The sequence below is a fragment of the Rheinheimera sp. genome (assembly GCF_030824435.1).
In the GTDB taxonomy this organism is placed as follows: domain Bacteria; phylum Pseudomonadota; class Gammaproteobacteria; order Enterobacterales; family Alteromonadaceae; genus Pararheinheimera.
Genome location: NZ_JAVBXS010000032.1, coordinates 1 through 57,671 on the forward strand (window position 1 = coordinate 1; position 57,671 = coordinate 57,671).

Annotated in this window: 50 protein-coding genes and 1 tRNA gene (1 of these 51 running past the window's edge); 31 read left to right on the plus strand and 20 right to left on the minus strand. The window is 48.2% G+C overall.

Features of this window, described 5'->3' with window-relative positions; translation table 11 throughout:
* Positions 1–77 (minus strand) — tRNA-Trp (locus RCH83_RS08055).
* Positions 78–396: 319 nt separating this feature from the next.
* On the opposite strand from RCH83_RS08055, the gene RCH83_RS08060 reads away from it, so the two are divergent.
* Positions 397–786, plus strand: coding sequence for a response regulator (locus tag RCH83_RS08060; RefSeq protein WP_306520798.1), 390 nt, complete (start codon positions 397–399; stop codon positions 784–786).
* Positions 787–807: 21 nt separating this feature from the next.
* Here RCH83_RS08060 and RCH83_RS08065 read toward each other — a convergent pair whose 3' ends face one another.
* Positions 808–1,158 carry a HopJ type III effector protein gene (locus RCH83_RS08065; protein WP_306520800.1) on the minus strand — a complete coding sequence of 117 codons (351 nt, stop codon included), beginning with the start codon at positions 1,156–1,158 and terminating at the stop codon, positions 808–810.
* A gap of 75 nt (positions 1,159–1,233) precedes the next feature.
* Between RCH83_RS08065 and RCH83_RS08070 the strand changes: the two genes are divergently transcribed.
* From RCH83_RS08070 to RCH83_RS08105, 8 genes are all read left to right on the plus strand, one after another.
* Complete coding sequence (locus RCH83_RS08070; RefSeq protein WP_306520802.1) at positions 1,234–2,238, plus strand: hypothetical protein; 1,005 nt, start codon at positions 1,234–1,236, stop codon at positions 2,236–2,238.
* 87 nt (positions 2,239–2,325) lie between these two features.
* On the plus strand, positions 2,326–3,792 hold the full coding sequence (locus RCH83_RS08075; protein ID WP_306520803.1) for an Ada metal-binding domain-containing protein: 1,467 nt from the start codon (positions 2,326–2,328) through the stop codon (positions 3,790–3,792).
* The gene (locus RCH83_RS08080; protein WP_306520805.1) at positions 3,789–4,421 is read left to right on the plus strand and encodes a methylated-DNA--[protein]-cysteine S-methyltransferase; all 633 of its coding nucleotides are present in this window, start codon (positions 3,789–3,791) and stop codon (positions 4,419–4,421) included. The genes RCH83_RS08075 and RCH83_RS08080 overlap by 4 nt, the downstream gene beginning before the upstream one ends.
* A 101-nt stretch (positions 4,422–4,522) precedes the next feature.
* On the plus strand, positions 4,523–5,419 hold the full coding sequence (locus RCH83_RS08085) for a pirin family protein (RefSeq protein ID WP_306520807.1): 897 nt from the start codon (positions 4,523–4,525) through the stop codon (positions 5,417–5,419).
* A gap of 63 nt (positions 5,420–5,482) precedes the next feature.
* The gene (gene mtnN, locus RCH83_RS08090) at positions 5,483–6,193 is read left to right on the plus strand and encodes a 5'-methylthioadenosine/S-adenosylhomocysteine nucleosidase (protein ID WP_306520809.1); all 711 of its coding nucleotides are present in this window, start codon (positions 5,483–5,485) and stop codon (positions 6,191–6,193) included.
* A gap of 8 nt (positions 6,194–6,201) precedes the next feature.
* On the plus strand, positions 6,202–7,194 hold the full coding sequence (locus RCH83_RS08095; protein ID WP_306520811.1) for a cobalamin biosynthesis protein: 993 nt from the start codon (positions 6,202–6,204) through the stop codon (positions 7,192–7,194).
* A 138-nt stretch (positions 7,195–7,332) separates the two neighbouring features.
* On the plus strand, positions 7,333–11,838 hold the full coding sequence (locus tag RCH83_RS08100) for an EAL domain-containing protein (protein ID WP_306520813.1): 4,506 nt from the start codon (positions 7,333–7,335) through the stop codon (positions 11,836–11,838).
* 175 nt (positions 11,839–12,013) lie between these two features.
* Complete coding sequence (locus RCH83_RS08105; RefSeq protein WP_306520815.1) at positions 12,014–12,868, plus strand: DMT family transporter; 855 nt, start codon at positions 12,014–12,016, stop codon at positions 12,866–12,868.
* A gap of 118 nt (positions 12,869–12,986) precedes the next feature.
* Here the strand turns inward: RCH83_RS08105 and RCH83_RS08110 are convergent, their stop codons facing one another.
* The 4 genes from RCH83_RS08110 to RCH83_RS08125 are packed head-to-tail and all read right to left on the minus strand — an operon-like array spanning position 12,987 to position 17,592.
* Positions 12,987–14,201, minus strand: a complete 1,215-nt coding sequence (locus RCH83_RS08110) for an ABC transporter permease (protein ID WP_306520817.1) — start codon at positions 14,199–14,201, stop codon at positions 12,987–12,989.
* Between the two features lie 10 nt (positions 14,202–14,211).
* On the minus strand, positions 14,212–15,522 hold the full coding sequence (locus RCH83_RS08115; RefSeq protein ID WP_306520819.1) for an ABC transporter permease: 1,311 nt from the start codon (positions 15,520–15,522) through the stop codon (positions 14,212–14,214).
* Positions 15,523–15,524: 2 nt separating this feature from the next.
* Positions 15,525–16,286, minus strand: a complete 762-nt coding sequence (locus RCH83_RS08120) for an ABC transporter ATP-binding protein (RefSeq protein WP_306520821.1) — start codon at positions 16,284–16,286, stop codon at positions 15,525–15,527.
* A 28-nt stretch (positions 16,287–16,314) separates the two neighbouring features.
* Positions 16,315–17,592 carry an efflux RND transporter periplasmic adaptor subunit gene (locus RCH83_RS08125; RefSeq protein ID WP_306520823.1) on the minus strand — a complete coding sequence of 426 codons (1,278 nt, stop codon included), beginning with the start codon at positions 17,590–17,592 and terminating at the stop codon, positions 16,315–16,317.
* A gap of 218 nt (positions 17,593–17,810) precedes the next feature.
* On the opposite strand from RCH83_RS08125, the gene RCH83_RS08130 reads away from it, so the two are divergent.
* From RCH83_RS08130 to lnt, 6 genes are all read left to right on the plus strand, one after another.
* Positions 17,811–18,017, plus strand: coding sequence for a hypothetical protein (locus RCH83_RS08130; RefSeq protein WP_306520825.1), 207 nt, complete (start codon positions 17,811–17,813; stop codon positions 18,015–18,017).
* Positions 18,018–18,108: 91 nt separating this feature from the next.
* Positions 18,109–19,533, plus strand: coding sequence for a tRNA (N6-isopentenyl adenosine(37)-C2)-methylthiotransferase MiaB (gene miaB / locus RCH83_RS08135; RefSeq protein ID WP_306520827.1), 1,425 nt, complete (start codon positions 18,109–18,111; stop codon positions 19,531–19,533).
* Positions 19,534–19,603: 70 nt separating this feature from the next.
* Positions 19,604–20,755: a PhoH family protein gene (locus RCH83_RS08140; RefSeq protein WP_306520829.1), complete on the plus strand. Its 1,152-nt coding sequence runs from the start codon at positions 19,604–19,606 to the stop codon at positions 20,753–20,755.
* Positions 20,752–21,210 (plus strand): rRNA maturation RNase YbeY, encoded by a 459-nt coding sequence (gene ybeY / locus RCH83_RS08145; RefSeq protein ID WP_306520831.1) that lies wholly within the window; start codon positions 20,752–20,754, stop codon positions 21,208–21,210. The genes RCH83_RS08140 and ybeY overlap by 4 nt, the downstream gene beginning before the upstream one ends.
* A gap of 36 nt (positions 21,211–21,246) precedes the next feature.
* The gene (locus tag RCH83_RS08150; RefSeq protein ID WP_306520833.1) at positions 21,247–22,113 is read left to right on the plus strand and encodes an HlyC/CorC family transporter; all 867 of its coding nucleotides are present in this window, start codon (positions 21,247–21,249) and stop codon (positions 22,111–22,113) included.
* 78 nt (positions 22,114–22,191) lie between these two features.
* Complete coding sequence (lnt, locus tag RCH83_RS08155; protein ID WP_306520835.1) at positions 22,192–23,793, plus strand: apolipoprotein N-acyltransferase; 1,602 nt, start codon at positions 22,192–22,194, stop codon at positions 23,791–23,793.
* Positions 23,794–23,935: 142 nt separating this feature from the next.
* Here lnt and RCH83_RS08160 read toward each other — a convergent pair whose 3' ends face one another.
* Complete coding sequence (locus RCH83_RS08160) at positions 23,936–24,883, minus strand: chemotaxis protein CheV (RefSeq protein ID WP_306520837.1); 948 nt, start codon at positions 24,881–24,883, stop codon at positions 23,936–23,938.
* Between the two features lie 272 nt (positions 24,884–25,155).
* Between RCH83_RS08160 and RCH83_RS08165 the strand changes: the two genes are divergently transcribed.
* Positions 25,156–25,707 (plus strand): glycine zipper 2TM domain-containing protein, encoded by a 552-nt coding sequence (locus RCH83_RS08165; protein WP_306520839.1) that lies wholly within the window; start codon positions 25,156–25,158, stop codon positions 25,705–25,707.
* Between the two features lie 139 nt (positions 25,708–25,846).
* On the opposite strand, the gene RCH83_RS08170 is transcribed toward RCH83_RS08165, so the two are convergent.
* From RCH83_RS08170 to RCH83_RS08190, 5 genes are all read right to left on the minus strand, one after another.
* Positions 25,847–26,389, minus strand: coding sequence for a cytochrome b (locus tag RCH83_RS08170; RefSeq protein ID WP_306520841.1), 543 nt, complete (start codon positions 26,387–26,389; stop codon positions 25,847–25,849).
* A gap of 170 nt (positions 26,390–26,559) precedes the next feature.
* Entirely contained in the window at positions 26,560–26,886 is a 327-nt protein-coding gene (locus RCH83_RS08175; protein ID WP_306520843.1) for a hypothetical protein, read from the minus strand.
* 168 nt (positions 26,887–27,054) lie between these two features.
* Positions 27,055–27,714 carry a DUF2959 domain-containing protein gene (locus RCH83_RS08180; RefSeq protein ID WP_306520845.1) on the minus strand — a complete coding sequence of 220 codons (660 nt, stop codon included), beginning with the start codon at positions 27,712–27,714 and terminating at the stop codon, positions 27,055–27,057.
* A 9-nt stretch (positions 27,715–27,723) separates the two neighbouring features.
* Positions 27,724–30,144, minus strand: coding sequence for a Lon protease family protein (locus tag RCH83_RS08185; RefSeq protein ID WP_306520847.1), 2,421 nt, complete (start codon positions 30,142–30,144; stop codon positions 27,724–27,726).
* 91 nt (positions 30,145–30,235) lie between these two features.
* Positions 30,236–30,688 (minus strand): hypothetical protein, encoded by a 453-nt coding sequence (locus RCH83_RS08190; RefSeq protein ID WP_306520849.1) that lies wholly within the window; start codon positions 30,686–30,688, stop codon positions 30,236–30,238.
* A 341-nt stretch (positions 30,689–31,029) separates the two neighbouring features.
* Between RCH83_RS08190 and RCH83_RS08195 the strand changes: the two genes are divergently transcribed.
* From RCH83_RS08195 to RCH83_RS08265, 15 genes are all read left to right on the plus strand, one after another.
* Positions 31,030–33,873 carry a TonB-dependent receptor domain-containing protein gene (locus RCH83_RS08195; protein WP_306520851.1) on the plus strand — a complete coding sequence of 948 codons (2,844 nt, stop codon included), beginning with the start codon at positions 31,030–31,032 and terminating at the stop codon, positions 33,871–33,873.
* 278 nt (positions 33,874–34,151) lie between these two features.
* Positions 34,152–36,761, plus strand: coding sequence for a leucine--tRNA ligase (gene leuS / locus RCH83_RS08200; protein WP_306520853.1), 2,610 nt, complete (start codon positions 34,152–34,154; stop codon positions 36,759–36,761).
* A complete protein-coding gene (lptE, locus tag RCH83_RS08205; RefSeq protein WP_306520855.1) occupies positions 36,761–37,243 on the plus strand; it encodes an LPS assembly lipoprotein LptE in 483 nt (160 codons plus the stop codon). The genes leuS and lptE overlap by 1 nt, the downstream gene beginning before the upstream one ends.
* Before the next feature lie 3 nt (positions 37,244–37,246).
* The gene (gene holA, locus RCH83_RS08210) at positions 37,247–38,293 is read left to right on the plus strand and encodes a DNA polymerase III subunit delta (protein WP_306520857.1); all 1,047 of its coding nucleotides are present in this window, start codon (positions 37,247–37,249) and stop codon (positions 38,291–38,293) included.
* A 1-nt stretch (position 38,294) separates the two neighbouring features.
* Entirely contained in the window at positions 38,295–38,936 is a 642-nt protein-coding gene (gene nadD, locus RCH83_RS08215; RefSeq protein ID WP_306520859.1) for a nicotinate-nucleotide adenylyltransferase, read from the plus strand.
* A 60-nt stretch (positions 38,937–38,996) separates the two neighbouring features.
* Positions 38,997–39,317: a ribosome silencing factor gene (gene rsfS / locus RCH83_RS08220; protein ID WP_260657333.1), complete on the plus strand. Its 321-nt coding sequence runs from the start codon at positions 38,997–38,999 to the stop codon at positions 39,315–39,317.
* A 4-nt stretch (positions 39,318–39,321) separates the two neighbouring features.
* Positions 39,322–39,792, plus strand: a complete 471-nt coding sequence (rlmH, locus tag RCH83_RS08225; protein ID WP_306520861.1) for a 23S rRNA (pseudouridine(1915)-N(3))-methyltransferase RlmH — start codon at positions 39,322–39,324, stop codon at positions 39,790–39,792.
* A 2-nt stretch (positions 39,793–39,794) separates the two neighbouring features.
* The gene (gene mrdA, locus RCH83_RS08230) at positions 39,795–42,026 is read left to right on the plus strand and encodes a penicillin-binding protein 2 (protein WP_306520863.1); all 2,232 of its coding nucleotides are present in this window, start codon (positions 39,795–39,797) and stop codon (positions 42,024–42,026) included.
* Positions 42,019–43,125, plus strand: a complete 1,107-nt coding sequence (gene rodA, locus RCH83_RS08235; protein ID WP_306520865.1) for a rod shape-determining protein RodA — start codon at positions 42,019–42,021, stop codon at positions 43,123–43,125. The genes mrdA and rodA overlap by 8 nt, the downstream gene beginning before the upstream one ends.
* Entirely contained in the window at positions 43,125–44,144 is a 1,020-nt protein-coding gene (locus RCH83_RS08240; RefSeq protein WP_306520867.1) for a septal ring lytic transglycosylase RlpA family protein, read from the plus strand. The genes rodA and RCH83_RS08240 overlap by 1 nt, the downstream gene beginning before the upstream one ends.
* Before the next feature lie 150 nt (positions 44,145–44,294).
* A complete protein-coding gene (locus tag RCH83_RS08245) occupies positions 44,295–45,380 on the plus strand; it encodes a D-alanyl-D-alanine carboxypeptidase family protein (RefSeq protein WP_306520869.1) in 1,086 nt (361 codons plus the stop codon).
* A 130-nt stretch (positions 45,381–45,510) separates the two neighbouring features.
* Entirely contained in the window at positions 45,511–45,792 is a 282-nt protein-coding gene (ybeD, locus tag RCH83_RS08250; protein ID WP_306520871.1) for a DUF493 family protein YbeD, read from the plus strand.
* Positions 45,793–45,863: 71 nt separating this feature from the next.
* On the plus strand, positions 45,864–46,517 hold the full coding sequence (gene lipB / locus RCH83_RS08255) for a lipoyl(octanoyl) transferase LipB (protein ID WP_373689760.1): 654 nt from the start codon (positions 45,864–45,866) through the stop codon (positions 46,515–46,517).
* Between the two features lies 1 nt (position 46,518).
* Positions 46,519–47,484 (plus strand): lipoyl synthase, encoded by a 966-nt coding sequence (gene lipA / locus RCH83_RS08260; RefSeq protein WP_306520910.1) that lies wholly within the window; start codon positions 46,519–46,521, stop codon positions 47,482–47,484.
* Positions 47,485–47,567: 83 nt separating this feature from the next.
* Positions 47,568–47,921, plus strand: a complete 354-nt coding sequence (locus RCH83_RS08265; protein WP_306520873.1) for a PilZ domain-containing protein — start codon at positions 47,568–47,570, stop codon at positions 47,919–47,921.
* Positions 47,922–48,130: 209 nt separating this feature from the next.
* Here the strand turns inward: RCH83_RS08265 and RCH83_RS08270 are convergent, their stop codons facing one another.
* The 8 genes from RCH83_RS08270 to nusA form a co-directional block, all read right to left on the minus strand.
* Complete coding sequence (locus RCH83_RS08270; RefSeq protein WP_306520875.1) at positions 48,131–49,228, minus strand: hypothetical protein; 1,098 nt, start codon at positions 49,226–49,228, stop codon at positions 48,131–48,133.
* Between the two features lie 127 nt (positions 49,229–49,355).
* The gene (gene nlpI, locus RCH83_RS08275; protein WP_306520877.1) at positions 49,356–50,315 is read right to left on the minus strand and encodes a lipoprotein NlpI; all 960 of its coding nucleotides are present in this window, start codon (positions 50,313–50,315) and stop codon (positions 49,356–49,358) included.
* Entirely contained in the window at positions 50,296–52,425 is a 2,130-nt protein-coding gene (gene pnp, locus RCH83_RS08280; RefSeq protein WP_306520879.1) for a polyribonucleotide nucleotidyltransferase, read from the minus strand. Before pnp ends, nlpI begins: the two co-directional genes overlap by 20 nt.
* Positions 52,426–52,732: 307 nt before the next feature.
* On the minus strand, positions 52,733–53,002 hold the full coding sequence (gene rpsO / locus RCH83_RS08285; RefSeq protein WP_306520881.1) for a 30S ribosomal protein S15: 270 nt from the start codon (positions 53,000–53,002) through the stop codon (positions 52,733–52,735).
* 109 nt (positions 53,003–53,111) lie between these two features.
* Positions 53,112–54,050 (minus strand): tRNA pseudouridine(55) synthase TruB, encoded by a 939-nt coding sequence (truB, locus tag RCH83_RS08290; protein ID WP_306520883.1) that lies wholly within the window; start codon positions 54,048–54,050, stop codon positions 53,112–53,114.
* Between the two features lie 4 nt (positions 54,051–54,054).
* Entirely contained in the window at positions 54,055–54,483 is a 429-nt protein-coding gene (rbfA, locus tag RCH83_RS08295) for a 30S ribosome-binding factor RbfA (RefSeq protein WP_306520885.1), read from the minus strand.
* Positions 54,484–54,565: 82 nt separating this feature from the next.
* Positions 54,566–57,238: a translation initiation factor IF-2 gene (gene infB, locus RCH83_RS08300; RefSeq protein WP_306520887.1), complete on the minus strand. Its 2,673-nt coding sequence runs from the start codon at positions 57,236–57,238 to the stop codon at positions 54,566–54,568.
* A gap of 24 nt (positions 57,239–57,262) precedes the next feature.
* On the minus strand, positions 57,263–57,671 hold the end of the coding sequence (gene nusA / locus RCH83_RS08305) for a transcription termination factor NusA (protein ID WP_306520889.1). 1,088 nt of this gene lie beyond the right edge of the window; 409 of the gene's 1,497 nt are visible here — the last part of the coding sequence; its start codon lies off the right edge, out of view — the gene reads right to left on this strand; it ends in the stop codon at positions 57,263–57,265.

Here is a 57,671-nt window from a genome sequence, read left to right on the forward strand (position 1 = left end):
TGGCAGGGGCAGAGGGATTCGAACCCCCAACCATCGGTTTTGGAGACCGCTGTTCTACCAATTGGAACTATGCCCCTAGCGTTGGAGCGGCCATTATACAAAAGGAAAATCAAAGGTAAAGCGAAAATCTCGCTGTAATCAATCAACTGCACACAAAACGTCCATTTAGCCTGCCATTTGCTCAGGACTTCACCATAACGCAGCATCGTCGGCTGGTAAAGTGCAGCTAAAAACAACAGTGGCTATACCTGAACGGGCAAAATTTGATAGCATACGGCAGTTTTCAGTTACAAAACTTTACAAAACGCAAAGAACTGAATTTATTCAGCTTGCCAGTCTGGCCCACGCCAGCTACAACTTAACAAAACATGGATCTCAGACATTTAAGGAAGAATGATGAAAGTCTCCGATTGTTCAGTGCTGATTATCGACGATGTAACTTCTGTGCGGGAATATCTGCGCCAAACCTTGATGTTGCTTGGTATCAGCCATGTCAGTGAAGCTTCTGACGGCAGCCACGGTATTAGCAGCTATAGCAAAATGAAACAAGATGTAGTGTTTTTAGATATTGAGTTGCCGGACTGCGACGGTAAAACCTTATTAAAACAACTAAAAGAAATTAACCCGGACGCCAATGTGGTGATCATGACAGCCCACAGTACTGTTGAAAACGTACAACAAAGTATTCTGGCCGGTGCCTGCGGTTTTATCGCCAAGCCTTTTTCTGCCAAAAAAATCGAGTCAGTGCTCGCTAAATGCAACAGGTTGCAAACTGAACGCTGCTAAAGCACCAGCCCCGATATGGCGCTAAATGGACGCTTTGGCCCTAAGTGCCTGACCACTAAAACTCACACCATCCCAACCGGTACGCATAAAATTACGGATATTCGCATGGTTGTTGCCTTTTAAATCCGGCAACACCTCCAGCCGGTAATAATCACCAAACAGCTGTAATGTCTGAGGTTCAGATAACTTATGCATAGCAGCAAAAGCTAAAATTTTGCATGAGCCATTATTTTCACCTGCCGCATTTGTCAGCGCACCATTTTGAAAAGCCGTAGGGGTAAATTGATACAAAGTGTCAATTAACGCGATGCTCTGACTAAAACTGATGGTTTCGGGTTCAGTGCTTAACTGACGAAAAAAAGTTTCTAACATAACCTCACCTGCTTAAAGTTTAACCAACTGCTGCCGATAGCCGTATTGCATCACTGTCAATCTACGGAGCTTATGATGAATATCGTCACAGCTACTCAACAATTTGCAGTACAGGAACACAGCATATTTCAGCATAGCCGGCTGGAAATCCCCAATAAAGCCGCACCAACTCAGCGTCCGGTATTACCTGTGATTGAACAGCCGGTTAGTCCGGCTCAGGTCGCTGAAAAAACCAGCACCGAGTCTACGGGATCCGCAGAACAAAATGAAGATGCTTTACCTTTTAATGCTTTGCAGAGCATAGGTGTGGTGAAACGTATTCTGGAACAACTGACTTCAGGTAAATTGTTGTCCTGGATTGAAGGCAGTTCTGCTGACAAAATAGCAGCCCAACAACAACAGAATACGACTTCTGCTGACACTGCAGCTGTTACAGATACCGCTGACCATGGCAGCACAGTGCTGGAATGGAATTATCGTTATCAGGCGCTAAGCGCCAGTTTTAGCGGTGAAGCTCAATTGCAGGATGGCAGCAATATCAGCTGGTCTTTTGAATTTTCGCTGCAGGAAGAATATTTTTCCTTTCAGAGTTATCAGCAAGCTGCATTAAAAGACCCGCTGATCCTGAGTCTGGAAGGCACAGCTGTGGCATTACAAAACACCGGCACTGTTTTTGATTTTAGTGGTAAGGGCAATAATGCCGTGCTGCCAGGGCTTGGCAGTGGCCAGTATTATCTGGTGCATGATCAAAACAACAACGGCACAGCAGACCATGGCTCTGAGCTGTTTGGCCCGGCTTCAGGTCAGGGTTTTGCTGAACTTGCCAGCTTAGACGACAACAACAATGGTTTTATTGAAAACTCAGATACAGGCTGGCAACAGCTTGGACTTTGGGACGGAAAATCCGGCTTAAAATCTTTGGCCGAGATGGGCATTGCCGCTGTTTCAACACAATCTGTTGCCACAGCTTTTGGTTTATATGAAGGCAATCATTTGCTTGGCCGTATTGCCCGCAGTGGTATTTTTCTGTCGGAGCAAGGCAGTGCCGGTTTAGTACAACAAGTTGATTTAAATATCTGACAATTTTGTGATTGAGTGCCGGATCTGGCTGATCCGGCCCGGACGACAAGATACACTAACCGGTAATTTAATACCGGAATAACCTGTATGCTCAGCGTTCAGCAATGCCAACAAGCACGTTTAAGCCGTGATAAAAGGTTTGATGGTCTGTTTTATATTGCAGTGTTAAGCACTGGTATTTATTGCCGGCCTGTGTGCCCGGCGCGTTTACCTGCCGAAGCCGGAGTCAGATATTATGCCAGCCAAAGTGCCGCTGCTGCTGCCGGTTACCGCCCTTGCCTGCGTTGCCGCCCTGACAGTGCGCCAGGCTCACCCGCCTGGCAAGGCAGCAATGCCAGCTTTGTGCGTGCGCTGCGACTGATTGCCGAAGGTGCTTTAATCGACGCTGATCAAGCTGCACTTGCCAGCCGTCTTGGGATCAGTGAACGTTATTTACGTAAACTTTTTGCCCGCGAGCTTGGTGTTTCTCCAAAACAATATGCCTTGTATCAACAGTTGTTATTTGCCAAAACGCTGCTGCATCAAACCGCTTTGCCGGTGGCTGATGTCGCTTTGCAGGCTGGTTTTCACAGTGTCAGACGTTTTAACGACGCTTTTGTCAAACAACTCAAACTCACTCCAAGCCAAATCCGCCGCCAACCTGAATTAAAGAGTAGCCCTATGCTGAGCTTAAACCTGCCCTACCGTCCGCCACTCAACTGGGCTTTATTATTGCAATTCTGGCAACTCCGTAGTCTGGACGGCATGGAATGGCTGACTGCACAAAGTTATGGCCGCACTTTTTGCTGGCCGCTGGATAACAACGAGCGTAGCGGCTGGTTTAGCGTACAGCCTGCTTCTGAAAACAGCCTGCAACTCAGCCTTTATTGGCCTTATCCGGACGGGCTCTCTGCTGTGGTGGCGCACATTCGCCGTCTGCTGGATTTAGACGCTGATTTGCTGACCATAGAGCAGCAGCTAAAGCCACTTTTTGGCGACAAACTGCAATCCGGTATCCGTATTCCGGGTTTATGGTCGGTGTGGGAAGCCGCGGTCCGGGCTGTACTTGGTCAACAAGTCAGTGTTGCAGGCGCCCGTACTCAGCTGAACCGGTTGGTGCAGGCGCTTGGCAGCGAAGTGCCGGGTGATGCCACTAAAAAGCTGTTTCCAACCCCAAAACAACTGCTGGATAGCGACTTACAAATGATTAAAGTGCCAGAGGCGCGGCGCAACACCTTATGGGCTTTGGCCAAAGCCGTTGCAGATAACCCGGCTGCCGACCCCGACAGCTGGCTGGCGCTTAAAGGTATAGGCCCGTGGACAGTGGCTTACAGCAAAATGCGTGGTTTATCTGACACTGACATCTGGCTGGCCGGTGATTTAGGCATTCAAAAAGCACTGGCTGAACGAGATGAGCCTGTTGATCCGGCCACTTTAAGCCCCTGGCGCAGTTATGCCACTTTGCAGTTATGGTTTGGCCTGGCGCCAGCAACAAAACCGGCCAAAGCCAGCGAAACAACTTCTATTGCAGGCAGCAAGGTGGCAAAACGCACAACAACAAGGAATAAATCATGACAAACCAGCAAAACAATGTGCAGCTTCGGGCGCAACTTCAAACACAACTTCAAACAACAATGGCAACGCCTGTGGGTGAACTTTGTGTTGTAGCAACAGAACAGGGTATCAGTCAGATCCAGTTTAGCGACGAACTACCGGCGCATCTTGTTGATATCACAGCAAAACAACTGGCACCCATCCGGGATGGTGCTCTTGCCGAAATGCCCATTCAGCAGGCTATGGTTGCTGAGGGAACTTTAAACCCTGAGCAGCGGGCAGAGCTCTATTTGCAGCAGGCAGTCAGCGAATTGCAGCAATATTTTGCTGGCACCAGATCGAGTTTCAGCGTGCCGCTGGCGGCAACTGGCACCCTATTTCAGCAGCAGGTATGGCAGGCGCTGCAACATATTCCTTACGCGCAAAGTTGCAGTTATGGTGCTATTGCCAGCTTTATTCACAAACCCAAAGCTGTGCGCGCTGTGGGTGCCGCTAATGGCCGTAACCCGCTGGCCATAGTGGTGCCATGCCACAGAGTGATTGGCAATAATGGCAGCCTGACCGGTTATGCCGGTGGTTTAGGCCGCAAAGTCTGGCTATTGCAACATGAACAGCAGATGCAACAGCAAATCACAGCAGCCCATCAATAATTCTATTTTTTAGGATATAAAGCGCATTTATATGCGCTTTTCATTCGACTTAAAACGGCGTTTACTAAGCTTATTCCATTACCAGATAGCAGGTACAGAACATGAGCGAACGTCAAATTAAACAACTTATTCCGGCGCAACTGGTGTCAGATGGCGCTGGCGTAAAAATCCGCCGTAGCCTTGGCTTACAACAACAGCTCAGGCTCGACCCTTTTTTAATGCTGGATTGTTTTGGCTCAGACCAGGCGGCCGACTATATTGCCGGTTTTCCGCCCCACCCACACCGCGGTTTTGAAACTGTCACTTATATGCTGGATGGCCATATGTTGCATCAGGATCACCTGGGCAACGAAGGCCATTTAATGTCAGGCGGTGTGCAGTGGATGACGGCGGGCAGCGGTATTATCCATTCGGAAATGCCACAGCAGGAATCCGGCCTGATGCGCGGTTTTCAGCTGTGGTTAAATTTGCCGGCCGCTGAAAAAATGAAAGACCCCGCTTATGTTGATTTAAAACCAGCGCAACTGGGCCGCACAACACTGCCAAACGGCAGCAGTGCAGTGGTGATCGCCGGTGAACTGAAAGTGACTGGGCAAAATCACAGCACCAAAGGCCCTATTCAGGGTTTAAGCACTGAGCCGCAGTATTTTGATATCAGCTTAGCCCCAGACACTGAAATCAGCTTACAACTGCCCCAAGCGCACAATGCGTTGGTGTACCCTTTTGAAGGTGAAGTGTTGGTGGTATCTGGTGCAGCAACCAGCCTGGTGAAAACCCACCACGCCGCTGTGTTAACCCAGGGCAATTCGCTGGTGCTTCAGAGCAAAACACCGGTGCGGCTATTGGTACTGGCGGCTAAAGCCATCAATGAACCAGTGGTGCAATATGGTCCTTTTGTGATGAACACTGCAGCAGAAATTGAACAGGCCATTCGTGATTATCAGGCCGGAAAACTGACCAAAGGCGCAGCAGGTAAGCTGCAAGTCTCAGCAGTGTGAAAAAGTTCGGCAAGCCAAAGCCACAGTTCGTATAATGTGGCTTTTTGTCTTAGCGAGAAACTTATGCAGCTTGTTGGAATTATCGGTGCCATGGAGCAGGAAATTGCCCTGCTGAAACAACAACTCAGCAACCCAGAAACTGTGCAGATCGCCAGTTTTGAATTTCATCTGGGTCAGCTTAATGGTGTGAATGTGGTGCTGGTGCAATCCGGCATTGGTAAAGTCACAGCAGCCGTTGCCACTACTTTGCTTATCAGCCAGTTTAAACCTGATTGTGTCATTAACACAGGTTCAGCCGGTGGTTTTGATGCCGAGCTGGAAGTCGGTGATATTGTGATTTCTTCTGAGCTGCGCCACCACGATGTGGATGTCACGGCTTTTGGTTATGAGCCGGGTCAGGTACCACGTTTACCGGCCGCTTTTGCCGCCCACCCTTTGCTTATCCAGGCCGCTGAACAAAGTATTGCAGCCCTTGGTTTTTGCAAAACCAAAAAAGGTCTTATCACCACGGGTGACGTTTTTATGTGTGACCCTGAACGCATCGCCAAAACCCGCGCCACTTTCCCAACCATGTTGGCAGTTGAAATGGAAGGCGCCGCTATAGCCCAGGTTTGTCATCAGCTGAACACACCTTTTGTGGTGATCCGCAGTTTAAGTGATATTGCCGGTAAAGAATCACCCACCTCTTTTGATGCTTATCTGGAAGTTGCATCACGTAACAGCAGCGCTATGGTGATGGCGTTGTTGCCAAAACTGCAGTCAGTTAACCTCTGAGCAACCCATTGGACTGGTCTGCACTGCCACTGAATGATTTTTTGCAAATGCTGCAACAACCTGTGTTGCAGCAGCCTTTATTGGCGCTGTTGATGATAGCGCTCAGCGCCGTTTTTCCGCTGCCGCCCAGTTATCAGCCTTTGCAGGTGGTGCGTCAGGCCGCTATTGGCCTTGCCAAAAGGGTGAATAAACCCGGTTATGGCAAACAACAGTTATTTATTTCCGGCTCTTTGGCCATGCTGGTGTTGCTATTGCCACTGCTGGCATTAGCAGCGGCTTTTGCCAGTTTGTCGGAGTGGCCTGAGTTCTGGCATGCCTTGTTATTGTATTGTTGCCTGGACTGGCAAAATCAGCGCAATCAGGCATTTTTGCTGGCACAGAGTATTGAAAAACAGCAGCTCAGTCTGGCCAGAGATTTAATCAAACCTTTGGTGCTGCGGCAAAGTCAGCAGTTGTCTGAAGTTGGCCTTTGCAAAGCAAGTATTGAAAGCCTGACATTACGTCTTGCCAAACAATGGGTTGGCGTGTTGTTCTGGTTTTTAGTGGGTGGTGGTCTGGCTGCTTTTGCTTATCGATTGCTGTTGGAATTACAACAAAGCTGGAACCCAAAACAACCGGGTTTTACCGAGTTTGGCCAGCCGGTCAGCCGTTTTATGGTCTTATTAGCCTGGTTACCCCAACTGCTCACCGGTGCGCTTTTGGCATTATTAAAAAACTGGCGGGGCAGTCGTTATTACCGCGACCTTGCCAAAAACAGCGATTATGCCTTGCCACAACGCTGGTTGCTTGCGGCCAGCAGTGCCGCGCTGCAATGTAATCTGGCCGGTCCCCGTTATTATGACCACCACAAACAAAGGCGCATCAGGTTTGGTCCCAAAGCAGAACCGACGGCACAGGATATCCGGCATTTTTTACAGATAAGCCGGCAACTACAACATGCGGTGGTGTTATTGATCGCCAGCGGCTGGTTAGTGTTGATGGTCGCCTTGTCCCCACTTTAGTTCAGGGCTCAAAGTGGCAATGTAACGCAAAAAGAGTGTGATTTTCTGGACTTTAGCCGGTCAATTGCGATATTTTCAGTTTTATTGACATTCTGACAACAGACAATGCCGTTATGTTTATTCTGCCAACGAGATCTGATGCGTAATATCCTGCTGTTGCTGGCATTTTGTTGGCTATTGACCACCCCGCTGTATGCACAGAGTGTAAAGCCTTTGTTATTGCCTCTGACGGTAGATGAAGGGTTGTCGCGTGGCAGTGTGCAACGCCTGTATCTCGACCGTGAAGGTTTTTTATGGATAGCCACCAGTAACGGTTTAAACCGCTTTGACGCCACCCGCAATGTGCTGGTGCGCTCTGACCAACAAAACATCACAGACTTAAGTTTTGTGCAGCTATTTGAAGATAAACAACAAAGACTTTGGGCAGCTTCGGCCAATGTTGGTTTGTTTTTGCTGGATAAAAACAACGGCAACATCACACTGGAGCTGGATCTGGCGGCGCAAGAGCAGCTGGAAATGCCATTGTTAAACGATGCTCTGGAAGAATCAGCCGACCAGTTGTTGTTGGCTATCAGTGATTCGGTATATCGCTACCATCTGAGCACTGGCAAATTACAACGTATTTTTACCATGCCACAAGCGCTCGACGGTGAAGACAACAGCAGAGTCCGCCAGCTGTGGTTAAACGAACAACAGCTGTTAATAGCCACCAATAAAGGTTTGTTCCAGCTGGATACCGCCAGTCTCAACAGCAATGTTGTACTGTTGCCTGATACCACCAATCCCCGCCCTTTTATCCGCCATCTTTACGCTTATCAGCAGCAACTTTATATTGCCGCCGGCAGCAGCCTGTATCAAATGCCGTTGGCAGCGTTAAAGAAGGCGGATTCTGCCGCTATCCATTTGATGTTATCCGATTTGGTGGTGATGCGGATGCTGGCGCATCAGAACCGTTTGTTATTGGCCAGCAATAAAGGCTTGTTTGAATTTGATGAACGTCACCGTCAGGCCAGTTTGTTATGGCGTTTTCGCGACAGCAGTCATCAGATTGGTAACGACGCTATTGTCGATTTAGTGGCAAGCAGTGACGGTGGTTTATGGCTTGCCAGCCGTGAAGACGGTGCCTTTTATTGGCATCCACGCAGCACCAGTTTTAGCAATATAGAGCTCAGTGCTCACAACCAGCCTGTAGAAAATAATACTGCTTTTGGCCGTGGAGCCTTCACTCTGGCAGAAGGTATCAACCAACAGCTATGGGTCGCGAATCAGCAAGGGTTATATCAACTGAACCTGCAAACGGGTGAACAACAACTGTTGCCTTATCCTGAAGGCCTGCCAGATAACTTTGCAATTCAGGTGCGGCGTATTTATCCGGACGCTGACGGCAAACTCTGGCTTAGAACCGGGGATGGACTCAGTTATTTTGACCCGCAACAACGCAGCTTTTTGCCACCGCCATTACAACAACAATCACAACAGCATTTGTTGCAAAATAACGCCCTTGGCCACTGGCGCGCTGACGATGGTGCATTTTGGTTTTACAGTAAAGAAGGTTATTACCATTACCAGAGTAAAACCGGTGAATTAACCGAATTAGCGGGTATCAAAGAGCTGGTGCCGCCCAGATACGCCGGTCGTTTTTTAGGTTTGTTACCTGGCCAACCGGACAAAATGTTGTTAAGTGCCGCCGATCAGCTGTGGTTATACAGCCGCAGCGAAGCCAAACTGAAAAAAATTTATCAGGCCGCTGATTACCAGCCGGGTCGCGACCGTTTTGCTGACAAGTTCAGTGTGGACCCACAAAATATATTGTGGGTTACTTTTCAGGGCATAGGTTTATTGGGTTTTGACTTGAGCAGCCTGACGCTGAAACACCATTTCCACACCGAAAACCAACTGATAAGTAACAGCGTTTATTCCAATGAGCTGGACGAAGCGGGCAATCTCTGGTTTGCCGGCAATTATGGTTTATCCAGACTTGATACCAAAACGCTGCGGCTGGAGCACTTCAGCAAAAAAGACGGTCTGGCCAGCCATGCTTTTGTGTATGGTGCCAGTACCAGACTCAGTAACGGTGATTTGGCTTATGGCACCAGCAGAGGCATCACCGTATTTGACCCACGCCGGCTGATGGAAGCGCCTATGCCCCCTGAAGTGGTGATCACCTCCATTTCGGCGCTGAATCAACCAATAGGCAACAGCCTCGGTGATTTAAGCGGCCAACTGTTCAATTTCGCCCATGATGCTTTGGGCATTGAAGTGCAGTTTTCGGCGCTGAACTTTCGCGACAGCGGCAAAATCAGCTACAAATTCTGGCTGGATGGCGAACAAAAGTTAATTTATCCGGAGCAAGCCGTACCTGCGGTCGTATTCCCGCAGTTGAAACCGGGCCATTATCGTTTTAGCGTGGTGGCCATCTCGCCGATGACCGGCATGCAAAGCGCGCCGGCCCATATCTCTTTAACCATAGGCGCAGCGCCGTGGCGTTCCCAAACCGCTTTAACAGCTTATGCTTCAGTACTGCTGTTATTGTTGTTGTTGTGGTGGCAAACCAGACGCAAACAACGGCGTTTGCTGGCCAATGCCCACCAAAAATTACTGGCAAGTGAACAACGCTTAAAACAGGCGCTGGAAGCGGTCGATAGTGGTGCCTGGGAATGGCATGCCCACAAAAACAGTATTTACGCCCAGCGTATTCATCAGATGCTGGGGTATAACGAAGATTTAAATCCGCTGACGATGCAACAACATTTGTCGCTGATCCATCCGGATGATCGTGATGCCTATCAGCAGGCATGGCAGAGATTTATCAGCGCTCCGGATAAAAATTTTGACCACAGCTACCGCATGCAACATAAATCCGGCCGCTGGTTGTGGTTCCGTGACATTGGCAAAGTTACTGAATTATCAGCACAAAATAAAATAGAACGGGTCATAGGTACTTACAGCAATATTACCGAAACCCGCGCTACCAAAGAAAAAGCCCGATTATTTGGCGAAGCTTTCCAGCAAACCCGGGATTGGGTAGTGCTGCTGGATTTAGAACAAAGGGTCATCGCAGCCAATCAGTCTTTTACCGACGTTTTTGGCAATATGGACGAGTATCTGAATAATCCGCGCACCCACGATTTAGGCATTAGTTTAAACCGGCGCCGTTTTTACACCCGTTTGTTGTCGGGTATGACAGTCAACCAGCACTGGCAAGGCGAAGAGACTGTGTTATGCCCGGACGGCACTGAACGCCCTACCCTGATTAATGTCACTGCTGTAGGTGATGATTTGCAGGTCGAATTTTTTGTATTGGTGTTTACCGATATCACAGCGCAAAAACAGGCCGAAGAAGAGCTCAGATACCTTGCCAGCTACGATATTCTGACCGGTCTGCCCAACCGCGCCTTGCTGATGGACAGGATTTATCATGGTATTGAAGCGGCCAAACGCGAACGCAGATCGCTGGCTTTATGTTTTATTGATCTTGATAAATTTAAACAAATTAACGACAGCCTCGGCCACGATATCGGCGACTTGTTACTGAAAAAAGTAGCCAAACGGCTGACCGACACTTTAAGGGAATCGGACTCTGTGGCACGCCTTGGTGGTGATGAGTTTGTGGTGCTGCTGGAAGGTTATAAAAACGACGACAATATTAGCCATGTCGCCCGCAAAATGATTAAAACCATTGGCGAGCCAATGCAGCTCGGCGCCCATACCGTCAGCATTTCTCCCAGTATTGGTATTGCCGTGTACCCCGAAGATGCCAGTGATGCCAAAGAGCTGCTGAAACATGCCGACGTTGCCATGTACCATGCAAAAGACAGTGGCCGTAATAACTTCCAGTTTTTTATCAACGAGATGAATGAAAAAGCCTATATGCAGCTGGCCAAAGAAACCATGCTTCGCAGCGCTTATCAACAAAGTGAATTTATTAATTATTACCAGCCGATTTACGACAGTCGCAGCCAGAAGATGGTGGGTGTTGAAGTGTTGATGCGCTGGCAATCGGCCACTGGCCTGGTGCCACCCTCAGAGTTTATTCCGTTGGCAGAAGATTTACGTTTAATAGTGCCGATGACCTTAGATTTACTGGAGCGCGCTTTAGCCGATTTACAAGCCTGGCATCAGGCTGGTTTCCCGGTTTATATGTCGGTGAATTTATCGACTCACCATCTGGCACAAGAAGACTTAAGCCGTCAAACCGCCTTACTGCTGAAAAAGTATCAGATCCCGGCCCGTTGCCTGCGTTTTGAGGTGACTGAAAGTGCTTTGATGCAGGATCAGGAAATTGCCATTGCCACTATGCTGGCGCTCAGTGAACAAGGCATAGTGCTGGCGCTGGATGACTTCGGTACAGGTTATTCGTCGCTGAAATACCTCAAAGAGCTGCCGATAGACGCGATAAAAATTGACCGCAGTTTTGTCAAAGATATCGGCATCGACAGCAACGATGAAACCATTATTGACGCCATGCTGAGCATGGCTAACAGCCTTGGCATGTATTGTATTGCTGAAGGGGTTGAAACCGAACAGCAACTGGCGTTCTTTACCCAGCGCCAGTGTTATTTTATTCAGGGATATTTATTTGCCAAACCTATGCCGGCCGCTGAATTATTAACCCTGTTGGTGCAGGAGCATCAGCTGGGTTAGTACGCCGCGGAGATCTTTGGCCCGTTAAAACGCAGACTGCACAATTTACGCCCGGCATCTGCAACAGATCGCTTGCTTATCGCTGTATATCGGATCTGTCTAGAGTGATTCAGACAATAAGCAGCCCTTCTGCTACACTCGCGCCACCGCAAGGCCACGAAGTCCGGAGTCGGGTGTGCCGCTTAAACCTCTTTATGTTGCTGCGTTGTTGTTATTGCTGGCCGAAGCTTGTTTTGCCGGCATTGGCGCGCTGGTGAAACTGACCAGCGACAGCGCCAGTCAGGCGCAGGTGGTGTTTTTCCGTAACTTTTTTGCACTTTTGGTGATGTTGCCCTGGATCATCAGTCAGGGCAGTCAAATTCTGAAAACCAAAAGATGGTATTTGCATGCCAGCCGCGCCACCACCGGCATTATTTCGATGTATTGTTTTTTTTATGTGATAAGCCAACTGCCGTTGGCGCAGGCCATGCTGGTGCTGTTGTTGTCGCCTTTTGTGGTGCCTTTAATAGCCCGCATCTGGCTGAACGAAAGGCCAAGCCGCTTAACGCTGTTTGCCATTGCCCTTGGTTTTGTTGGGGTCTTTATGGCAATACCACTGCAAGGTGAAGCGGGTAATATGCTGATTTTAATGCTGGGTTTGTTATCGGCCGTACTGGTTGCTGTGACTAAAACCACCATTCGTTATATGTCCGACACCGAACCCGCCGCCCGTATTGTGTTTTATTTTTCACTATTAACCGCAGTGATTTCTTTTATTCCGGTGCCTTTTGCCTGGCAGCCTTTACCTGCCATCGCCTGGTGGGCTTTTGCCGGCATGGGAATATTGGCCGCTATTGGCCAGATGGCGATGACCAAAGCTTATGCCTTAGCCCCTGCCAGCGATATTGGCATGTGGACTTACAGCAGTGTGGTATTTGCCGGTTTATTTGGTTATTTGTTCTGGCAGGAGCCCGTCACTATGGGCTGGTTTGCCGGGGTATTAGTGATTTTTTATGCCGGTTATATCAGCACCAGACAAAGATTGTTTTAGTCACTTTGATATGCCGCTATTTGCTCCTGCAATAGCGGCATACCGTACCTCCTGTACATAAAAGCGCTGTCGCCGGTAAAGGCGACAGCAGAAGATCACAAAGCTCAGACGTCAAAGTTCAGACACTGCGGGTGGCCGTTGCCGGAGCTATCGCAGCAGCTTTGCGCGCCGGATATAACACCGCCAGCTGCCCCACCAGATAAAGCGCCACAACACCTGCCAATAACAACTGCGGCTCCAGTGGTTTAAGCTCAAATTTACTCACCAGCCAGATATTCAGCCCTATGGCAGCGCCAACCCCAATAGCTACACCCAGGCTACTGATGATCAGGTTTTCCAGCATAAAATAACGCATCACCTGTAGCTGAGTTGCACCAAGGGCGCGGCGGGTACCAATCTGACGTCTTCTGCGGTTAATGCTGAACATGGCCAGGCCAACAATACCAAAGGCGGTGATCAGGGTCAGCACCACAATCACCAGCATCAGTATTTTGTTCAGCGCATTGTGGCCACGGTAACTTTCGTTGCGGGTTTCTTCCAGGCTGGTGACACTGCGGATAATGCGGTTTTTGTCCGATTCCGCCAGCGCTTTTTCAATAATGGGCATCAACTCATCACGGCGGCCGGGTTCGGTTCTGATCAGATATCTGTTATTACGACCTTCCAGCTGATAAGGCACCAGCATACTGCGCTCTACCCCATCCCAGCCATTCCAGGGTGCCTGTAAGGTTTTGATAATACCGGTTATTTGCATAGGTTCATTGTTGTTGATATAGACAGTCTGACCAAGGGCAGACTCCCATTTCCCCGGGAATAAAGATTCAGCCATGGCCTGACTGATCATAGTGCGGGCTGGCCAGTCCACCGCTGACGCGGCACGCCATTCAATGTCGGTGCTTTGGAAGTTTTCGCCTTTAATCAGCTCAACACCCAAAGTATTAATGCCATGCTCGTCCACCATATACACAGCAACACCAATGCCGTTTTCACCTTCACCGGCTTTGTTTTGCAGACTCATCGACCAGCCGCCACCACTGAGCGGAATAGCGTTGATCTGAGTGGCATCCAGCACACCTGGAATACCACGGATAAGCCGCAGATCGTCATCCAGCGCCGCTTTATGGTTATAGTTTTCACCAAAAACGGTATTGCTCAGGTAAAACAAATTCGCTTCGTCCAGGCCACTGGGCCTTGCCATTTGTTCACTGCGTTGTTGCATCATAAAAATGGCGTTCACCATAATGCTCAGCGTGAGCGCAATTTGCAGGGCAATCAGCACAGCACCAACCTTCTGGCGCAACAAAGCTCGAAAAATAGGTCCAAGTTCTAACATCACAGACTCCTTATTGGCTTTTTAGCTGTTGTGACGGCTGTACAGTACAGGCACGCCAGGTTGGATATAAACCGGCCAGTAAACTGGATACCAGCGCCAGCAACATCGCCAGTGCCACCATGGCAACATCAAGCTGTGCCAGTCCTTTCATTTCATCACCGTACAACAGCGAAATGCCTTGCAAACCAAGCCAGGCAAGCAGCAGCCCAAGCAAACCACCGGCAATACCAATACAACCGGCTTCGGTCAGATATTGCGCAAACAAATGTTGCCTGCTGGCACCAAGCGCCTGACGCAGACCAATCTGGGGTGCTTTGCTTAAAAATTTGGCCAGTAACAAACCTATAGTGTTCAGCAAACACACCAATAAAAACATCAGCGACAACACCATCATCAGATTGGCGTCTTCTGCCACCACCTGCTGATTTTGCATCCACTGCATCACGTCGCTGAGTCTGTTATTGATTGGCCGCTCAAAACGGCCGAGTTTTTTCTGCTCGCTGACATAAGCATTTAAAAAATCGAGATATTGTTGTTTTTCACTGTCATTTCGAAGTTCAACCCACATCTGAGTCCAGATACATTCCGACTCTAAAAAGGCCTGATAACCTTCACCACTGGGTTTCCAGCAGTTGGTATTGCCGTTGCGGCTGATTTTTTGGGTGCTGATATGGCTAAAAGGCAGGAAAAACTCTTCCACTTCGTTAAAAGCACCGGTAGTGACATCATAAAAACGTGGCCTGGGTTGCCAGTTGGCCATGACCCCAACCACCTGATAATAATCACCGGCCAGTTTTACTTTTTGCCCGACCGAATCTTTACCACCAAACAGCCGTTCATTTAAGCCCTGACTCAGCACTATCACTTGTTGCATCTCTGCATCAGCGTTTTCACTCCAGCCGCCGCCGTATAAAAAAGGCACGTCAAACATGGCAAAAAAGTCGGCCGAATTGGCGCGGCCCGACACCTGAAACGGCAGGCTGTCTTTATTATCAGGTTCCACCACTGCGCCTATTTGCGCTTGAATAACCTGACGATAAGCTTTTTTTGCCGCCAAAAGAGCGGTAGCGTCGCGGTAAGTCAGCTGATCCGGTGGGTCGCCGTTCTCATTGGCAGGTTGATGTGGATCCCAGCTGTCGAGCTGCACATAAAACAGCTGTTCACTTTTATGCGGTATAGGATTGGCCGACATCAGGTAATTGACAGTGACTGTGGTCATGGCAGCGCCAATACCCAAACCAATAGCGAGCACCATTAAAAAACTCAGGCCAGGGCTTTGCCGGATACTGATCCAGGCTAAACGTAAATAATAAGCCAGCATAATTACACTCCCGCAACGCGCGGCGCGTCTGCTGTTTGGCCATGCAGTGGCAATGGCGCGACGCTATGCAGACTGGCGCTGTGCAGCCCATCCACTGCGGTCAGCTCAGAAACCCGGCCATCTTTAATAAAAATCTGTCTTTTGGCACGCTGCGCCAGACCATGGTCGTGTGTCACCATAATAATGGTGGTGCCCTGACGGTTAATCTCTTCCAAAAGCGCCATCACACTTTGCGCCATCTGGCTGTCGAGGTTGCCTGTAGGTTCATCGGCTAATAAAAAACGTGGACTGGTGGCAAGGGCACGGGCAATAGCCACCCGCTGCTGCTGACCACCGGACAACTGACTGGGCAAATGTTTCATTCTGGACGCCAGCCCCACCAGCTCCAGCTGCTGTTCAATACGGCGTTTACGCTCTTTGGCATCAAAACCGCGATAACGCAAAGGCACATCAACATTGTCAAATAAATTCAGCTCGGGAATTAAGTTAAAACCCTGAAAGATAAAACCAATTTTCTGGTTACGCATTTTTGAGCGCTGCGAGTCAGACAATAAATTCACATTGTCACCATCGAGTAAAAACTCACCACAGCTCGCCACTTCCAACAAACCGGCAATATTTAAAAAAGTGGTTTTGCCCGAGCCTGAAGGTCCGGTGACACTAACAAAATCCCCTTCTTTCACATGCAAGTCCACTTCACGCAGCGCATGGGTAGACACTTCGCCTGTATGAAAAACCTTGCCTAACTGTTTCATTTTTAACATAAATAGTTCCCGTGGCTGATATGGCCTGTTATTGGTTCAGTTGAATTTGATTGGCACCCTGGAACATATCGGTGCCGGAAATAATAATTTGGTCGCCTTCACTCAGGCCGCTTAACACCTCAACAGCAGATAAACTGCGGGCACCAAGCGCTATAGGGGTTTTAATGGCTACACCGTTTTGTACCTTATAGGCAAACTGGCCATTGGAGCTTTCTAAAAACTGGCCACGCGCCACTTGCAGTACAGCGTCACGCTGTTCCAGCAAAATACGGCTGGCTAAACGCTGATTCTGCCGAAGCCCAGGTGGCGATTTATCACCAAAACGCACCCGGCCTGTGACCTGATTTTCAACAATTTCCGGAGAGATGCTGACAAGTACAGCCGGATATAACTGCTGATCTAAAGTCACTTCCACCGGCATGCCCAAAGTTAAATCGTCGGCATAACTTTCAGGAATAGCAATTTCCACTTCAAACTGGCTTAAATCGACCACAGAAAGTAATAACTGGTTTTTACTCAGGTAGGTTTTATTGTCGGCGGCGAGGTTACCAATAATGCCGTCCACCGGTGACTGCACCTGTAAAGCCGACACCTGACGTTGTAAATTGGCCACTAAAAAGCTTTGCCGCTCCAGCTCCATACCAAGGGCTGTGGATTCAAACTCCAGGCTTTCTTTATTCAGTTTTGCGTCTTTTACCGCATGCTCAAACTGCAGTTGGGCATTATTTAAATCATCCCCGGCTTTTTCATAATCAATCTGACTGATGGCTTTCACGCTATAGCCTTGTTCGGCACGGCGTTTTTCCCGCTCGGCCGTGGTTAACGCCACCTGAGCTAAATCCACCGCTTTTTGGTCGATCAGCTGCTGTTTACGCGACTGAATTTTTTGCCGGTCAAGGCCTGTTGCCAGACTGTTGAGTGTGGCTTGTTCCTGTTTGAGTTTGCTATCGAGCTCCGGGCTTTCGATGGCAGCAATCACATCACCTTTTTTGACTGTGGTGCCGGCTTCAGCAAAAAAGCTGACGGTGCCATCAGCCGGTGCATACAATTTGGGGCTCACCGCCGCTACTACTTTGCCCTGCACTGACACATCACGGATAAAAGGCGCTGTTTTGACAGCGTCCAGCCGGATGCGATCTATTGAAACCGACAGCTCTGATTGTTGCCAGCGTTTGACCACCGGTCCCAGTTGCCATACCAGCACAACCAGCACCAGGGCAGCAGCACCAACAATCAACATGGTTTTTTGGGGCAAAGCGCGCACAACACGGATTTCATCCTGGGCACTTGGTTCTGAAATTTTCATAAAAACTCCTGTTCTTTGATGTAACTAGAGTCGTGACACAGCCGAAAAAGGTTTAGCAAAAACGAAGATATTTAAAAAATAAAAATAATATCCATTTAAAACAAAGGAGTAGGACTTAGTGGGCAAAATGAAAATGGCGGCTGTGTTGCTGGTTTTGCCATCAAGGTAAAAGTGAAAACACAGAACAAGGGGGCTCGCTGATAAAAAACGGGGCTTAAATGAAAAAATCCCCAATCGCAACAAAACACGATCAGGGATTGGGAAGGCGGGCGACTTTTATCGCAGTGGCGGCACCAGGCAGATGGGCTGTTGCTGTTTCCAGTGTAGTTGAGGAAATCCGCCTTGCTGAAAATCAGCAGGCAAAAAACAAAACTAAAGCTTCTGTTTGTCGCCTGCATAACCGGGATACAACACTGCTTTGCTGAAAAAGCAGCAGATGCTGGCACTCAGCAGCCGGCTCGGGTAAAATGCCAGCCCTTTTGTAGTTGACGACTTTTTTACAGGCAAGAATTTACCATGAGCAAAAAGCTGCACATTAAAACCTGGGGCTGCCAGATGAACGAATACGATTCATCCAAAATGGCCGACTTGTTGGATGCCACTCATGGCTATACGCTGACCGAAAACGCCGAAGATGCCGACGTTATTCTGCTGAACACTTGTTCTATCCGCGAAAAAGCACAGGAAAAAGTGTTCCACCAACTGGGCCGCTGGCGTCCGCTGAAAAAGAAAAACCCAAATTTAATCATTGGTGTAGGTGGTTGTGTTGCCTCACAAGAAGGTGCTTCTATTCGTGAACGTGCACCTTATGTTGATATTATTTTTGGGCCACAAACTTTGCACCGTTTACCGGAAATGATTAATTCAGTGAAGGGTGACCGCTCTCCTGTAGTTGACGTATCTTTCCCTGAAATTGAAAAATTTGACCGCCTGCCAGAGCCAAAAGCTGAAGGCCCAACGGCTTTTGTGTCCATTATGGAAGGCTGTTCTAAATATTGTACTTTCTGTGTGGTGCCATACACCCGCGGTGAAGAAGTCAGCCGGCCACTGGATGACGTGCTGCTGGAAATTGCCCAGCTGGCCGAACAAGGTGTGCGCGAAGTCAATTTATTAGGCCAGAACGTCAATGCCTACCGTGGTGAAACTCACGACGGTCAGATTTGCCATTTTTCTGAGTTATTACGTTTGGTTGCTGCTATTGACGGTATTGACCGCATTCGTTATACAACTTCGCATCCTGTTGAATTTACAGACGATATTATTGAAGTGTACCGTGACGTGCCAGAGCTGGTGGATCACCTGCATTTACCAGTGCAGTCGGGTTCAGACCGCATTCTGACGCTGATGAAACGTAACCACACTGCACTTGAATACAAAGCACAAATCCGCAAACTGAAAAAAATCAGGCCGAATTTAAGTATGTCGTCTGATTTTATTATTGGTTTCCCTGGTGAAACGGCAGAAGATTTTGCCCAAACCATGGACTTAATTGCCAGTATCGGTTTTGATATGAGCTTCAGCTTTATTTACAGCGCCCGCCCTGGTACTCCGGCTGCCGATTTGCCGGACGATGTCAGTGAAGACGAGAAAAAGCAACGTTTGTATATTCTGCAAGACCGCATTAATCAGCAGTCTTTGCAAATTGCCCGTGGCATGTTAGGCACTGAACAACGTATTCTGGTCGAAGGCCCGTCGAAAAAAGATTTGATGGAACTGACCGGACGTACTGAAAATAACAGGGTCGTTAATTTTGAAGGCACACCAGATATGATTGGTGGTTTTGTTGATGTAAAGATCACTGATGTATTTACCAATTCTTTAAAGGGTGTGGTTATCCGCACTGAAAAAGAAATGGATTTACGCCGCGAAGTGTCACCACAACAAATTTTGGCACGCCAGCCAAAAGCCGATCCACTTGGGGTCCAGACGTACCAACCCTGAGTCATCACATGTTTTACAGAGGCCGCACCGGCATCAGCCGCGGCCTCGTTAACCACAGAGAACAGGACCTTTGGATAATCCAGTCAGCAGTATTGAATTTACAGTAGAACCTACCGATCATCAGCGTTTGTCGTTATTGTGCGGCCCTTTTGATGACCATATCCGCCAGATTGAACGCCACTTCCGGGTTCAGCTCAGTTTCCGTGATGATAAATTCCGTTTGCTTGGGTTAACAGCGCAGCTGCCATTAGTGCAGCAGCTGGTGCAAAACCTGTACAGCGAAACCATCAATGCCGCCGGTAAATTAGTGCCTTTAACCGCTGAACAAGTGCATCTGGCGATGAATGGTGTGGATCATCCATCAACACTGGTTCAGGTGGATGAGCAGGCGCAGGAAGTCAGCATCAAAACCAAAAAAGGTTTGATTAAAGGCCGTAATCCGAATCAAAGCCGTTATGTCGCTAATATTCTGCGCCACGATGTCACTTTTGGTATTGGCCCAGCCGGCACAGGTAAAACTTATTTAGCTGTTGCCTGCGCTGTGGACGCTTTGGAAAAAAACCAGGTGCGCCGCATAGTTCTCACCCGCCCAGCGGTGGAAGCCGGTGAAAAACTTGGTTTTTTACCAGGCGATTTAGCGCAAAAAGTAGACCCTTATCTGCGGCCTTTGTACGACGCTTTGTTTGATATGCTGGGTTTTGAAAAAGTCGAAAAATACTTAGAACGGGGCACCATCGAAATTGCGCCTTTGGCGTATATGCGCGGCCGCACTTTAAGTGACGCTTTTATTATTCTGGATGAAAGCCAGAACACCACTGTTGAACAGATGAAAATGTTTTTAACCCGGATAGGGTTTAACTCTAAAGCTGTGATCACAGGTGATGTCACGCAAGTAGATTTACCGCGCGGCACTTATTCGGGTTTAAAACACGCTATTGATGTGTTGTCGGCGGTTGATGCACTGAGTTTTAACTATTTTGTTGCCAAAGACGTGGTACGCCACCCTGTGGTACAAAAAATTGTGATTGCTTATGAAGCCTTTGAAGCGGCAGCAGCAGCGAAAAAACAAGCCAAACGCGAAGCAGAACAAGCGGCAAGACTGGCAACAAGCGCCGTGACAACACCAACTGTTGTTGCAGAGCAGGTTGCTACCCCTGCGCCAGCAAAAACCCGCAGCCGTACAAAAAAGGTCGTCATCAGCCCGGATACTGAAGCATCATGAGTATTATTTTAGATTTACAACTGGCCACTGAAGCCAAAGATTTACCCACTGAAAACCAAATTCAGCAATGGCTGGAAGCCGCTATTTTGCCTTTTCAGGCGGAAGCTGAAGTGACAGTGCGTATTGTTGATGAAGCCGAAAGCCAACAGCTGAACTTTGATTATCGCGAAAAAAATAAACCCACCAATGTGCTGAGTTTTCCTTTTGAATGCCCGCCAGGCATTGAACTGCCGTTATTGGGTGATTTAGTGATTTGTGCCCAGGTGGTCGCCAAAGAAGCGGCGGAACAAAACAAAACACTACATGCACATTGGGCCCATATGGTGGTGCATGGTAGCTTGCATTTACTTGGCTTTGACCATATAAATGAAGAAGATGCGACCGAAATGGAAGCAGAAGAGATTCAAATTCTGGCAGAGCTTGGTTTTGCCGACCCTTACGTTATTCACGAATAACAGAGTTCAACCTAACACGGAGCTGGTTTTTATATTATGAGTGACGACAATCCACACTCGAGAAGCGGTTCTGCCGCTAAGTCATGGCTTGAGCGTATCGCCGCCATTTTTACCGCAGAACCCCAGGACCTATCTGATTTAGAAGATGTAATTGCCGAAGCCAATTCGCGCAACCTGATAGACACCGACACCAAAGGCATGCTGCAAGGGGTGCTGGACGTTTCCAAAATGCGCGCCCGCGATATTATGGTGCCACGTTCACAAATGGCCACCATCGACATCGACCAGCCGCTCAGCGAATTTCTGCCTATTCTGCTGGAAAACAATCACAGCCGTTATCCGGTGGTCAACGAAGACAAAGACCATATCGAAGGCATTTTGATTGTCAAAGACATACTGCAGTATGCGCTGACACCCGATGTAGAGTGGCAGTTAAAAGATTTATTGCGCCCTGCCGTGATTATTCCGGAAAGCAAAAGAGTCGATGCGCTGCTGAAAGAATTCCGCCAGAAAAGGTACCATATGGCGATAGTGGTCGATGAATATGGTGGTGTTTCCGGCCTTATTACCATTGAAGATATCCTCGAGCAGATTGTCGGTGACATTGAAGATGAACACGACAACGAAGAAGGTTCCGATATCCGTCAGCTCGGCAGCCATGTGTATCTGGTCAGCGCCCTGACACCACTGGACGAATTTAACGAAAGTTTTGCCACCAGTTTTGATGAAGAAGAAGCCGGCACCATAGGCGGCATAGTGCTGCACGCTTTTGGTCATATGCCAACCAAAGGTGAAGTGATTGAACTGGGTGGCCTGACTTTTAAAGTGTATAAAGCCAACAGCCGCCGTTTAGTGCAGCTGCAGGTGATTAAACCTAAAACCGAAACTACCGAGGCTGAATAAGCCTTTTTAGGGTGCAGGTAACCAAACCTTTGTTGATATTCAGCAAGCATGATTGTAAAAGTGGTAACAGATACAGTGTTGAATTTTTTAACTTTTTTCCGTAAACATCCGTTGTTGTTCAGCCTGTTGCTGTTTGTCGCAGGTCTTGCCAATACCCTGGCTTTTGCACCTTATCAGCTGCATTTTTTACCTTTGCTGACGTTGGCGTTGCTGGCGCTGGCACTTTCGCACGCAAGCACAGCCCGTCAGGCCGCTTTTTTTGGTTTTGCTTATGGTTTGGGTTGGTTTGGCCTTGGGGTCAGCTGGGTGCATGTCAGTATCGCCACTTTTGGGGGTATGCCACTTATAGCCAGCCTTGGCATTATGGCTTTGCTGGTGGCTTATTTAAGCCTGTTCCCAGCTCTCGCCAGTTATGCGGTGTTTAGGTTAAGCAACAACAATAAACTGTTGTTTCCACTGCTATTTGCCTGTTGCTGGGTGCTCAGCGAAAACCTGCGTTCCTGGCTTTTTAGCGGATTTCCCTGGTTGTCGCTTGGTTATAGCCAGACTGAAGGCTGGATGGCGCCCTGGGCGCCGCTTGTTGGCGAAACCGGTATTAGCTTTTTAATGGTGTTTGCCGCTGCTGCTGTGGTGCCTTTATCGGCTGGCGCTGCTGGTTCTGCTGAGCCTGGTGCAACCGCCAATAAACAGCGTTTTATCCCGCTGGCCCTTGCCGCAACGCTGCTGCTGATAAGCCCTTTGTTAGCTGTATTGAAAGGCTGGCAACTGACGGATGAAAAAGTCAGTGTGGCTTTAGTGCAAGGCAATATTAAACAAGAATTGCGCTGGATACCGGAGCAAGAGCTGCCAACGATGAAAAAGTATATGCAGCTCAGTAAACCCCATTTAAAACAACAAATTATTGTTTGGCCTGAAGCTGCAATTCCGCAGCTGGAACCTTTGGCACAAGCCTATTTATTAAATCTGGATATCCAGGCGGCTGAACAACAAAGTAGCGTTATCACCGGTATTCTTGACTATAAAAACAATGGTGATGCCTATAACGGCATGATAGTGCTGGGGAAAAGTGGCACAGCTGCCAGCGGCGGTGATTACCTGTACGAAGGCAAAAACCGTTACCAGAAACATCATTTATTGCCTATTGGTGAATTTGTGCCGCTGGAGCGTTGGCTGCGAGACGTAGCGCCCTTTTTTGATTTACCCAACAGCTCTTTTGCCCGCGGCGACTGGTTACAACCTAACCTCAACGCCAATGGTTATCAGCTGCTGGCAGCCCTTTGTTTTGAAATTGCTTTTCCAAGGCAAATTCAGGCCAACTTTACCAACAACACCGACTTTTTATTAACGGTCAGCAATGACGCCTGGTTTGGCGCTTCTATTGGCCCCTTGCAGCATATGCAAATTGCCCAGATGCGTGCACTGGAGTTTGGCAGGCCCTTGTTACGCGCCACCAATAATGGGGTCACCGGCATAGTTCAGCCTGACGGCAAGCTGCAGGCAGTATTGCCACAATTTGCGGAAGGGGTGTTAACTGCTGAAGTACAGCTGGCGCAAGGCCGCACTTTATATAGCCGCACCGGCGACACGCTGCTGCTGTGGTTTGTCTCTTTTGTCTTGATATTCAACCTGTTGTGGCGTCGCTTTTTTAGCCAGACAACAGCAGTATCCCGCTCAAACTAAGCTGTTGTTATAGCACCTGTGTTGTGAACATCAGACGGAAGAAAAAAACGCAGCTTAAATGCTGCGTTTTTTATCTTCCACTTGAGCAACAGCGCGGCCTTGCAAAAGCAATCAGCCGGCGATAACCGGAGCTCAGTTGTTATTACTCAGCCGAAGCACTTTGTGCCGCACTGTGCATCCATTGTTGCACAGCCGACACCAGTTCATCCGGATGAAACTTGGCAATAAACTGATCTGCCCCTACTTTGCTGACCATGGCATTATTAAACACACCACTTAACGACGAATGCAAAATCACATGGATATTTTTTAAATGTTCATTGGCTTTAATTTCTGCCGTTAAGGTGTAGCCATCCATTTCCGGCATTTCAATATCGGAAATCAACAATGGCACTTTGGCTGACACATCACCACCGAGCTCCTGCGCTTTGGCCAGCAGCCAGTCCAGCGCCAACCGGCCATCATTGACAGTTTGAATTTCGACACCAATAGCACCTAAAGCACGCTTCACCTGATTACGCGCCACCGCAGAATCGTCGGCCACCAGCACCACCAGATTTTTAAAATCCAGTTCTTTGCTTTTTTCTTTGACCGATTCGCTGACGGTTTCATCAACAGGTGATATTTCAGCAAAAACTTTTTCTACATCCAGAATTTGCACTAACTTGTTGTCTACTTTAGTGACTGCCGTTACATAATGCGCTTTGCCTGCACCTTGCGGCGCCGGCATAATTTGTTCCCAATTACTGCTGATAATACGGTCAACACCTGCCACCAAAAAACCCTGAGTGTGACGGTTATATTCGGTCACCAGCACATAAGCCGTGGTTAAATCAGTGATTGGCTTACCACCTGTTGCCATACTTAAATCGATGACGGTAACAGGTTCACCGCGCAAATGGGCGATGCCGCGCACATTAGGATGCGCCCCCGGTAATGCACTGAGCTCAGGACATTGCAATACTTCCCGCACTTTAAACACATTAATGCCAAAGGGTTGTTGGCTGTTTAGCCGGAACAACAACAACTCCAGCCGGTTCTGGCCAACGATGTTGGTTTTTTGATCAATATTCGAAAGTAAGCTGCTCATGATGATCCCCGGGAAAACAATCAATACTAAAGAATGATAAACACTGAACCCTATAAAGAAGATAGGCACAAAAGCGCTGCTGTGCGCTGTCGTTTTGCTGAAAATCTCAGTCGTAGCAACAAGATCCAAAGCTCAGCATTTTTTACCGTCCAAGGTTAGCACCAACAAAAAGAAACATCAGCGTTTTTGTATATTTCATTCAGCTTAAATACAGCAACAGCCCCTTATAGTCACTGCCATTAAGAAAGTTGACGTATACAAGGACACACAAAATGAATAACTCCATGCTTATCGGCTCAATCGTTGGTGCTATCGCAGTGACAGCTTTAGGTTCTGTTGCAGGTTACAGCTATCTGGACAAAGGCCCTCAATACGCCGAAGTCGTCAGCAGTAAAGCCGTGACTGAAACTTTTAAAGAGCCGGTTGAACAATGTAAAGACGTGATTGTTCAGCAGAAAAAAGCCGTCAAAGACGACAACCAAATCGCCGGCACTGTGATTGGCGCTGTGGTTGGTGGTGTACTGGGCAACCAGATTGGTGGTGGTTCAGGTAAAAAAGTAGCCACTGTTGCTGCAGCTGCTGCCGGTGGTTATGCCGGTAAACAAGTGCAGGAAGATATGCAGAACAAAGACGTTGAAAGTTACAGCCAGCGTGTTTGCAAAACTGTGGAAAAAACGCAGGAAAAAGTCATTGGTTATGACGTGCGTTATTTACTGAACGGTGAATTAAAAACGGTGCGGATGGACAATGCACCGGGCGAAAAAATCCTGATCCAGGATGGCCAGGTAGTGGCTGGTGTTGCCCCTCAGACTGCTGGCAACTAAGGCAGTCTGACGCAGTAGCTCCAACAAGATTGGTTGTAGCCTGCCAATTGGACACAGCGGCAACATCAACTTAGAACTATGCCCTGCCCGTCCGGAGTTTGCCACTGAATAAAAAGCCGGGTTTCCCGGCTTTTTCCTTTTATTTCAACATCATGCGTTTTACAGTATTATCTTTTAACACATAGTGATGAAATAACGCCGCCAGCGCATGGACAGCAATCAAGGCATAACCTGCTTTTGCTCCCAGCTCATGCAGCTCTTCAAAACGTTCTGCCCAGACTTCGTTCGGCGCCATTAAGGCCGGTAGCTGTAGCCCCAGATAACTCAGCTCTTTTCCTTCAGCCGACAGTAACAACCAGCCAATTAGCGGCATCAACAACATCAGCACATAAAGAGCCAGATGCACCCAGATTGCCAGTTTATGCTGCCAATGTGGTTGGGGTGGTTCAATCGCAGGGGTATGCTGACGAAAACGCGCCAACAATCTTGGCAACAACAACAATAAAATGCTCAGGCCAAACCAATAATGTGTGGTTTTCATCAACTCACGACCCGTTGTACCCCGTTCAAAAATATCGCGAAACTCCATACTGCAATACACTGCAATAAACAACAGCACAGTCACCCAGTGCAACAGAACCGTCAGCTGACTGAACCTTAAATTCCTGATTTCAGACGACATCACACTCTCCTTTCACGATGGACAAAACAACAAGCTAAGGTACTGAGCTTAAGACAAACTGAAATGCCAGAACCCGATCCAAAACAAAAAAATGTCAATCGAGCAGGCAACAGCAAGGAATACATAAAAAAGCGACATCAATACCGGCAAATTGAATGTGCCAGATGGTTTTACCAACGGCCAAAATACTGATCGATTAATAACGTCAGCTGCTCGTTCAGTTCCGCCTCAAGATCATCAGCATCTACCTGAAACAACGCAAAATAACGTTTGGCTTGATCGGGCGTTAAAGTGCGGCCAGCCAAAGTGCATTGCATTTCCGGCAGGGATTTATCAAAACGGGGCACTAAAATCCAGCGCATAAAACCTGCGGTATGGGCTGTCACCAAAGGTTGGGAAAAATTACAAAAATCTTCAATATAATCTTTGCCCTGAGGGCCAAGGCAACCGGGTTCGACCCGGTAAATCACTTCTAATACAGGTGCGGTGCTGCTCATGCTGGTTCCGGCGCTTTAGCTTTGACTTCAGTTAGTTACCTTAGCAGAAGCCGAGGAAGACTGAAAAGTGGAATAAAGGGCAGAGTACAGCAGAAATGCGCGGGTGATCACAGTTCAGAAACACAACAAGGCCGTGCCAGCCACAGCAAAAGCACGACCCGGTTTTTGTTAATTTTGGTTCATAGTGGCAATAAACTGGTTGGAATCGGCAATGGCTCTGTTCATTTCCGCCAGCAGATTATTCACATCCTGCTGCAACACACCAAATTCACCCTGAATAGCACCAACGGCTTTGGCATTTAAATTGTGTTTTAAATACAACACGTTGTCGTTGAGAACCCGCAGTACAGGCGGCATTTTGCTTTCAGCACGGCGCATCACTTTGACCAAAGCGTCAAACTGGCGTTTGGTATCCAGCAGCTTCTTTTTACTGTCTGTTTTCAGTTTTTTATTCTGATATTGCGACAGCTCAGCTTCCCATTCATCAAACAAATCAAAAGCCACCAGCTCCACTTTATTAATACGGGCTGTCACTTCTTCGGCGGCTTTTTTGCTGTCTTCATACTGCACATTCAGTGCTTCGTATCTGTCCTGCAAATTGCCACCGTGGAAATTAATCAGTTGGCTCAGCTGGTCCAGCGCGTCTTTAAACTCCTGCTGACTGACCGCCTGTGCATCACGGGCTTCTTCCACTCTGTCTATCAGAATATCGCGTTTATGCACGCCCACTTTTTCCATAGCGGCATAATAAGCAGTGCTGCAACCACTGAGCAACAAAGTGCCTGACAACACAACAAACTGCAGTGCATTTTTAAACTTCTTTAACATCATCAATCCTTATTCGTCGTCTGAGGAGCCGTTTACCAGCTCGGCAATAGCGGCCAGACGCGCCATCGTCAGCGCATTCAGTGATTTTTTCGGGTATTGGCCTTTGGCCGTTTTTATACCTGCTTCACAGCCAGTCAGCATTTCCAGCGCTTCATCAACGGTTTTTACCACGTAAATATGGAACTGGCCTGTGGCGACCGCATTCACCACTTCATCATTCAGCACCAGATTTAACTGATTGCTGGCCGGGATCACTACGCCCTGTGCACCTGTTAAACCACGCGACTGGCATAAGCGGAAATAACCTTCAATTTTTTCGTTGACGCCGCCTATAGCCTGTACCTGGCCATGTTGGTTAATGGACCCTGTCACTGCTAAATCCTGCCGGATAGGCACATTGGTAATGGCGGAAATCAAAGCACAAACTTCAGCCAGCGACGCACTGTCACCATCCACCAAACCATAAGATTGTTCCATCGCAAGATTGGCCGACAACGTCAGCGGAAAATTCTGCGCATATTTAGCACCAAGGTAACCGGTTAGCAGCATCACACCTTTGGAGTGAATGGCTTTGCCAAGCTCTACTTCCCGTTCAATATCAATAACGCCGTTTGAGCCAGGGTACACTGTTGCACTGATGCGGGCCGGGGTACCAAAGGCGGTGTCGCCAATTTCCAGCACTGTCAGACCATTCACTTTGCCAACTGCTACCCCGTCGGTATCAATCAGAATTTGGCCTTCCTGAATATCTTCCAGGAAAGACTCACTGATACGGCCGGTGCGGTATTGTTTACCCTGTAACGCCTGCTGAATATGCAAAGCGCTTAGTTCAGTGTCACCGGCCTGATTGGCGTAATAACAGGCTTCACGCACCAGCTCCAGCACATCGGCAAAACGCGCTGATAACTTACGTTGATGTTCGGCCTGACGGAAACTGAAAGTTAATAACTGTTTTAAACCACAAGCTGTTAAAGGCCCGGCCTCCAGCGCCTGAATTTGGTCCTGCAGCTGCAACGACATGTATTTGACCGTCAGCGGGTTAAACGGCAAGTAATATTCAAAATCGGCCAGCACCCGGAATAATTCGTTAAATTCATCATCCACATCCTGCACCAGGTAATACAAATCGCGCGAACCAAGTAGCACAATTTTCACATTCAGCGGTATGGCTTTGGGGGTGATAATGGTGGAATTGGTCACAGCGTGATCCGACAAAGTGTCGATGTTAATTTCGCCACTTTTCAGTGCCAGTTTTAACGCGTCCCACACCGCAGGTTGTGACAACAAACGGTCAGCGTCCAGAATCAGATAACCCCCATTGGCTTTGTGCAAGGCACCAGCGCGGATCATCCGGTAATTGGTATATAACGCACCTTGATCTGAGCTGTATTCCACCCGGCCAAACAAATTGCCATAACTTGGGTTGGCTTCAAATACGATAGGAGCGCCGGACATTAATTCGTGGTGCATTAGCACATTAGGCACAAAGTCCCCAATAAAGAGGCTGCGGATATCCAGCTCTTCCAGCTTGTCGGTTTCCAGCTCTTCCGGCAGCAGCTCCAGCACAGCTTTGACCAGCTCTGGGCGCATTTCCCGCAAATAACGTAACACGCCAAGCTCGTTGGAATAATCATGTTCCAGTGCTTTGTGCAAAGGTTTTAACGCAAGTTCGATAGTTTCGCGGCGTAAAGTACGCAGATTCTCCGACAGTTCACGTTTCCACTGTGGTAATTCCAGCAACTGCTCGTTCAGGATGGTTTCAAGTTCAGTCACTAAACCATAAAAAAATTGTCTTTTATCGTCGGGTAAATTGGCAAATTCGGCATCGTCCAACGGTTTACCGTCTATCACAGGTGAAAAACTGACAGCGCCATTGTCTTCGTACAATACCACTTGTTTTTCCAGTGCTTTACGTTCCACCAGCGCTATGGCTGCCTCATATTTGTTGTCAAAAGTGGCGTGAATAGCTTTTTTCTTACGTTGATAACCCGGGTTATCAAAAGCGGCCGGAAAGGTGTCGAGCAGCTCATCAATTAAAGCTTCAATTTTTTTCACCAGCACCCGGCCTTCGCCAGGCAGCAGCCTTAAGGTTTGTGGTACCCGCTCGTCTTCAAAATTATTGATATAACACCAATCGTCCGGTGTTTCTTTTTCGCTGGCGGCACTTTGCAGAATATCCTGTACCAAAGTGTAACGGCCAAGTGCGGGCTCCCCCATCACATAAAGGTTATAACCCGGCATATCCATGCCAATAGCAAAAGCCAAAGCCGCTTTGGCGCGCTCCTGACCAATAAAAGTGCTGCTAAAACCGGCCACATCCAGTGCGTCTGCAATAAGCTTGTCGTCAAGCTGTGGGCCAAGTTGGGAAACGGGCAAAGCCATGCTTTGCAAATGAGATAGAGCGGCTTTATGTACTGCCGGATGCGTCATGCAGAAAATTCCCGGATAAAAAACGAATGCCTATAGTAACAAAAACTGCCATCAGCGAAAGTGGCTAAATGGCACTATTGATCTGCATTCTTTAGACCGGCAAGCCCTGACGATGAAATAAAACACCGCCACAAGCCGGACATAAAGCCAGCACAGCCGGATGATAATAAGGCAAAGTTGCCTGACAAGCTTCACAGCAGTACAAGCCCATGCCCACTTCTTCGCCAGCCTGATAATGCCCCTGATGGGCAAAATCACTGGTGAGTTCCTGCCATTCCAGCTGGGTTTTGTCGGTCACCTGCGACAATTCATACCATAAGGCTTCAGGCCACAAAGACGGCATTTCGTTTTCTGTTGACTGACGTTTTAACGTTTCCAAAAACAACTGAGTTTCATAAGCGGTCAGATCAGAACCAGCTTTCAGATACGCTTTAATGGTTTCGCCAAATTCAAATAACTGCGTTATCTGCTGCTGTTTGGCGTTGTGCACTGCATCAGACAGTCTGGTCAACCATTGTTGATACCGGGTTGATAAATCCTGCATTTTTAATGTCCTGAACATAAGAAGCCGGTTTTCGAAGTATAGCCTGTTATATCAATAGTTTCTGAATTATTAAAAGTTAATATTCACAATAAAAAACCATAAAATGAACAAAAAGATACATAAAGCAAAACTTATATAAACATAAGTATACATTGTTAACTGTATGTTTTTAAAGATGTTTTTACGCATTTTGTCGCATTAAGTTTGTCTTGATGAAACCAAATTGTTAGCTTGCCTTTTGTACCAAATTCCAGACTTAGAAACAGCGTGGCTGTATAGCTGCAACGTTGTTTTTTGGCACTGGCGGCACAATTTTTATAACTACTCAAAGGAAATCCAGGATGCACACTAATAATAAACTGAACCAGGCAGTGCGTTTAGCACTCGCATTGGGCGTCACTACCACAGCCCTCGTCACAACATCGGTTTTTGCTCAGGAAAAGAAATCTGAAGATAAAGTTGAGCGCATTGAAGTTACCGGCTCAAAAATTAAACGTATCGGTGAGTTATCACCCACGCCTGTCACTGTGATCAGCGGTGACGGTCTGGTCGATGCTGGTGTGGTCAACGTTGCCGACTTACTGCATAAAATGCCAAACACTCTGGTCGGTCTGTCACCAGAAACCACCAACAACACTATTTTTGCCAGCGGTCTGAACAACACTGACTTACGGGGTCTGGGTTCAAACCGTACTCTGGTACTGGTAAACGGCCGTCGTTTTGTCTCTGGTGCACCAGGCAGCAGTGCTGTTGACTTAAACAATATTCCAACCGCGATGATTGAACGGGTTGAAATCACAACAGGTGGCGCTTCAGCCGTTTATGGTTCTGATGCTGTCGCCGGTGTGGTGAACATCATCACGAAAAAAACCTACGACGGCGTCACTATGGATGCATCAACCACCCGCCCAACACAAAGCGGTGGTGAAGAGGATTATGCATCTATCACTTTTGGTTCAGAAGTTGGTAAAGCTAACTTTGTCTCGAACCTGAGCTGGGCATCACAAAATCAGGTGTCTTATATGGATCGTGATTACCTTCGTGAAGGCCCGATTGCCATTCAAAACCCGAACTATAACGCTAAAGATCCAAATAGCCCGCTGCGCGTGATGTGGGGCCGTGGTCAGCAAGTGTTGGCAGCTTATGCACCAGCCGGCACCTTTGTATCTGGCGGCAAACGTTATACCTTCAGTGAAAATGGTCAGGTTCGTTTGATGAATCTGGGGCAGGCCTTGCCTCCACTGGTTGGTGGCCGTGTTGATTATATCGGTGGTGAGGGTTACAACTTCGCTGAAAACTCTTTTATGCGCACACCTTTAGATCGCGTCAGCTTTGTGTCAAACATGAACTACGCCATTAATGATGACCATAACATGAGCATGGAGATGAACCTGACCCGTTCTGAAGCTTATGGTGAAAGCTCGCCAGCCTTTATCAACTTCGGAGTCAGCGCCAATAACGGTTTATTATCACCGGAAGCATCAGCGCTGATCGCTGCCGCTAACGCAAACGGCCGTGTCACTATGGGTTATCTGGCATCAGACTTCGGTAACCGTAAGTACAGTCAGGAACGTACTTTAGCCCGTATTTCTCTGGGTTTTGAAGGTGCTTTATCTGACACCTGGTCATACGATGTGTATGCAACTACAGGTCATGTTCAGGCGGACACTGAATGGTACGGTGAGATGTTCTATAACCGTTTCCTGCAGGCCGTTGATGTCGAAAAAACCGCCAGCGGTGCGCTGCAATGCCGCGACGCTGTTGCCCGTGCTCAGGGCTGTCTGCCACTGAACGTGTTCGGCCGTGGCATATACAGCGAAGCGGCGTACAACTGGGTATCAACAGATGCGATGCGTCGTTCATCTATTGAACAGTCTGTAGTTTCAGGCACAGTCAGCGGCGACTTATATGAACTGCCAGCTGGTTTTATCACCACGGCTTTTAGTGCTGAATACCGCAAGGAAGGCGCCAAAACGCTGCCAGATCCAGCTATGCGCGCCGGCTTGTTGTTTAACAACAGCTCACAACCGCTGGATGGTGAATTTGACGTCAACGAAATTTCTGCGGAATTTTCGGTACCATTATTGGCTGAGCTGACGATGGTTGATTTATTAACTTTCGAATCTGCTTACCGCAAAATGGACTACTCAACCTCTGGTTCGGACGATGCCTGGAAAATTGGTCTGAACTGGGAAGTATCTGATGAGCTGCGTGTGCGTTTAAACAGAGCTAAATCTGTGCGTGCCCCTAACATTGGTGAGCTGTACAACCCACCGGGACAAACTTTCCGGACCATGACAGATCCATGTGCTGTCAGTCAGCGCGCCGGTCTGAACCCGAAATATCGTGATGCCATTCTGGCAAACTGTGCGGCGCAGGGAGTTCCGACTAATTTTGAACCTTCTACTGAATGGAAAGGCTCAACCCGCCCTGGTTTTATCATTGGTAACACTGATCTGACCAACGAAACCGCACATGACATCACAGCAGGCTTTATCTACACCCCAGCCTGGCTGGAAGGTGCGGGTCTGACAGTTGACTACTGGAAATTTGAACTGACCAACGTGATCAACAGCTTCACAGGTCCTGACGTAGTGAAATACTGCTACCAGTCTTCGTCGCTGGCCAACCCGTATTGCCCACTGTTGACCCGTGACGCAACCACTTACGAAATCACCAACTATTTCGAGAAGCCGGTCAACTCTGCTTCACGTGATGTTGAAGGTGTTGACCTGGAAGCCTCTTACCGCTTTGCCAGCAACTACGGTGATTTTAACTTCCGTCTGATCACCACTTATATGCAAACATACGAAACCAACCCAACTGGTTTTGCTGAAGATCTGATCGACGATTTGGGTGAAGTGAGATTACCGGAATGGAAACACCGTTTTACAACAGAATACAGCTACGGCGAAGCTTCTGCTGTGTTAACAGTGAACCACCGTGCGGCCACAGTTCAGGCAAACGACTGGACACCAAATCAGAACAACTACAACGATGTGCCTTCATACACCACATTCGATCTGACAACGCGTTACAACATTACGCAACAGTTCCAGGCTCGTCTGGGTGTACTGAACATGTTTGATCGGAACCCACCACTGCTGCCAGGTCAAAATACCAATGGTGAAGCATGGGATGTGATCGGTCGTCGTATTACTGCCGGTGTCAGCTACAGCTTCTGATGAAGCTTAATACAGCTGAGCTGGCGACAGCACTATCAGCTTGCCTTAACTGGTAACCAAGGCCCCAAAACTTAGGTTTTGGGGCCTTTTTTTACTTCAGCACAGCTTAAAAACTGCCGGCGTTCCAGCCTGTGATTAGTAACTGCAACAGGCATGCACCGTAGCTTATCCATCTTTTGTCTGCCGCTTTGCAGTTGTTGTCGCCCCCCCGCTTGCGGTATGCTAACGCCACTTTGCCGGATGCCCGGCCGCCTTTGATTGAACAGTTGGAATTTTCGATGTCAGAAACTCAAAACCCTACTCAGACTTACGATCCAAAAGCCATTGAAACCCGGATGCAGCAGCACTGGGAACAAAGCCAAGCCTTTAAAGTGGTTGAAGATAACAACAAAGAAAAATTCTACTGTCTGTCGATGTTCCCTTACCCAAGCGGCCGTTTGCATATGGGTCATGTGCGTAACTACACCATTGGTGATGTGATCAGCCGTTTCCAGCGTATGCAAGGCAAAAACGTGATGCAGCCTATGGGCTGGGATGCTTTTGGTTTACCGGCTGAAAACGCCGCTATTGCCAATAAAACAGCACCAGCCAAATGGACATATGCCAATATCGATTACATGAAAAACCAGCTGAAACGTTTAGGTTTTGGGTATGACTGGGACCGCGAACTGGCCACCTGTAAACCTGAATATTACAAATGGGAACAGTGGTTTTTTACCAAGCTGTTTGAAAAAGGCCTGGTTTATAAAAAAATGGCCACAGTGAACTGGGATCCGGTGGATCAATGTGTGCTTGCCAACGAACAGGTGATTGACGGTCGCGGCTGGCGTTCTGGCGCCTTGGTGGAACAACGTGAATTGGCGCAGTGGTTTATTAAAATTACCGATTACGCCGAAGAGCTGTTACAGGATTTAGATCAACTTGACGAATGGCCGGAGCAGGTTAAAACCATGCAACGTAACTGGATTGGCCGCTCTGAAGGGGTGGAAATTAAGTTCAGCGTGGCAGGCTCCAGTTATGATTTCAGCGTCTACACCACCCGCCCTGACACTTTCTACGGTGTGACTTATGTTGCCATTGCACCTCAGCACCCGCTGGCACAAAAAGCCGCAAAAATGGATGACAAGCTGGCGCAATTTATCGACGAGTGTAAAGGCGGCAAAATGGCCGAAGCCGATATGGCCACCATGGAGAAAAAAGGCGCACCAACCGGCTTTTTTGCTGTGCATCCGTTAACGGGTCAACAAGTGCCAATCTGGGTTGCCAACTTTGTATTGATGGATTACGGCTCAGGCGCCGTGATGGCAGTACCGGCACATGACCAACGTGATTATGAATTTGCCACTAAATATGGTCTGCCAATTAAACAGGTGATTGCTCCTGTTGCCGGCGCTGAAGACAGCATCGATTTAAGCAAAGCCGCTTTTACCGACAAAGGTGTACTGATTAACTCAGCTGAGTTTGACGGCCTGGATTTTGCCGCGGCTTTTCAAGGTATTGCCGACAAACTGGCCGCTATGGGTTTAGGTCAGGTGAAAGTGAATTACCGCCTGCGCGACTGGGGTGTATCCCGTCAGCGTTATTGGGGTTCACCAATCCCTATGTTAACGCTGGAAGATGGCACGCAAGTGCCGGTACCGGAAGAGATGCTACCGGTACGTTTACCGGAAGATGTGGTGATGGACGGTGTCACGTCCCCTATTAAAGCCGATGTGAACTGGGCCAAAACCACCTATAAGGGCCAGGCCGCTTTCCACGAAACAGATACTTTTGACACCTTTATGGAGTCAAGCTGGTATTACGCCCGTTATTGCAGCCCACAACATGACACCGGCATGCTGGACCCTGCCAAAGCCAACTACTGGCTGCCGGTGGATCAATACATCGGTGGTATTGAACATGCTATTTTGCATTTATTGTATTCACGCTTTTTCCACAAACTGCTGCGTGATGTTGGTTTAGTACAATCAGACGAGCCGTTTAAACGTTTGTTATGTCAGGGCATGGTATTGGCGGAAACTTTTTACCGTGAACACGAAGGTGGCAGCAAAACCTGGTATTCACCACAAGATGTGACGGTAGAACGTGATGACAAAGGCCGTATCAGCCAGGCTATTTTAGCAAGCGACGGTCAGCCAGTGCTGTCAGCCGGCATGAGCAAAATGTCAAAATCGAAAAATAACGGCATAGACCCACAAACTGTGATCGACTTATACGGTGCCGACACTGTGCGTTTATTTATGATGTTTACCGCGCCACCAGAGCAAACTTTGGAATGGCAGGACTCAGCTGTAGAAGGTGCCAATCGTTTCCTGCGCCGCGTCTGGACGCTGGTGAACGATTTTAAACAAAAAGGTGCTGTTGCGGCTCTGGATATCAGTGCACTCAACAGCGAGCAAAAAACGCTGCGCCGTGAAATTCACAAAACCATCGCCAAAGTGACAGATGATGTGGGCCGTCGTTACACCTTTAACACTGCCGTTGCTGCCATTATGGAGCTGATGAACCGGCTGCAAAAAGCCGCCACTGAAACTACGCAGGACTTAGCTGTGCTGAACGAAGGTATTCAGGCGGTCGTGAAGTTATTAAACCCAATCACCCCGCATTTATCCCAACATCTGTGGGCTGAACTTGGCCACAATACCGAGCTTGAACAAACCCCATGGCCTTTGGTTGATCAAAGTGCACTGGTCGAAGATGAAAAGCTGGTGGTGGTACAAATTAACGGCAAAGTACGCAGCAAAGTGACAGTGGCGATTGATGCCACGCAGGAACAAGTGATGGCGCTTGCCACTGCTGAAGAAAACGTGAAAAAGTACCTTGAAGGGGTTGAAGTACGTAAAGTTATTTACGTGCCTGGCAAGTTATTGAGTCTGGTGGTGGGCTAATGCTGAAGTTGTCACGCATCTGGCTGTTTATGCTGCTTGGCAGCTTGCTGCTCAGCGGCTGTGGTTTTCAGTTGCGTGGTGAACTGCCACTGGCCAAATATCCGGCGATTTACCTCGAAGGGGATCGCCACTCAGAACTTTTAAGCAAACTTGCCGAGCAACTGAAACGCAACAATGTGAAGCTGCTGGCGGCTGCCGACAACAAAACGCCGCATATTCAGCTACTCAGTGATGGTTTGCAGCGCCGCACTTTGTCATTGTTTCCCAATGGCCAGGTAGCGGAATATGAGCTGATTTACACTGTTGAATATCAGTTGCTGATGCCTGGTTTGGATGCCACTCCTTACAAAATTGAGTTATACCGTGATTATCAGGATGACCCGTCACGGGCTTTGGCTAAAGCGCGCGAGCTGGATTTATTGCTGGATGAACTGCGCACCCAGGCTGTAGCACGGATGATCCGCCAGTTGGGCCGGCTGTAAGCCATGCTGAAATTATTCAGCAACCAGCTACCGGCTCAGCTGAAAAAAGGCCTGGCACCGGTTTATCTGGTGTTTGGTGAAGAACCTTTGCAAAAAATGGAAGCGCTGGATGATATTCGCAGCGCCGCCAAAGCAGCAGGTTTTGACGACAGACAAAGTTTTATCAATGAAGCCCAGTTTGACTGGGCCGATTTTTTTAATGAAATAAACAGCATGTCGCTGTTTACTCCACGTCAGCTGCTGGAGCTGGATTTAGGCACAGCCAAACTCACGCCGGCAGCCCAGGATCAGCTAAAAAAACTGCCTGCCCTGCTCCATGCTGATTTAATTCTGGTGTTGCATGGCGCCAAAACCGCCACCGAATTTGCCAAACAAAGCTGGTTTAAAGCACTGGCAGAGATTGGTGTGCAGGTGCAGTTTTATGCACTGGACGATTACCAGTTTATGCGCTGGCTCAAAGAGCGCGCTGCCGCCCTTGGTGTCAAACTGCAAACCGACGCTTTGCAACTGCTACAACATCATGCTGCCGGTAACTTATTGGCTGCCAAACAAGAGCTGGAAAAACTGGCATTAACCCAACATGGTCAATGGCTGGACGCTGCTTTTTTGCAACAATATCTGGCCGACCAATCGCACTTTAGTGTGTTTCAGCTGATAGATGCTGTATTGGCTGGTCAGGGTGAAGAAGCATTACACCGGCTGGACCGTTTACTGGCGCAAGACAACGAACCTGTGATGATAGGCTGGCAATTACAAAAAGAAGCCATGTTATTGCTGCAGTTAAAAACGCTGGAACAACAAGGGGTGCCACCACAAGATTATTTTAAAAAATTCAGTATCTGGCCTAAACGCCAGTCTTTGTATCAACAGGCGTTGCTGCGCCTTTCCAATAACTGGCTGCAACATCTGCTGCAGGAACTGGCCTGTTTTGACCGTGGTTTAAAATCCGGCCGCCTGCCCCACCCCGAAGTAGCGCTGGCTCATCTGGTCACTTTGTTTATAAACCCAGTGCCGAAATTATTTTCGCTACAACAGCAGCTGGCCGATTAACATGGCGCTGCTTGGTTTTTACGGTGGCACTTTCGACCCTATTCATCAGGGGCATTTGCAGCTGGCGCTTTATGTGCAGCAGCATTGCCAACTGCAAGAACTGCAGTTATTGCCTTGCCATTTACCACCACACCGCGCTCACCCAGGTGTCAGTAGTCAGCACAGGGCAAAGATGGTTGAACTTGCCATCAGCCCTTATCCACAACTGAAACTCAATACTTTGGAACTTCAGAAAAACAGCGCTTCTTATACTGTGGAAACGCTGGAGCTACTGCATCAACAGTATCCTGATGACTTTTTATGTTTTGTCATTGGTATGGATTCACTTTGTGCTTTTCAAAGCTGGTTTCGTTATCAGCATATTCTGACTTTGTGTCATTTATTGGTCTGTCAACGCCCCGGTTATCAGTTAAATGCAGCAGCTCAGACGTTATTAAAAAGCCATGGCGCCGCTGATATTTCTGAACTAAAGCAACAAACTGCAGGCAAAATTCTGCTGCTGGATAACCCCTTGTTTGATATTTCTGCCAGCCAAATCCGCGCCGGTTTTAGCAGTCAAACCCCACAAGATAATCCGGACCCTTCGCTACAAATTCCAGAAGTACTGGCTTATATCCACCAGCATCAGCTGTATCAGGTATAACTGGCCGGAAAAAGCTGTTAAAATGCCGCGTTTATAGCGCACAGCAATGGGGTATACCAAGTGCAGACTCAGGAATTAATCGCTTTTGTTGTTGATAAAATTGACGACATGAAAGCCAAAGATATTGTTCAGCTCGACGTCAAAGGCAAATCAACCGAAACCGAATGTATGGTGGTGTGTTCAGGCACCTCAAACCGGCACACCCGCTCAGTGGCTGCTTACCTTATCCAGGAAGCCAAAAAAGCCGGTTTACATATTCTGGGTGTTGAAGGTGAAAAAAGTGGTGACTGGGTACTGGTTGATTTAGGCGAAGTGGTTGTTCACGTGATGCTTGATGAAAGCCGTGGTTTTTACCAGCTGGAAAAACTCTGGGCCGCTTAAATTCATGAAGTTAATGCTGATTGCAGTTGGGCAAAAAATGCCAGCCTGGGTCACCACCGCCTATGAAGAATATGCCCGCCGTTTCCCACGGGATTTACCGCTGGAGCTGGTTGAAATTCCGGCCGGTAAACGTGGCAAAAATGCCGATATCAAACGTATTCTGGAGCTTGAAGGTGAAAAAATGCTGGCTGCTGTGCCCAAAGGCAGCCGCATTATTACCCTTGAAGTAGAAGGCGGTAACTGGAGCAGCCCACAGCTTGCTCAAAAGCTGGAACAATGGCAAATGGATGGCCGGGATGTCTGTTTATTGGTTGGCGGACCCGAAGGTTTAGCGCCTGCCTGTATTGCCGCCAGTGAAGCCAAATGGTCTTTGTCTGCTTTAACCATGCCGCACCCGCTGGTGCGGGTGGTCTTGGCAGAAAGCCTGTACCGTGCCTGGAGTATCAGCACTAACCATCCTTATCATCGCGAGTAGTCATGCGCAAACGCCGTATTGCCATTGCAGACCATGTTGCAGAAGCCCTGCTGTTTAACCGGCGGGTGCTGTTTGCTTTTGTGGTGGTGGTGTTGTTGTTTGGGGTGCTGCTGCTGAATTTATACCAGTTGCAGGTGGTGAAATACGACGAGTACTCCACCCGTGCTGATGGCAACCGCATCAAGCTGGTCCCGCTATCCCCGAACAGAGGCATGATCTTCGACCGTAACGGCGTGTTACTGGCAGAAAACAGTCCTGTGCATTCATTAGAGCTGATTCCGGAGCAAGTTGAGGATTTACCGACCACAGTTGCTGAACTTGCCAAACTTATCTCTATTGACGAAGAGCGACAACAAGCCTTTTATAAAGAAGTAAAACAACAACGTCGTTTTAAAAGTATTGCGCTGAAAGAGCATCTGAGTGAAAAAGAAGTCGCCATTCTGGCCGTGCATCTGCACCAGTTCAGCGGTGTGACACTCGAAGCCCGCCTCACCCGCAATTATCCTTATGGTGACTTGTTTACCCATGCTCTTGGTTATATCGGCAAAATTAACGAAAAAGAATACAAACAACTGGAAGAAAACCAACAAAGTGCCAACTATGCCGCTAGCCGCGATATCGGCAAAGTCGGCCTGGAAAAGTTCTACGAAACCCAGCTACATGGCACTGTTGGTTATCAGGAAGTGGAAGTGAACAGCCGTGGCAGGGTGATTCGCACCTTGCGTGAACAACCTGCCATCTCAGGGGATGATTTATATTTGTCGCTGGATTTAGGTTTACAACTCAAAGCTCAGGAAGCTTTGGGTGAAAACCGGGGTTCAGTGGTGATGCTGGACCCAAGAGATGGTGCTGTGCTGGCTTTTTACAGCAACCCCAGCTACAACCCCAATTTATTTGTGCACGGTATCAGCGGCAAAAACTACCGCATGTTATTAAATTCGCCGGACAGACCGCTGGTGAACCGTATTACCCAGGGTTTATTCCCACCTGCCTCCACTATTAAACCTTTGTTAGGTGTAGCAGGCCTTGAAAATGGCACTGTGACTGAACAAACCAGAGTGCCAGACCCTGGTTTTTACCGTTTACCTAAGGTTAGCCGCCCCTGGCGTGATCATTTAAAGTGGGGCCATGGTTATGTTGATATTTACACCGGCATCATTAAAAGTTGTGACACCTATTTTTACGACCTGGCTTATAAACTGGGTATCGACAAAATTGCTGACTTTATGACTAAAGCCGGTTTTGGCCGGCCTAGTGGCATTGACGTGCATGAAGAAAACCAAGGCAATATGCCAACGCGCGAATGGAAAAAAATCAAACACAAACAAAACTGGGGCCCTGGCGACACCATTAATATCGGCATAGGTCAGGGCTATTGGCAGGCAACACCACTGCAAATGGCGCTCACCACTGCCACTTTAATTAATACCGGCGCCCGCATTACACCGAGGCTTGCGCGTAATTTTCATAATCAGCAACAAGACCAGAATTTATTAATACCGCTGGAGCAGACCATCGAAGTGGTCAACCCCAACAATTGGGCTATTTCGCGTGAAGCGATGCGCCGCACTGCCCAGCAGGAAGGCGGCACTGCAAGAGGCGCCTTTTTAGGCGCCAGCTACAACCCGGCTGGAAAAACCGGCACCCAGCAGGTTATTAACATGGCTGCCGGACGGGAATATAATGCCAAAGCTATTAATGAACGTCATCGCGACAACGCCATGTTTATTGGTTATGCCCCGCATGACAAACCGGAAGTTGTGGTGGCTGTTGTGGTCGAAAACGCCGGCGGTGGTGGCAGTAATGCCGCTCCTGTTGCCCGGCAAATGATGGACCATTATTTTACGCCTCAAGCAGACAAACCCGCTTTACCAACGCTGGCCGAAGTGGCGTTGATGCAGGAACAAAGGGCAGCCCGGATGTTAGAACGGGAACAAGGTTATGCCGCCGAAAAAGCCGCTGAAGCGCAGCGTAAACTAAAACAACAGCAGGGCCAAACAACACCTGCAACACCACAGGCGCCAGCCCCATCATCGTTGCCGGCAACTCCGGCAGTGGATCAACAGGTGCAAAACGAGCAGAATGCAGCACAAAACCGGAGTGCTCAAACCTCTGGTACAGCAGTAACGCAAAACAACAATGCAGTTGCGGTATCACCAACAACACAGCAACAAAAGCCGGCTGCCGAGTCTGCACCCCAGGCACAATCAGAGGAAAACAGCATCGATGAATGAGCAGGAACACCAGTCCCGCCTGATGCGCTGGCATGTTGACGGCCCGCTGCTGGCGGCTTTATTACTGCTGATAGTGGTTGGGTTATTTACCTTGTACAGTGCCGATGGCCATGATTTAGCCAAAGTTGAAGGCCAGGCGCTGAAGGTTGCTTTTGCCATGGGCATTATGTTGGTTCTGGCGCAAATTAACCCACAAAGTTACCGGCGCTGGTCTTTCCCTCTGTATGTTTGTGGTTTGTTTTTTTTATTAATTGTTGAGTTTTTTGGTTATACCGCCAAAGGTTCTACCCGCTGGATAGATTTAGGTTTTACCAAGTTTCAGCCCTCAGAAATGATGAAACTGGCAGTGCCTATGGCCGTTGCCTGGTATATGGCAAAACATGCCATGCCACCGCGCCATCGTGATGTATTTGTCGGTTTTTTAATTTGTGCAGCATCCACCTTATTAATTGCCAAACAACCTGACCTTGGCACCTCCATCTTAATTGCCATGTCCGGTGTGTTTGTGTTGTTTTTAAGTGGCATGAGCTGGCGCATTATCGGATTGGTCGGCGCTTTATTGGCGGCCTTCTTACCAATTTTGTGGCACTTTTTAATGTACGACTATCAAAAACGCCGGGTGTTAACCTTATTTGATCCTGAGCGTGACCCTTTAGGCGCGGGTTATCAGACCATTCAATCGATGATTGCTATCGGCTCTGGCGGTTTTGAGGGCAAAGGCTGGATGCAGGGCACTCAGTCACAACTGGAGTTTTTGCCTGAACGTCATACCGATTTTATTTTTGCTGTTTTTGCTGAAGAAATGGGCCTGATGGGCGTTTGTGGTTTGTTATTGTTGTACCTATTTATTATTGGCCGTGGCCTGGTCATTGCAAGCCGTGCCCAGGATAACTACAGCCGTTTTCTGGCAGGCAGCATTACCCTGACATTTTTTGTGTATGTTTTTGTTAACATCGGCATGGTATCTGGTATCCTGCCGGTCGTTGGTGTTCCGCTGCCGCTGGTCAGTTTTGGCGGAACTTCTTTCGTGACTTTGCTGGCCGGTTTTGGCATTCTGATGTCGGTCAGCACCCACAAACGGATGTTAGCGAAACAATAATGAAAACTTTTTCCCGTTTTTTGCGGCCTGTGCGCCAGAATTTGTTGTTGTGTTCTTTGTCTGCATTATTGCTTGCAGCCTGCTCCAGTGCTCCGGAACGCTCCGCTTCAGGCCAAACAACTGCAGGTGGTTATCCGGATCCAAATGCCGGCCGTTATTCCCAATCCAAAGACAGCATTCCACTTAGGTTGCCGACTGCAGAAGAAATGGTTGACCCCGAGCCTTTGGTAGAACCCTTAAGCCGCGGTGGTAACAAAGCCTACAATATTTATGGTGTGGATTATTATCCAAAAACCACCATCACCGAACATAGCGAAACCGGCACTGCCTCCTGGTATGGCAGTAAATTTCATGGTCATTTAACCTCAAACGGCGAAACCTACGATGTGTTTTCGATGACAGCGGCGCATAAAACTCTGCCGTTGCCTTCTTATGTGCGGGTCACCAACCTCGATAATTACCGCAGCGCCATAGTGCGGGTGAACGACCGAGGCCCATTCCATGATGGCCGTGTGATAGATTTATCTTATTCAGCGGCTTATAAACTGGGCATTTTCCAAACTGGTACCGGCCGGGTCAAAGTAGAACTGGTGGCCTCCCCTGGCATGGAAAATCAAAACAGTTTTGCCACACCAATAGCACAAGAGCCGATGATCCCTTATGAACCTGTGACGCCTGTTGATCGCAGTTCGTCGCAAAATACCGTCGATAAACCTGTACGGTTTGAAGAAACAAGGCCTGTTGCCAACAACAATATGGTTAGCACAGCTCAGGCGGCTGGCCAACATGGCTGTTTTATTCAGTTGATTGCCAGCAGTGACCCGGCAAAAGTGCAACGGCTTGGGAACGAATTACAACAACAATGGTCTGTACCCACAACCATTGAAAATGCCAACGGCATTTACAAGTTACTGGCGGGCCCGTTACAGGGTTCAGCTCAGGCAGCCGACTGGCTGGACAAGTTGCGTGCCGGCGCTTACCCGGACGCTTATGTCACTAATAAAAAATTATGTGGTTAACCTTTTAAGATTTGTTAACCGTGCAGTTGCAGTTCACTAATAAGAAAGAGCCTTATGAATCACCGCCTTAAAAACCAATATCGTCGAATTTTTTTAGCCACCAGTTTTAGCTGCCTTAGTTTTTTTGCTCAAAGCCAGACAGCTGCCGATATGCAGTTGACGCCACAGGCACCTGAAGTGAATGCCAAAGGTTATATTCTGATTGATTACCACACCGGCAAAGTGCTGGCTGAAGGCAATGCAGACGAATTATTAGCACCTGCCAGCCTGACCAAAATGATGACCAGTTATGTGGTTGGTACTGAGATTAAAAACGGCAATATTAAGCCTTCTGATCAGGTGACCATCAGCGAAAACGCCTGGGCCAAACAATACAGCGATTCGTCAAAAATGTTTATCGAAGTGGGCGCTACTATTTCGGTGGAAGAGCTGAACCGCGGCATTATTATTCAATCCGGTAACGACGCTTGTGTGGCTTTAGCTGAACACATTGCCGGCACCGAAGGCGCTTTTGCCGAGCTGATGAACGCCCATGCCAAACGTTTGGGCATGGACAGCACCACTTATGTCAACAGCCATGGTTTACCGGCAGAACAACAACGCACCACGGCACGCGATATGGCCAAACTTTCGGTTGCACTTATTCGTGATGTGCCGGAAGAATATAAAATTTATTCTGAAAAAGAATATGTGTTTAACGGCATCAAACAATACAACCGCAACGGTTTATTGTGGGATAAAAGCCTGAATGTCGACGGTATTAAAACCGGTCACACTTCAGAAGCCGGTTATAGCCTGATTACCTCAGCCACCAAAGATGGCATGCGGTTAATTTCTGTGGTGATGGGCACTGAAAGCGCCAAAATCCGCGAAGCAGAAAACAAAAAATTACTGACTTATGGTTTTCGTTTTTTCGAAACTTTTTCACCTTACAAAGCAGGTGAAGTTTTTGCTGAACAACGTGTTTGGCAAGGTGACAAAGAAAATATCAGTTTAGGTGTAATGAGCGAAACCCCTATTACACTGCAACGTGGTCAGCGTAAACACCTGAAAGCCGACTTTAAACTGTCACAGCAATTGGTAGCTCCTATCGCCAAAGGTCAGGTGGTCGGTACTGTTTACCTGAAACTGAATGATGCTGACATTGCTGAGTTCCCGCTGGTGGCGCTGGAAGATATTGCCGAAGGTGGTATTTTCGGCCGTCTGGTCGATTACGTCAAAATGCAGTTACAGTAACAACCAGCTTTACCACTAAAAGATGTTGAAGAAGTCCCGGCACAGTCCGGGACTTTTTGTTAGAATAGCCGCCACTTTGTGCACCCGCACAACCCAGTCAACAGTATCCAATGTGGTAAGTGAGGATCCGATGGCCGTTGAAGTAAAAGACACCAGATTTGATGAATTTCTTGAATTCCCCTGCGCTTTTAACTTTAAAGTTGTGGGTGTGGCCCATGATGATTTAGTGCCTGCGGTGATTGCCACTTTGCAGCGCCATGCAGAAGCCAACGACTATTCGCCCAGCATTAAACCCAGCAGCAAAGGCACTTATCATTCAGTGACAGTGGTCGTGACTGTCACCAGCAAAGCCCATATTGAGCTGCTTTACACAGAACTGGGTAAACTCGAACTGGTCCGTTATGTTATGTAACTTAAGCGCCGGGCTCGATTTTTCAGCCCTGCCCGTTATAATGCAGCCATTTTTTAAGCAGGAGCCGCGTAGTGCCTGTTGCTGATGCGCTTATCATACGTGACTTAGGTTTGGTCGATTACACCGACACCTGGCAGCGTATGCAACAATTTACCGATGAACGTGGTGACGACACGCCCGATGAAATCTGGTTGCTGGAACACCCGCCGGTTTTTACCCAGGGTCAGGCCGGTAAAGCTGAACATCTGCTGATGCCGGGTGATATTCCTGTGGTACAGGTAGACCGCGGCGGTCAGGTGACCTATCACGGCCCGGGCCAGCTGGTGGCTTATGTACTGCTGAATATTAAAAGACGCAATATTGGTGTCAGAGCACTGGTCACGCTGATTGAACAGGTGATAGTGCAAACACTGGCGCAAAGTGACGTAAAAGCTTATGCCAAAAGTGATGCGCCTGGTGTGTATGTCAATGAGCAAAAAGTGGCGTCTTTAGGTTTAAGAGTGCGTAAAGGTTGCACTTTTCATGGCCTTGCACTCAATGTTGATATGGATTTATCGCCTTTTGGCCGCATTAACCCTTGTGGTTATGCCGGCATGAAAATGGTGCAAAGTAAAGATTTAGGCGGCCCTCTGACCATGGCAGCGGCCAAAGCACAAATCAGTTCTCAGTTTGTCAGCCAGCTGGCAGTGACCGAGCTTATAACAAAGACAGGGTTTTATGACTAATATGCCAAAAACAGCCCGGATGGAGCCTGGCGTCAAGCTGCGTGATGCCGACAAAATGGCGCTTATTCCGGTGAAAGTGTTGCCCACAGAACCAGCCGAAATGTTACGCAAACCAGAATGGCTGAAAATCAAACTGCCAAAGAGCTCAGAGCGTATCGACGAAATTAAAGGCGCTTTGCGTAAACACGGTTTGCATTCAGTTTGTGAAGAAGCGTCCTGCCCTAACCTGACTGAATGTTTTAACCACGGCACCGCAACTTTTATGATTTTGGGTGCAATTTGTACCCGCCGTTGCCCGTTTTGTGATGTGGCGCACGGCCGCCCATTGCCACCCAGCGCTGAAGAGCCGGAAAAACTGGCGTTAACCATTAAAGATATGAAGCTGAAATATGTGGTGATCACTTCCGTTGACCGCGACGATCTGCGTGACGGTGGTGCTCAGCACTTCGCCGACTGTATCACTGCTATCCGCCGCGAAACACCAGCTATTAAAATTGAAGTTCTGGTACCGGATTTTCGTGGTCGTATGGATGCAGCGCTGGATATTCTGACGCAAACGCCACCCGATGTGTTTAACCACAATCTGGAAACAGCGCCACGTTTATACAAACTGGCGCGGCCTGGTGCAGACTACAAATGGTCACTGGAATTGCTGCGTCGTTATAAAGAAGCGCATCCACAAGTGTCGACGAAGTCAGGCCTGATGGTTGGTTTAGGTGAAACCACTGAAGAGATTATTGAAGTGATGCGCGACTTGCGGGCTCACAACGTGGATATGCTGACTGTTGGCCAGTATTTACAACCAAGCAAACACCATTTACCGGTAAAACGTTATATGTCACCGGCGGAGTTTGATGAAATCAAACGTGTTGGCTACGAGCTTGGTTTTAAACACGTCGCTTCAGGCCCCTTCGTGCGCTCCAGTTACCACGCCGACCGTCAGGCGGCTGGTGAAGATATCAGCTGATATACACTTTAAACAGGCTGCAATTGCAGCCTGTTTTTTTAATAAAAAAACGCTATGCTGTAATAACTTACGCAGGAGTCGATATGGATCACAGACGTTTTAGCCGTATTCTTTTCAGCAGCAACGCTAAGTTAATTTGCGCTGGCAGAGAATTTGCCACCGAAGTGCTGGATTTGTCATTACGTGGCGCTCTGGTGAAAAAACCAAACGACTGGGATCTGGCCGATGGCACTGAATTAATTTTACAATTTCAGCTGAATGATTCAGAACTGGTGCTGGAAATGGAAACCAAAGTTGCCCATAGCCATCAGGAGTCTTTGGGTCTGCGTTGTGAGCGTATTGATATAGAAAGTGCCAGCCATTTACGCCGTTTGCTTGAACTTAATATTGGTGATGCCGATTTATTAAGTCGTGAACTCAGCGAGTTGTCAAACTAAGTCCACGACTCTGCAAAGGCCAGCGGCGATGCAGCAATGTCCTCTCTGTTTTAAGCTCACCAACAGCTGAAAAAATCACTACCTCAGCATATAAAACCAGCTGCCAAAGCGACAAGTTCGGGCTTGTTGTGAATCGCCTGACAACCCTTTGTTTTTACCGTAGCGAAACAGCACAGAGCAGATAAGCATAACTGCGAGAGATTTAATGACTAGGGTGCTGCCGGGCTTAGATTGGTTTTATCGCTGTTTTGTAGTGCCTGTATTGCCGGGGGATAACCCAAAGCAGCGGCATGCTGCATCCAGTGCTGCCAGGCAGACCAGTCTTGTTGTTGCCTCGCAAGATAAGCAAAATAATAAGATGCAGGCATCAAAAGTTCAGGTTTTTGCAGCTGTTTGCGGATGAGTTGCAGATAAAGCGACGGCATCGGAAGCTCATAATGTTGCATATGAGTGTCGGTTGCGACCACTCTGTAAGCCTGCAGACCGGCATTATTGCAACTGGCTACCGGCGTTAACTGCAGTTCAGTGTTTTCCAGCTGCCAAAGCTGCTGATACCCTGCCAAATCGTCTTTACTAAACAACAGGTTTGGTGTGAGCCGGCCAGGCTGACACTCAGCTTTGGCAACCTGGGGCAATAAGGCATATTCATCCAGAAAACCAAAGGCATGGCTTAGCTCGTGCCGCAGCAGCGCCAGACTACTTTGCGCTGGCAGCTGCAACAGCCCATTGTTATAACTGGCCCCGCCCTTGCCGGCAAGCAGCAGCACCTGATGAAAATCAGCATCTTGAAGCTGTTGTTTTAATGCCGGTAAATGACACTGAATACGCTCTGTTTTTTGTTCAGAACAATTTAGTGCGGCGCTGTCAATAAACAGCGGCGGCAACAGACAAAATGGCAAAGACGAGAGTTGGCTGTCTTGTTGCCACTGCTGTAATAACAGTTGCCACTGCCTGGCACTGGTTAAATTGCTGAGCACTGGCTGCAACGACAACACACAAGATTTGGGTGAAAAATGGAGCTCAGAAAAAGGTTGCTGCAACTGGTGTTGCTGCGCTTTTGTTAATTGTTGCCACTGGCCAAGTTCAGCCCAATAAGGTGCAAGCTGGCTTTTACTGAATGGCTGCTTTGACAGCCAAAGTTGCAGCTCAGCTGTACTTGCGTCAGGTTGCAAACGTAACACCGCAGATATAGCTGAGGTTTCGCCCAACGCCACTGCTTGCTGATATAACGGCAAAGCCCGGCTAAATAAGCCCTGCTGCTCTGCTTTGATGGCCTGCTGCACTATGCGCTGCGAAGTCTGCTTCACAATACGCTGCGCAGCTGTTTGCTTATCTGTTTGCTTATCTGTTTGCTCAAATTGCTGCGGACTGCATGCCACCAGCAGCAATAAAAAAAAGCCAGCAAGCCGGCTTTTTTTACAGAATAAACCCAGATTAATGCACATGCTCAGCATCTTCAGCAGCGGCACCTTCAGCAACAACCTGATGGCGCAACCTGGCCATTTCAAGCCGTGCATAACGGTGCTCGACAAACTCGTACACATTAGTCGCCAGAGATTTTTTATAATACTCAATGGCTTGTGTAGGGTTTTGTTGCAATGCATGCCATTTAGCGAGATAAAAATACACTTCACACAGTTGTTCAGCCAGTTGTTTGGGTTCCAGCGCATTACTGCTGGCGATATTTAACAACTGTTGTTCGCTGATAGTGCCAAGGTAAAAAGCGGCAATCTGAGTTGCCCACTGTTTTTGATCCAGCTGTTTAAACTGCGCGGCAAGCGTTGTAGCGGCGGTTTCTTTTGACTGCTGCACCTGTGCCAGATACAACCACAAAGCGCGGTACGGATCTGAAGGCTGAATGTTCTGGAACTGTTTAAAGTCGCGCAGCGCCAGTTCAAACTTCTCATCATATTGCAATGCGATAGCACGGTTCAGATACACATACTGATAATCAGGATCCAGCTCGAGCGCTGAGTCAAAAGCTTCATAAGCCGAATCATAATCACCATTTAACGTATGATGAATACCGATAAAGTTATAAGCATCTGCCATATCAGGTTTAAGCCGCAGTGCACGCATAAAATCAAAACGGGCCAAAGCGGAAAGACCAACACTGTCATACATCACACCACGGTCGTAAAATAACCGGGCACGCTGTGGCTCAGTAAGGTCGGCCGATTGCAATATTTCGTTCAGACGGGCGATGGCAATTTCTGTACGGTAAGGAACCTGCATAGGCTCAGGGGTTAATGGCTGTTCAACCAATACACCAGCGGGTGCTGGTGCGGTGGTTACACAACCGGCAATGCCACTGCCAAGCAGCAGCGACAGCAGACCGGCGAGCGCCAGCCTGCTTTGCCTTAACGTTTTGAACTTAGTTTGTAGCTTCTGCATGAGCAGCTTCAGCAGATGATTTTTCACCCGCTTCTTTGATGCTCAGACGCACACGACCTTGTTTGTCAACTTCCAGTACTTTTACCTGTACTTTCTGGCCAACGGTCAGGTGATCAGCAACATTGCTGACGCGCTCGTCTGAGATTTGTGAAATGTGAACCAGACCATCTTTGCCTGGTAACACGTTTACAAAAGCACCAAAATCAACGATACGAACCACTTCACCTGAATACACTGCACCTACTTCAATTTCAGCGGTAATAGCTTCAATTTTAGCGATAGCAATGGCAGCAGCCTGAGAGTTGGTCGCGGCAATTTTAACCGTGCCGTCATCTTCAATTTCAATGGTTGTGCCTGATTCTTCAGTGATTTGACGGATCACAGCACCACCTTTACCAATCACATCACGGATTTTTTCCGGGTTGATTTTTAAGGTGTAAATACGAGGTGCGTGTTCAGACAGCTCTTCACGGTGCGTGCTGATCGCCTGGTCCATCACATTCAGAATGTGGATACGGGCAGCTTTGGCTTGTTTCAGCGCGATCTGCATGATTTCTTTAGTGATACCTTCAATTTTGATATCCATCTGCAGTGCAGTGATACCGGCAGTGGTACCAGCCACTTTAAAGTCCATATCACCTAAATGGTCTTCGTCACCCAGGATGTCTGACAGCACCACAAAGTCGTTGCCTTCTTTCACCAGACCCATAGCAATACCGGCAACAGAAGCTTTAATTGGCACACCGGCGTCCATCAGGGCTAATGAAGAACCACAAACTGAAGCCATTGAGCTTGAACCGTTTGATTCAGTGATTTCAGACACCATACGCACTGTGTAAGGGAAAGCGTCAAAGTCTGGCATCACAGCAGCAACACCACGTTTAGCTAAACGACCATGGCCAATTTCGCGACGTTTTGGTGAACCAACCATACCGGTTTCGCCCACTGAGAACGGAGGGAAGTTGTAGTGGAATAAGAAGTGGTCAGTTTTGTCTGACAGCAGGTCATCCACGGTTTGTGCATCACGGGCAGTACCTAAAGTACAGGTTACCAGCGCCTGAGTTTCACCACGGGTGAACAGCGCAGAGCCGTGCGTACGTGGCAACAGGCCAGTCATCACTGACAGAGCACGGATCATTTCGTTGTCGCGGCCATCAATACGTGGATCGCCTTTGATGATTCGGCTACGAACGATTTTTGATTCCAGATTATGGAAAATTTCGCCGGCTTCTGTTTCGTTAAAGCTTTCGCCTTCAGCCAGTTCAGCTTTGATTTGGGCAAATACTTCAGCTTTGATAGCACCAATACGCTCGTAACGTTTGGCTTTTTCAGTAATACGGTAAGCTTCGCCAACAGGGGCTGTGGATAAAGCTTCAATTTTGGCAATCAGAGGTTCGTTTTTCGCAGGTGCAACCCATTCCCAGGCTGGTTTGCCACCTTCGGCGGCAAATTCAGCAATGGCGTTGATGGCCGTTTGCATCTGGTCGTGGCCGTAAACAACAGCGCCTAACATCACTTCTTCTGACAATACACCGGCTTCAGATTCAACCATCAATACTGCATTGGCAGTACCGGCAACCACTAAATCTAACTTACTGGTTTTTAATTCTGTTTCTGATGGGTTTAATACGTATTGGCCGTCAATGTAACCAACACGGGCTGCGCCTAACGGGCCGCTGAACGGGATACCTGAAATGGCTAAAGCAGCTGAAGTACCTAACAGCGCAACGATATCAGGCTGAATTTCTGGTTGTACTGAAACAACAGTCGCAATCACCTGAACTTCGTTAGTGAAACCTTCAGGGAATAATGGACGGATTGGACGGTCAATCAGGCGTGACGTTAAAGTTTCGCCTTCTGAAGGACGGCCTTCACGTTTAAAAAAGCCACCAGGGATACGACCGGCAGCATACATTTTTTCCTGATAGTTCACTGTTAACGGGAAAAAATCCTGACCTGGTTTTGGTGCTCTTTTACCAACAACTGTCACTAAAACTGAGGTGTCGCCCATGCTGGCCAACACTGCACCGTCTGCCTGACGGGCAATAACGCCGGTTTCTAAAGTAACAGTGTGCTGGCCGAACTGGAATGATTTTACAATGGGATTCACGTGGTAATTTCCTTTCTGTGTACGCGTGGACTGGGGCCCTTCTGAGCCTTAAACGCGTTATATTTGGGGTCGATTTTTCGCCCGACAGTATAGCTTGTAAGCAGTCACAAAAGATAGCCACCAAAAGATGGGCGCAACAGAAAAATCAGTGCTTTGTTGTTTTCCCTAAGCCGTTTTCCAGCAGAAAACAACAAAAATAGCGACAGACTCAACAGCTGTGAGGTGCAGTGCTTTAAGTTGTGATTTTCAGGCAACAAAAAAGGAGCCGAAGCTCCTTTATTGTTCTTTACGAAATTTAAGTGGTCGATTAACGACGCAGACCTAAACGCTCGATCAGAGTTGCGTAACGAGTTGCATCTTTACGCTTTAAATAGTCCAGCAGTTTACGACGCTGAGAAACCATACGCAGCAGACCACGACGTGAGTGGAAGTCATGCTTGTGGTCAGCGAAGTGAGGTTGCAGCTTGCTGATAGAAGCAGTCAACAGAGCAACTTGTACTTCTGGTGAGCCAGTATCGTTAGCAACAACGCCGAAATCGGCCAGAATTTTTGCTTTTTCAGCGGTAGTTAGTGACATAAAATCCTCCAGGATCATTTAGGTACTGCTGTAGCCAGGCACTAATCCAGCATACAGCCCAAAAACAGCGCGCATTCTAGCACGCCGGTTATTGATTACAACCGATATTTCAGGATGACTGAAACTGACTGGTGTTCAGCAGTCGGCGCACCAATAGCACACCTTCAGCCACAGCACCAATACCAATAAACTGACCTGCTTCGGTATAAAGTTTAATGGCATCCAGCACCGGCGCTTCTTGCAGAGTTTCAAGCTCTGCATCATTAAGCAACACTGTCTGACCATGCACCAACCGCTGATGTTGCTGCGGGTTTATCACCAGCTCAGCCAAACCAAGCAGCGCCTGGTCCATCGGCAGCAACAAAGCATCCAGCGCCTGCCAGTCTTGCTTGTCGTTGAGCGGCACTAAATCGGCTTCAACACGCATCTGGCTGGCGTCAAAAGGCCCGACATGAATACGCCGAAGCGCCGTGACATAAGCTCCAGAGCCCAGAGTTTCACCCAAGTCATCAATTAAAGTACGGATATAAGTGCCTTTGCTGCAATGCACCACAAAACGAGCATCCTGACCATCAAAACCAAGCAACTCAAAACGGAAAATGGTAATAGGCCTGGCTTCACGTGGCACTGTAATGCCCTGACGGGCATATTTATACAGCGGCTGGCCCTGATATTTCAGCGCCGAATACATAGTGGGCACCTGCAACTGCGGACCACGGGCTTTCGCAACAGCGGCTTCAAGCTCTGCCTGGCTAAATGCAATTGGCCTTTGGCTGATGACTTCACCGGCGGCGTCGCTGGTGTCGGTGCGCAGGCCAAAACGCGCTGTCACTTCATAGGTTTTATCGGTATCCAGCAAAAACTGACAAAACTTAGTGGCTTCACCAAAACAAATGGGCAATAAACCTGAGGCTAACGGATCTAAAGCACCGGTGTGACCAGCTTTTTCGGCCTGATATAACCAGCGGATCCGTTGCAAAATGCCGTTGCTGGACACTTCGAGTGGCTTATCCAGCAACAAAATGCCATTGACCTGACGACGTGCCATTGGCTTATTCTTCTTCGTCTGCGGCTTTTGCAGCAGGCGTGTCTAATTCCTGACCGGCATCCAGACGTTTTTTCTCGTCTGACTTACGCACTGTTTCTACCAGATTCGCCATCCGGATCCCTTCATCCAGCGACTTATCAAAGTAAAAACGAATGGTTGGCACAATACGGGCCTGAATACGTTTAGCAATTAAACTGCGGATAAAACCCGAAGCGTCATTTAAAATATTCAGGTTTTCCTGCACTTTTTCCGGTGCCAGACCTAAAAAAGTGACGTGAATTTTACAGTGTGACAAGTCGCGTGACACATCAACATCTGACACTGTGATCATGCTGTGCAGGCGCGGGTCTTTAATTTCGCGTTGCAAAATTACTGCAATTTCCTGCTGCATTTGTTGGGATAACCGGTCAACCCGGCTGAATTCTTTAGCCATAAAAATTTCCTGCTTCAATAGAAACAAACAGGGGCACCCGGCCCCTGCTTGATTATATACAGTGTTAAATCAGGAGCTTGCGTTACAGAGTACGCACAACCTGAATCACTTCAAACACTTCAATCTGGTCGCCTTCGCGCACGTCGTTGTAGTTCTTCACGCCGATACCACATTCAAAACCGTTGCGAACTTCAGACACGTCATCTTTAATACGACGCAGTGATTCCAGTTCACCTTCGTAAATAACCACGTTGTCACGCAGTACACGAATTGGTGCGTTACGTTTCACTACACCTTCAGTAACCATACAACCTGCGATAGCGCCAAACTTCGGAGAACGGAACACAGCACGAACCTGCGCCAGACCAATGATTTGTTGCTTAAACTCAGGAGCCAGCATACCTGTCATGGCCGCCTTCACTTCGTCAATCAGCTCATAAATGATGCTGTAATAACGTAAGTCCAGACCTTCTTCGTCAACCAGTTTACGGGCAGTCGCGTCAGCACGGACGTTAAAGCCGATAACGATAGCCGATGAAGCAGCTGCCAGTGTTACGTCAGTTTCAGTGATACCACCAACGCCGCTACCAACAATCTTCACTTTCACTTCGTCGGTAGACAGTTTCATCAGTGATTCGCTGATGGCTTCCACTGAACCTTGTACGTCGCCTTTCAGAACGATGTTCAGTTCAGAAACGTCACCATCTGTCATGTTAGCAAACATGTTTTCCAGGTTGGCTTTTTGCTGACGGGCCAGTTTCACATCGCGGAACTTGCCTTGACGGTACAAAGCAACTTCACGGGCTTTACGCTCGTCTTTTACTACTGTTACTTCGTCACCGGCTTGTGGCACACCAGATAAACCTAAAATCTCGACCGGAATAGACGGACCTGCGGTTTTAACTTCTTTACCGTTTTCATCGCGCATTGCACGAACACGGCCGTATTCAAAACCACAAAGCACGATGTCACCCTGATGCAGCGTACCTTCCTGAACCAGGATTGACGCTACCGGGCCACGGCCTTTGTCCAGACGGGATTCAATGACCACACCACGGGCCAGGCCCTGAGTGACGGCTTTTAATTCCAGCAGTTCAGCCTGGTTCAGAATGGCTTCAAGTAAATCGTCGATGCCCATACCGGTTTTGGCAGAAATTGGCACAAACTGAGTATCACCACCCCATTCTTCCGAAATAACCTCAAACTGAGATAATTCGTTACGAACGCGGTCCGGATCTGCATCCGGTTTATCCATTTTGTTCACTGCAACAACTAAAGGCACACCAGCAGCTTTCGCATGCTGAATCGCTTCTTTAGTTTGTGGCATCACACCATCGTCTGCAGCAACGACCAGAATAACGATATCTGTTGCTTTAGCACCACGGGCACGCATTGAAGTAAAGGCGGCGTGACCTGGCGTGTCGAGGAATGTCACCATACCGCGTTCAGTTTCAACGTGGTAAGCACCGATATGCTGCGTAATACCACCGGCTTCGCCAGCTGCTACTTTTGCTTTACGGATATAATCCAGCGTTGAAGTTTTACCATGGTCAACGTGACCCATAACGGTAACAACAGGTGCACGAGGTTCTAACTCGCCCTGGCCTTCACGGTCAGACATCACCGCTTCTTCCAGCTCGTTTTCTTTGGTCAGGGTAAATTTGTGGCCCATTTCTTCACAGACAATGGCCGCAGTTTCCTGATCAATCACCTGGTTGATAGTCGCCATAGCGCCCATCTTCATCATCACTTTAATAACTTCTGACGCTTTCACTGCCATTTTGGCGGCAAGCTCAGCAACAGTGATGGTTTCACCAATCTTCACTTCACGCTCCACAGGCTGCGCCGGTTTATTAAAACCATGCTGCATACTGGTTGGGGTTTTCTTTTTCTTGTGGCGATTGGCGCGGTTAAAAGCGTCTTTATCGTCATCATCTTTTTTCTTGGTTTTGCCAACAGGGGCTTTTTTACCATGACGACGACCACCACGCTCATCGCGTGCGTCAACTTCGTCTTCGGCCTGTTTGGCATAAACGTTTGATGTAAGATGATAATCACCCACTTCAACCGGGGCTTTTTCTTCTTTTGCCCAACGTTCAGCGTTTTCTTCAGCCAGTTTACGGGCTTCTTCGGCCTGACGTTGTGCTTCTAATTCCAGCTTACGCAGACGCTCAGCATCTTGTTGCGCAATGATACGGTCAGCTTCGCGTTTGGCATCTTCTTTCGCCTGACGACGGGCTGCTTCTTCCGGATCATCTTTCAGCAGCTGTGCACGGGCTTCAGCCTGTTTTTTCGCTTCTAAAGCTTTACGTTCAGCTTCGGCCTTTTTATCGGCTTCTTCTTTTGCTTTGCGCTCAGCAGCAGCTTTTTCAGCAGCCTGACGTGCTTCTTCCGCTTTCACCGCTTCTTCGGCTAAACGGGCTTCTTCTGCGGCCTGAGCTGCAGCGTCATCCACCAAGGGGCGTTTGACATAAGTTTTTTGTTTTAACACCTGCACCTGAATTTCGCGGTTACGGCCTGCGCCGCCACTTACGCTCAGTGTGGTAGTTTCTTTGCGTTTTAATGTTAAACGCGATGGCTCAGTGCTGGCACCGCCATGTTGTTTGCTCAGATGATCCAATAAAGACTTTTTCTCGTCTTCTGAAACCATCTGACCGGCTTGCTTCGGGATGCCCGCATCAGCAAATTGTTGGACTAACCGATCAACAGTCGTTCCCACATCACTGGCTAGTTTTTCAATCGTTACTTCCGCCATGTCAATGTTACCTCCGTTGACCAATCAGTTTTCTTCACTAAACCAAACAATATTACGTGCAGCCATAATCAGCGCGGCAGCTTTTTCTTCGTTCATTTTTTCAATTTCGAGCAAATCATCGACACCTAATTCAGCCAGATCGTCGAGCGTCACAACACCTTTGCTTGCCAGCACGTAGGCAGTGTGCGTTTCTAAACCAGGCAGGTTCAACAGCGCTTCACTCGGCGTAGAACCTTCCAGTGATTCTTCACTGGCCAGTGCCCGAGTGGTCAATACAGCCTTGGCACGCTTACGCAGTTCTTCAACTGTGTCTTCGTCCAGACCATCAATAGCCAGTAACTCACTGACTGGTACATAAGCAATTTCTTCCAGTGAAGAGAAACCTTCATCCACCAGAATACCTGCGAAATCTTCATCAATTTCCAGCGCAGAC

Bases quoted from the DNA above. Each gene is read 5' to 3' on its own strand.
- RCH83_RS08060 (WP_306520798.1), top strand. From the start codon at position 397: ATGAAAGTCTCCGATTGTTCAGTGCTGATTATCGACGATGTAACTTCT.
- RCH83_RS08065 (WP_306520800.1), bottom strand. From the start codon at position 1,158: ATGTTAGAAACTTTTTTTCGTCAGTTAAGCACTGAACCCGAAACCATC.
- RCH83_RS08070 (WP_306520802.1), top strand. From the start codon at position 1,234: ATGAATATCGTCACAGCTACTCAACAATTTGCAGTACAGGAACACAGC.
- RCH83_RS08075 (WP_306520803.1), top strand. From the start codon at position 2,326: ATGCTCAGCGTTCAGCAATGCCAACAAGCACGTTTAAGCCGTGATAAA.
- RCH83_RS08080 (WP_306520805.1), top strand. From the start codon at position 3,789: ATGACAAACCAGCAAAACAATGTGCAGCTTCGGGCGCAACTTCAAACA.
- RCH83_RS08085 (WP_306520807.1), top strand. From the start codon at position 4,523: ATGAGCGAACGTCAAATTAAACAACTTATTCCGGCGCAACTGGTGTCA.
- mtnN (WP_306520809.1), top strand. From the start codon at position 5,483: ATGCAGCTTGTTGGAATTATCGGTGCCATGGAGCAGGAAATTGCCCTG.
- RCH83_RS08100 (WP_306520813.1), top strand. From the start codon at position 7,333: ATGCGTAATATCCTGCTGTTGCTGGCATTTTGTTGGCTATTGACCACC.
- RCH83_RS08110 (WP_306520817.1), bottom strand. From the start codon at position 14,201: ATGTTAGAACTTGGACCTATTTTTCGAGCTTTGTTGCGCCAGAAGGTT.
- RCH83_RS08115 (WP_306520819.1), bottom strand. From the start codon at position 15,522: ATGCTGGCTTATTATTTACGTTTAGCCTGGATCAGTATCCGGCAAAGC.
- RCH83_RS08120 (WP_306520821.1), bottom strand. From the start codon at position 16,286: ATGTTAAAAATGAAACAGTTAGGCAAGGTTTTTCATACAGGCGAAGTG.
- RCH83_RS08125 (WP_306520823.1), bottom strand. From the start codon at position 17,592: ATGAAAATTTCAGAACCAAGTGCCCAGGATGAAATCCGTGTTGTGCGC.
- RCH83_RS08130 (WP_306520825.1), top strand. From the start codon at position 17,811: ATGAAAAAATCCCCAATCGCAACAAAACACGATCAGGGATTGGGAAGG.
- miaB (WP_306520827.1), top strand. From the start codon at position 18,109: ATGAGCAAAAAGCTGCACATTAAAACCTGGGGCTGCCAGATGAACGAA.
- ybeY (WP_306520831.1), top strand. From the start codon at position 20,752: ATGAGTATTATTTTAGATTTACAACTGGCCACTGAAGCCAAAGATTTA.
- RCH83_RS08150 (WP_306520833.1), top strand. From the start codon at position 21,247: ATGAGTGACGACAATCCACACTCGAGAAGCGGTTCTGCCGCTAAGTCA.
- RCH83_RS08160 (WP_306520837.1), bottom strand. From the start codon at position 24,883: ATGAGCAGCTTACTTTCGAATATTGATCAAAAAACCAACATCGTTGGC.
- RCH83_RS08165 (WP_306520839.1), top strand. From the start codon at position 25,156: ATGAATAACTCCATGCTTATCGGCTCAATCGTTGGTGCTATCGCAGTG.
- RCH83_RS08170 (WP_306520841.1), bottom strand. From the start codon at position 26,389: ATGTCGTCTGAAATCAGGAATTTAAGGTTCAGTCAGCTGACGGTTCTG.
- RCH83_RS08175 (WP_306520843.1), bottom strand. From the start codon at position 26,886: ATGAGCAGCACCGCACCTGTATTAGAAGTGATTTACCGGGTCGAACCC.
- RCH83_RS08180 (WP_306520845.1), bottom strand. From the start codon at position 27,714: ATGTTAAAGAAGTTTAAAAATGCACTGCAGTTTGTTGTGTTGTCAGGC.
- RCH83_RS08185 (WP_306520847.1), bottom strand. From the start codon at position 30,144: ATGACGCATCCGGCAGTACATAAAGCCGCTCTATCTCATTTGCAAAGC.
- RCH83_RS08190 (WP_306520849.1), bottom strand. From the start codon at position 30,688: ATGCAGGATTTATCAACCCGGTATCAACAATGGTTGACCAGACTGTCT.
- RCH83_RS08195 (WP_306520851.1), top strand. From the start codon at position 31,030: ATGCACACTAATAATAAACTGAACCAGGCAGTGCGTTTAGCACTCGCA.
- leuS (WP_306520853.1), top strand. From the start codon at position 34,152: ATGTCAGAAACTCAAAACCCTACTCAGACTTACGATCCAAAAGCCATT.
- lptE (WP_306520855.1), top strand. From the start codon at position 36,761: ATGCTGAAGTTGTCACGCATCTGGCTGTTTATGCTGCTTGGCAGCTTG.
- holA (WP_306520857.1), top strand. From the start codon at position 37,247: ATGCTGAAATTATTCAGCAACCAGCTACCGGCTCAGCTGAAAAAAGGC.
- nadD (WP_306520859.1), top strand. From the start codon at position 38,295: ATGGCGCTGCTTGGTTTTTACGGTGGCACTTTCGACCCTATTCATCAG.
- rlmH (WP_306520861.1), top strand. From the start codon at position 39,322: ATGAAGTTAATGCTGATTGCAGTTGGGCAAAAAATGCCAGCCTGGGTC.
- mrdA (WP_306520863.1), top strand. From the start codon at position 39,795: ATGCGCAAACGCCGTATTGCCATTGCAGACCATGTTGCAGAAGCCCTG.
- rodA (WP_306520865.1), top strand. From the start codon at position 42,019: ATGAATGAGCAGGAACACCAGTCCCGCCTGATGCGCTGGCATGTTGAC.
- RCH83_RS08240 (WP_306520867.1), top strand. From the start codon at position 43,125: ATGAAAACTTTTTCCCGTTTTTTGCGGCCTGTGCGCCAGAATTTGTTG.
- RCH83_RS08245 (WP_306520869.1), top strand. From the start codon at position 44,295: ATGCAGTTGACGCCACAGGCACCTGAAGTGAATGCCAAAGGTTATATT.
- ybeD (WP_306520871.1), top strand. From the start codon at position 45,511: ATGGCCGTTGAAGTAAAAGACACCAGATTTGATGAATTTCTTGAATTC.
- lipA (WP_306520910.1), top strand. From the start codon at position 46,519: ATGCCAAAAACAGCCCGGATGGAGCCTGGCGTCAAGCTGCGTGATGCC.
- RCH83_RS08265 (WP_306520873.1), top strand. From the start codon at position 47,568: ATGGATCACAGACGTTTTAGCCGTATTCTTTTCAGCAGCAACGCTAAG.
- nlpI (WP_306520877.1), bottom strand. From the start codon at position 50,315: ATGCAGAAGCTACAAACTAAGTTCAAAACGTTAAGGCAAAGCAGGCTG.
- rpsO (WP_306520881.1), bottom strand. From the start codon at position 53,002: ATGTCACTAACTACCGCTGAAAAAGCAAAAATTCTGGCCGATTTCGGC.
- truB (WP_306520883.1), bottom strand. From the start codon at position 54,050: ATGGCACGTCGTCAGGTCAATGGCATTTTGTTGCTGGATAAGCCACTC.
- rbfA (WP_306520885.1), bottom strand. From the start codon at position 54,483: ATGGCTAAAGAATTCAGCCGGGTTGACCGGTTATCCCAACAAATGCAG.
- infB (WP_306520887.1), bottom strand. From the start codon at position 57,238: ATGGCGGAAGTAACGATTGAAAAACTAGCCAGTGATGTGGGAACGACT.